General features: G+C 41.7%; 57 protein-coding genes, 1 tRNA gene and 3 pseudogenes (2 of these 61 only partly in view). 43 read left to right on the forward strand and 18 right to left on the reverse strand.

Going from position 1 to position 57,671, the window contains the following annotated elements; translation table 11 throughout:
• Window positions 1-958, reverse strand: partial view of a hypothetical protein gene (locus VHE99_07515; GenBank protein ID HVV68860.1) — the 5' portion only. 119 nt of this gene lie to the left of the window's left edge; only the first 958 of its 1,077 coding nucleotides appear in the window; it begins with the start codon at window positions 956-958; its stop codon lies off the left edge, out of view.
• A 249-nt stretch (window positions 959-1,207) separates the two neighbouring features.
• Here VHE99_07515 and VHE99_07520 point away from each other — a divergent pair, with 249 nt between their 5' ends.
• The 9 genes from VHE99_07520 (at window position 1,208) to VHE99_07560 (ending at window position 10,833) form a co-directional block, all read left to right on the forward strand.
• Window positions 1,208-1,705 carry a hypothetical protein gene (locus tag VHE99_07520; protein ID HVV68861.1) on the forward strand — a complete coding sequence of 166 codons (498 nt, stop codon included), beginning with the start codon at window positions 1,208-1,210 and terminating at the stop codon, window positions 1,703-1,705.
• Entirely contained in the window at window positions 1,689-2,429 is a 741-nt protein-coding gene (locus VHE99_07525) for a class I SAM-dependent methyltransferase (GenBank protein ID HVV68862.1), read from the forward strand. The genes VHE99_07520 and VHE99_07525 overlap by 17 nt, the downstream gene beginning before the upstream one ends.
• A gap of 3 nt (window positions 2,430-2,432) precedes the next feature.
• Window positions 2,433-3,365, forward strand: coding sequence for a DnaJ C-terminal domain-containing protein (locus VHE99_07530; protein ID HVV68863.1), 933 nt, complete (start codon window positions 2,433-2,435; stop codon window positions 3,363-3,365).
• Window positions 3,366-3,441: 76 nt separating this feature from the next.
• Entirely contained in the window at window positions 3,442-3,753 is a 312-nt protein-coding gene (locus VHE99_07535; protein HVV68864.1) for a chaperone modulator CbpM, read from the forward strand.
• A 352-nt stretch (window positions 3,754-4,105) separates the two neighbouring features.
• Window positions 4,106-7,402 (forward strand): aminotransferase class I/II-fold pyridoxal phosphate-dependent enzyme, encoded by a 3,297-nt coding sequence (locus VHE99_07540; protein ID HVV68865.1) that lies wholly within the window; start codon window positions 4,106-4,108, stop codon window positions 7,400-7,402.
• Between the two features lie 40 nt (window positions 7,403-7,442).
• On the forward strand, window positions 7,443-8,102 hold the full coding sequence (locus VHE99_07545; GenBank protein HVV68866.1) for a sterol desaturase family protein: 660 nt from the start codon (window positions 7,443-7,445) through the stop codon (window positions 8,100-8,102).
• Window positions 8,103-8,348: 246 nt separating this feature from the next.
• The gene (locus tag VHE99_07550) at window positions 8,349-9,479 is read left to right on the forward strand and encodes an N-acetyltransferase (GenBank protein ID HVV68867.1); all 1,131 of its coding nucleotides are present in this window, start codon (window positions 8,349-8,351) and stop codon (window positions 9,477-9,479) included.
• Window positions 9,476-10,468 carry an NAD-dependent epimerase/dehydratase family protein gene (locus VHE99_07555; protein HVV68868.1) on the forward strand — a complete coding sequence of 331 codons (993 nt, stop codon included), beginning with the start codon at window positions 9,476-9,478 and terminating at the stop codon, window positions 10,466-10,468. The genes VHE99_07550 and VHE99_07555 overlap by 4 nt, the downstream gene beginning before the upstream one ends.
• Window positions 10,468-10,833: a diacylglycerol kinase gene (locus tag VHE99_07560; protein HVV68869.1), complete on the forward strand. Its 366-nt coding sequence runs from the start codon at window positions 10,468-10,470 to the stop codon at window positions 10,831-10,833. The genes VHE99_07555 and VHE99_07560 overlap by 1 nt, the downstream gene beginning before the upstream one ends.
• Window positions 10,834-10,857: 24 nt before the next feature.
• Here the strand turns inward: VHE99_07560 and VHE99_07565 are convergent, their stop codons facing one another.
• On the reverse strand, window positions 10,858-11,718 hold the full coding sequence (locus tag VHE99_07565; protein HVV68870.1) for a phosphatase PAP2 family protein: 861 nt from the start codon (window positions 11,716-11,718) through the stop codon (window positions 10,858-10,860).
• Window positions 11,719-12,045: 327 nt separating this feature from the next.
• On the opposite strand from VHE99_07565, the gene VHE99_07570 reads away from it, so the two are divergent.
• Window positions 12,046-12,732, forward strand: a complete 687-nt coding sequence (locus tag VHE99_07570; GenBank protein HVV68871.1) for a helix-turn-helix transcriptional regulator — start codon at window positions 12,046-12,048, stop codon at window positions 12,730-12,732.
• A gap of 80 nt (window positions 12,733-12,812) precedes the next feature.
• On the forward strand, window positions 12,813-13,193 hold the full coding sequence (locus tag VHE99_07575) for a VOC family protein (protein ID HVV68872.1): 381 nt from the start codon (window positions 12,813-12,815) through the stop codon (window positions 13,191-13,193).
• A 179-nt stretch (window positions 13,194-13,372) separates the two neighbouring features.
• On the opposite strand, the gene VHE99_07580 is transcribed toward VHE99_07575, so the two are convergent.
• Entirely contained in the window at window positions 13,373-14,329 is a 957-nt protein-coding gene (locus VHE99_07580) for a hydrolase (GenBank protein ID HVV68873.1), read from the reverse strand.
• Between the two features lie 36 nt (window positions 14,330-14,365).
• Here VHE99_07580 and arfB point away from each other — a divergent pair, with 36 nt between their 5' ends.
• Window positions 14,366-14,776, forward strand: a complete 411-nt coding sequence (gene arfB, locus VHE99_07585) for an alternative ribosome rescue aminoacyl-tRNA hydrolase ArfB (protein ID HVV68874.1) — start codon at window positions 14,366-14,368, stop codon at window positions 14,774-14,776.
• Window positions 14,777-14,932: 156 nt separating this feature from the next.
• Here the strand turns inward: arfB and VHE99_07590 are convergent, their stop codons facing one another.
• Complete coding sequence (locus VHE99_07590) at window positions 14,933-17,758, reverse strand: translocation/assembly module TamB domain-containing protein (GenBank protein ID HVV68875.1); 2,826 nt, start codon at window positions 17,756-17,758, stop codon at window positions 14,933-14,935.
• Complete coding sequence (locus tag VHE99_07595; GenBank protein HVV68876.1) at window positions 17,755-19,455, reverse strand: BamA/TamA family outer membrane protein; 1,701 nt, start codon at window positions 19,453-19,455, stop codon at window positions 17,755-17,757. Before VHE99_07595 ends, VHE99_07590 begins: the two co-directional genes overlap by 4 nt.
• A 159-nt stretch (window positions 19,456-19,614) precedes the next feature.
• On the opposite strand from VHE99_07595, the gene VHE99_07600 reads away from it, so the two are divergent.
• Window positions 19,615-19,986, forward strand: coding sequence for a hypothetical protein (locus tag VHE99_07600; protein HVV68877.1), 372 nt, complete (start codon window positions 19,615-19,617; stop codon window positions 19,984-19,986).
• A gap of 52 nt (window positions 19,987-20,038) precedes the next feature.
• Window positions 20,039-20,668 (forward strand): hypothetical protein, encoded by a 630-nt coding sequence (locus tag VHE99_07605; protein HVV68878.1) that lies wholly within the window; start codon window positions 20,039-20,041, stop codon window positions 20,666-20,668.
• Window positions 20,669-20,708: 40 nt separating this feature from the next.
• On the opposite strand, the gene VHE99_07610 is transcribed toward VHE99_07605, so the two are convergent.
• Window positions 20,709-21,041 (reverse strand): hypothetical protein, encoded by a 333-nt coding sequence (locus VHE99_07610; protein HVV68879.1) that lies wholly within the window; start codon window positions 21,039-21,041, stop codon window positions 20,709-20,711.
• Between the two features lie 80 nt (window positions 21,042-21,121).
• Window positions 21,122-22,891: a cation:proton antiporter gene (locus VHE99_07615; GenBank protein HVV68880.1), complete on the reverse strand. Its 1,770-nt coding sequence runs from the start codon at window positions 22,889-22,891 to the stop codon at window positions 21,122-21,124.
• A gap of 243 nt (window positions 22,892-23,134) precedes the next feature.
• On the opposite strand from VHE99_07615, the gene VHE99_07620 reads away from it, so the two are divergent.
• A complete protein-coding gene (locus VHE99_07620) occupies window positions 23,135-23,758 on the forward strand; it encodes an OmpA family protein (protein HVV68881.1) in 624 nt (207 codons plus the stop codon).
• A gap of 75 nt (window positions 23,759-23,833) precedes the next feature.
• Here the strand turns inward: VHE99_07620 and VHE99_07625 are convergent.
• A pseudogene (locus tag VHE99_07625) lies at window positions 23,834-23,934 on the reverse strand (pirin family protein).
• Between the two features lie 423 nt (window positions 23,935-24,357).
• Between VHE99_07625 and VHE99_07630 the strand changes: the two are divergent.
• From VHE99_07630 to VHE99_07640, 3 genes are read left to right on the forward strand one after another with little or no spacing between them, the layout of a single operon-like run.
• Window positions 24,358-24,630, forward strand: a complete 273-nt coding sequence (locus tag VHE99_07630) for a pilus assembly protein PilV (GenBank protein ID HVV68882.1) — start codon at window positions 24,358-24,360, stop codon at window positions 24,628-24,630.
• Entirely contained in the window at window positions 24,627-25,367 is a 741-nt protein-coding gene (locus VHE99_07635) for a PilW family protein (GenBank protein HVV68883.1), read from the forward strand. Before VHE99_07630 ends, VHE99_07635 begins: the two co-directional genes overlap by 4 nt.
• Window positions 25,364-25,786, forward strand: a complete 423-nt coding sequence (locus tag VHE99_07640; GenBank protein HVV68884.1) for a PilX N-terminal domain-containing pilus assembly protein — start codon at window positions 25,364-25,366, stop codon at window positions 25,784-25,786. The genes VHE99_07635 and VHE99_07640 overlap by 4 nt, the downstream gene beginning before the upstream one ends.
• 91 nt (window positions 25,787-25,877) lie before the next feature.
• Here VHE99_07640 and map read toward each other — a convergent pair whose 3' ends face one another.
• Window positions 25,878-26,654 carry a type I methionyl aminopeptidase gene (map, locus tag VHE99_07645; protein ID HVV68885.1) on the reverse strand — a complete coding sequence of 259 codons (777 nt, stop codon included), beginning with the start codon at window positions 26,652-26,654 and terminating at the stop codon, window positions 25,878-25,880.
• 435 nt (window positions 26,655-27,089) lie between these two features.
• Between map and rpsB the strand changes: the two are divergent.
• From rpsB to lpxA, 12 genes and pseudogenes are all read left to right on the forward strand, one after another.
• Window positions 27,090-27,770 (forward strand): annotated as a pseudogene (rpsB, locus tag VHE99_07650) (30S ribosomal protein S2).
• A gap of 458 nt (window positions 27,771-28,228) precedes the next feature.
• A complete protein-coding gene (gene tsf, locus VHE99_07655) occupies window positions 28,229-29,116 on the forward strand; it encodes a translation elongation factor Ts (protein HVV68886.1) in 888 nt (295 codons plus the stop codon).
• Complete coding sequence (gene pyrH, locus VHE99_07660) at window positions 29,116-29,841, forward strand: UMP kinase (protein ID HVV68887.1); 726 nt, start codon at window positions 29,116-29,118, stop codon at window positions 29,839-29,841. The genes tsf and pyrH overlap by 1 nt, the downstream gene beginning before the upstream one ends.
• Window positions 29,842-29,985: 144 nt before the next feature.
• Complete coding sequence (gene frr / locus VHE99_07665) at window positions 29,986-30,540, forward strand: ribosome recycling factor (protein ID HVV68888.1); 555 nt, start codon at window positions 29,986-29,988, stop codon at window positions 30,538-30,540.
• 35 nt (window positions 30,541-30,575) lie between these two features.
• Complete coding sequence (gene uppS, locus VHE99_07670; GenBank protein HVV68889.1) at window positions 30,576-31,301, forward strand: polyprenyl diphosphate synthase; 726 nt, start codon at window positions 30,576-30,578, stop codon at window positions 31,299-31,301.
• A 15-nt stretch (window positions 31,302-31,316) separates the two neighbouring features.
• Window positions 31,317-32,126: a phosphatidate cytidylyltransferase gene (locus VHE99_07675; GenBank protein HVV68890.1), complete on the forward strand. Its 810-nt coding sequence runs from the start codon at window positions 31,317-31,319 to the stop codon at window positions 32,124-32,126.
• A 16-nt stretch (window positions 32,127-32,142) separates the two neighbouring features.
• Entirely contained in the window at window positions 32,143-33,417 is a 1,275-nt protein-coding gene (gene ispC, locus VHE99_07680) for a 1-deoxy-D-xylulose-5-phosphate reductoisomerase (protein ID HVV68891.1), read from the forward strand.
• Window positions 33,418-33,585: 168 nt separating this feature from the next.
• Complete coding sequence (gene bamA, locus VHE99_07685; protein ID HVV68892.1) at window positions 33,586-35,862, forward strand: outer membrane protein assembly factor BamA; 2,277 nt, start codon at window positions 33,586-33,588, stop codon at window positions 35,860-35,862.
• A gap of 273 nt (window positions 35,863-36,135) precedes the next feature.
• Complete coding sequence (locus VHE99_07690; protein ID HVV68893.1) at window positions 36,136-36,609, forward strand: OmpH family outer membrane protein; 474 nt, start codon at window positions 36,136-36,138, stop codon at window positions 36,607-36,609.
• A gap of 182 nt (window positions 36,610-36,791) precedes the next feature.
• The gene (lpxD, locus tag VHE99_07695; GenBank protein ID HVV68894.1) at window positions 36,792-37,844 is read left to right on the forward strand and encodes a UDP-3-O-(3-hydroxymyristoyl)glucosamine N-acyltransferase; all 1,053 of its coding nucleotides are present in this window, start codon (window positions 36,792-36,794) and stop codon (window positions 37,842-37,844) included.
• Window positions 37,845-37,909: 65 nt separating this feature from the next.
• Window positions 37,910-38,353 (forward strand): 3-hydroxyacyl-ACP dehydratase FabZ, encoded by a 444-nt coding sequence (gene fabZ / locus VHE99_07700; protein HVV68895.1) that lies wholly within the window; start codon window positions 37,910-37,912, stop codon window positions 38,351-38,353.
• The gene (lpxA, locus tag VHE99_07705) at window positions 38,350-39,165 is read left to right on the forward strand and encodes an acyl-ACP--UDP-N-acetylglucosamine O-acyltransferase (GenBank protein HVV68896.1); all 816 of its coding nucleotides are present in this window, start codon (window positions 38,350-38,352) and stop codon (window positions 39,163-39,165) included. The genes fabZ and lpxA overlap by 4 nt, the downstream gene beginning before the upstream one ends.
• Before the next feature lie 125 nt (window positions 39,166-39,290).
• Here the strand turns inward: lpxA and VHE99_07710 are convergent, their stop codons facing one another.
• The 5 genes from VHE99_07710 to VHE99_07730 form a co-directional block, all read right to left on the reverse strand.
• Window positions 39,291-40,085, reverse strand: a complete 795-nt coding sequence (locus tag VHE99_07710; GenBank protein ID HVV68897.1) for an inositol monophosphatase family protein — start codon at window positions 40,083-40,085, stop codon at window positions 39,291-39,293.
• A 42-nt stretch (window positions 40,086-40,127) separates the two neighbouring features.
• Window positions 40,128-40,586, reverse strand: a complete 459-nt coding sequence (locus VHE99_07715; protein ID HVV68898.1) for a type II toxin-antitoxin system VapC family toxin — start codon at window positions 40,584-40,586, stop codon at window positions 40,128-40,130.
• Window positions 40,583-40,849: a type II toxin-antitoxin system prevent-host-death family antitoxin gene (locus VHE99_07720; protein HVV68899.1), complete on the reverse strand. Its 267-nt coding sequence runs from the start codon at window positions 40,847-40,849 to the stop codon at window positions 40,583-40,585. Before VHE99_07720 ends, VHE99_07715 begins: the two co-directional genes overlap by 4 nt.
• Window positions 40,850-40,926: 77 nt before the next feature.
• Window positions 40,927-41,919 carry a type IV pilus twitching motility protein PilT gene (locus VHE99_07725; GenBank protein HVV68900.1) on the reverse strand — a complete coding sequence of 331 codons (993 nt, stop codon included), beginning with the start codon at window positions 41,917-41,919 and terminating at the stop codon, window positions 40,927-40,929.
• Window positions 41,916-42,473 carry a hypothetical protein gene (locus tag VHE99_07730; GenBank protein ID HVV68901.1) on the reverse strand — a complete coding sequence of 186 codons (558 nt, stop codon included), beginning with the start codon at window positions 42,471-42,473 and terminating at the stop codon, window positions 41,916-41,918. The genes VHE99_07725 and VHE99_07730 overlap by 4 nt, the downstream gene beginning before the upstream one ends.
• Before the next feature lie 51 nt (window positions 42,474-42,524).
• Here VHE99_07730 and VHE99_07735 point away from each other — a divergent pair, with 51 nt between their 5' ends.
• Window positions 42,525-43,037, forward strand: a complete 513-nt coding sequence (locus VHE99_07735) for a tetratricopeptide repeat protein (GenBank protein ID HVV68902.1) — start codon at window positions 42,525-42,527, stop codon at window positions 43,035-43,037.
• Between the two features lie 217 nt (window positions 43,038-43,254).
• Here VHE99_07735 and VHE99_07740 read toward each other — a convergent pair whose 3' ends face one another.
• Window positions 43,255-43,743: a prepilin-type N-terminal cleavage/methylation domain-containing protein gene (locus VHE99_07740; GenBank protein HVV68903.1), complete on the reverse strand. Its 489-nt coding sequence runs from the start codon at window positions 43,741-43,743 to the stop codon at window positions 43,255-43,257.
• Window positions 43,744-43,827: 84 nt separating this feature from the next.
• Here VHE99_07740 and VHE99_07745 point away from each other — a divergent pair.
• Window positions 43,828-44,976 (forward strand): annotated as a pseudogene (locus VHE99_07745) (IscS subfamily cysteine desulfurase).
• A 42-nt stretch (window positions 44,977-45,018) separates the two neighbouring features.
• A complete protein-coding gene (locus VHE99_07750; GenBank protein ID HVV68904.1) occupies window positions 45,019-45,267 on the forward strand; it encodes a hypothetical protein in 249 nt (82 codons plus the stop codon).
• 14 nt (window positions 45,268-45,281) lie between these two features.
• On the opposite strand, the gene folK is transcribed toward VHE99_07750, so the two are convergent.
• Both folK and pcnB read right to left on the reverse strand, forming a co-directional pair.
• A complete protein-coding gene (gene folK, locus VHE99_07755; GenBank protein ID HVV68905.1) occupies window positions 45,282-45,794 on the reverse strand; it encodes a 2-amino-4-hydroxy-6-hydroxymethyldihydropteridine diphosphokinase in 513 nt (170 codons plus the stop codon).
• Window positions 45,795-45,799: 5 nt separating this feature from the next.
• Complete coding sequence (gene pcnB / locus VHE99_07760) at window positions 45,800-47,062, reverse strand: polynucleotide adenylyltransferase PcnB (GenBank protein ID HVV68906.1); 1,263 nt, start codon at window positions 47,060-47,062, stop codon at window positions 45,800-45,802.
• Window positions 47,063-47,272: 210 nt separating this feature from the next.
• Between pcnB and VHE99_07765 the strand changes: the two genes are divergently transcribed.
• The 6 genes from VHE99_07765 to VHE99_07790 all read left to right on the forward strand — a co-directional run bounded on the left by VHE99_07765 (window position 47,273) and on the right by VHE99_07790 (window position 53,509).
• Window positions 47,273-47,348 (forward strand) — tRNA-Glu (locus VHE99_07765).
• Window positions 47,349-47,658: 310 nt separating this feature from the next.
• On the forward strand, window positions 47,659-50,913 hold the full coding sequence (gene carB / locus VHE99_07770; protein HVV68907.1) for a carbamoyl-phosphate synthase large subunit: 3,255 nt from the start codon (window positions 47,659-47,661) through the stop codon (window positions 50,911-50,913).
• A gap of 20 nt (window positions 50,914-50,933) precedes the next feature.
• Complete coding sequence (gene greA / locus VHE99_07775; GenBank protein HVV68908.1) at window positions 50,934-51,410, forward strand: transcription elongation factor GreA; 477 nt, start codon at window positions 50,934-50,936, stop codon at window positions 51,408-51,410.
• 66 nt (window positions 51,411-51,476) lie between these two features.
• A complete protein-coding gene (locus VHE99_07780; GenBank protein ID HVV68909.1) occupies window positions 51,477-52,412 on the forward strand; it encodes a hypothetical protein in 936 nt (311 codons plus the stop codon).
• 13 nt (window positions 52,413-52,425) lie between these two features.
• Window positions 52,426-53,046, forward strand: a complete 621-nt coding sequence (locus tag VHE99_07785; GenBank protein HVV68910.1) for a hypothetical protein — start codon at window positions 52,426-52,428, stop codon at window positions 53,044-53,046.
• A gap of 82 nt (window positions 53,047-53,128) precedes the next feature.
• Window positions 53,129-53,509: a hypothetical protein gene (locus tag VHE99_07790; GenBank protein HVV68911.1), complete on the forward strand. Its 381-nt coding sequence runs from the start codon at window positions 53,129-53,131 to the stop codon at window positions 53,507-53,509.
• A 109-nt stretch (window positions 53,510-53,618) separates the two neighbouring features.
• Here VHE99_07790 and VHE99_07795 read toward each other — a convergent pair whose 3' ends face one another.
• On the reverse strand, window positions 53,619-54,809 hold the full coding sequence (locus VHE99_07795; protein HVV68912.1) for an MFS transporter: 1,191 nt from the start codon (window positions 54,807-54,809) through the stop codon (window positions 53,619-53,621).
• A 145-nt stretch (window positions 54,810-54,954) separates the two neighbouring features.
• Between VHE99_07795 and VHE99_07800 the strand changes: the two genes are divergently transcribed.
• The 4 genes from VHE99_07800 to VHE99_07815 all read left to right on the forward strand — a co-directional run.
• On the forward strand, window positions 54,955-55,389 hold the full coding sequence (locus VHE99_07800; GenBank protein ID HVV68913.1) for a YceD family protein: 435 nt from the start codon (window positions 54,955-54,957) through the stop codon (window positions 55,387-55,389).
• Window positions 55,390-55,679: 290 nt separating this feature from the next.
• A complete protein-coding gene (rpmF, locus tag VHE99_07805; GenBank protein ID HVV68914.1) occupies window positions 55,680-55,874 on the forward strand; it encodes a 50S ribosomal protein L32 in 195 nt (64 codons plus the stop codon).
• 6 nt (window positions 55,875-55,880) lie between these two features.
• Window positions 55,881-56,909 carry a phosphate acyltransferase PlsX gene (gene plsX, locus VHE99_07810; GenBank protein HVV68915.1) on the forward strand — a complete coding sequence of 343 codons (1,029 nt, stop codon included), beginning with the start codon at window positions 55,881-55,883 and terminating at the stop codon, window positions 56,907-56,909.
• Window positions 56,906-57,671 carry the 5' portion of a beta-ketoacyl-ACP synthase III gene (locus VHE99_07815; protein ID HVV68916.1) on the forward strand. It continues 191 nt past the right edge of the window, so only the first 766 of its 957 coding nucleotides appear in the window; the start codon lies at window positions 56,906-56,908; the stop codon falls past the right edge of the window. The genes plsX and VHE99_07815 overlap by 4 nt, the downstream gene beginning before the upstream one ends.

The raw sequence follows: 57,671 nt of genomic DNA on the forward strand, positions 1-57,671 counted from the left end.
CTATTTCAGCCCCTGTAGCTAAACCTGCAGATGTCTCTTCAATATTAAAGGCTTTAAGTGCACTTTTTATTCCGACTTTTCCAATCCATCCTCCAAAAGCAGCACTTCCAAAGCCTCCAGCTTGCAACACAGCTTCTTTTTTCCAGTTCCCATCTTTTTGATAGACTTCAAATACTTTCCCCACACGAAAAGCAATATCAAAGCCCATTATTCCTCGTCCGAGCCAGTGTAAATTATTAGCCGTAGCCAATACCTGCCGCGCATCATCATCATCAAACAGTGAAAATCCTCTCTCACCCAGAGCGGCGTAAACATCCGCACGGCGTATCGTACGATCTAAGGTAAAATGTGTATGATTCAATGCCACTTTGGCAACAGCCTTATTCAGAGCATTATTGGCTTTTATGAGTTGCGGTTTGATTTTTTCTGCGTATTTTGGGCTGAGGTTATAGGCTTTTATGGCTCCGTTCAGCTGTTTTAATTCTTTGACCGCTGCATGGGTTTCTTCCTGAAGATGATCGAAGGTTGGGCCAGATAGTGCGGTGGCCATTAAACCACTATCCAGAAAATTATCTTGATCCTTGGTATTTAATTCATGCTGAATCTGCTTGGTTACCAGGGTGGCGGCCACTGCGTATCTTGGGCGGATGCCGGCTTCTTCCATTCTGCTTAAGTTAGGTTTGGCGTGGATGGGACTTGCATTCAAGATATTTTTAATTCCTTGGTAATGACGCGGCATACTGCAAAATTCTTCCGGCAGCCAAATGGCTTGATTAGCTGGTAATGGGCAGAAGATGTCAGGCCGGTTGCCGATAGCGGTTCCTAATTTTTCACAAGTGAAAGCAGGTTGATTCAGATGAATGAATGCATCGAGAAGGCTGGGATTGAGTTTGGAGCCAAAATGGCTTTTTGCCAGACTGAGCCAAGAGTCTCCCGGTCGAGTAATGGTGTAATACATAGGCTTGTCTCATAAGTATATAAATACATGCATATATACATTAAGACAATATTATTTTCAATACAATATAATTAATAATATAAAAAACTTGTTTTGTGATACGGCAAAGATATTTTGTATGCAATATTCCTTGTTGGCATCGCTTTTGTGCTCCAGCCAAAGAGAATTTTTATCAATCTAGCTGGTGCCTCAATGCTTTTTCGTTTATGTTCATGTAATCTTGATTCTTTTTATATTGACGGGAAAAACATGAGTATTAAATGGGCTGATTATTGCTTAAAACACATGGGCATTGATGTCTGGCAAGCGCAACTTGGATTGCCTGGTGCCAAGCAGGTAGTTGACTGCCAATATTTTAAATTGATGCGAGCAGTGGATAATGTCAGCCTTGGGAGCTTACTTTTGCAAATGATGGTAGCGACCGAACAGCAGCAGAGTAAAGTACAAAGTTTGATCGAGGCTATGTTATTTGCGTTGGGCTTGCGCACTGAACCCATGGACAAAGTGCTACTTCCGCATGATGGCGTGATAGTGATTTTAGGATATTCTTTGGCACAGAAAATTTTACCAGTTCTGCAACCACTAACGGAGCCGCAGCCATTGTCTGAAGAGCGCATTTGTGCGCCACGCATCATCACAAGCTACCATCCATTAGAGCTATTGCAACAACCTTTATTAAAGGCCAAAGTTTGGAAAGATTTACACGTCATCAACAATACTAAGGATAGTCATGAAAAGTCTATTTAAACAAAAAATTCAAGTTTGGCTGGGTTTGCCAGCGTTGAAAAGAGAAAACCTAGAGACGCTGTTTACCGTCTCAGCACCCAAATACCACTTGGCGACTCGGACTTTATCATTGGGTCGTGACCATGCGTGGAAAAAAATATTAATTGACAATTTGCCTCTACTGCAAGCGCCAAGCTGTGTTGATATCGCTTGCGGCAGCGGAGATTTAAGTTTTTTGTTGGCACAGCGCTATACTGAGGGAAGCGTAGTAGCAATTGATTATAATCCCCTGATGTTACAATTGGCTGAAGCGAATAATTCCTATGCCAATATCCAGTTTGTCCGGGCAGATATGTGCAATCTTGACAACGTTGCGTCAGACTCAGTTGATTTGGTAACCGGAGGGTATGCGCTTAGAAACGCGTCAGATTTGAATAAGGTACTAGATGAGATCAAACGTATTTTAAAAGTTGGTGGCACAGCCGCCTTTCTTGAATTTTCCAGGCCGCAATCACAGGTCATGCAAAAAATACAATATTACATTTTAAAAAGCTGGGGTGGCTTATGGGGGTTATTATTACATGGTAACTACGAAATCTATGCGTATTTAGCGGAGAGCTTAGCTGTTTTTCCTACACATAATGAATTGTTAGCTAAATTGGTACAACAAGGGTTTGGTGAGATTTCATCACGCTCTTTATTTTGTGGTATGCTTAAAATCATTACCTGCAAGAAGGCAGCCTGAAATATGGAATACAAAGATTATTACAAAACCTTGGGCGTTGACAAAAACGCCAGCGCAGAAGAAATCAAAAAACAATACCGAATACTAGCGCGCAAATACCACCCGGATGTGAGTAAAGAGAATAATGCTGAGGAAAAATTTAAGGAAGTGAGAGAAGCTTATGAGGTGTTGAAAGATCCGGCAAAGAAAAAAGCTTATGACCAGATGGGTAGCCAGTGGCAAGCAGGACAGCGCTTCACCCCGCCGCCGGAATGGGATTTCCGCCAGGCGCAAGTGGATACGGGTCAGTTTGATGTCAATGGCTTTAGCGAATTTTTTGAAAACTTATTTGGACGTCGTGCCGGACATGCTAGAGGTGGGCGGTATGAGTATGCTGAACGCGGACAGGATTTGCACAGTAAAATTAATCTCTCTCTAGAGGAGGCTTTTTCAGGTACTGAGCGTGTGATTCAGCTACAGGAGCCCGAGGTCAATAGCCATGGACAGATTGCACTTAAAACCCGCAGCCTAAAAGTGAAAATTCCGCCAGGTGTCGTCGAAGGCCAGCAAATCCGTTTAAGCGGTCAGGGTGGTAAAGGGCTAGGGCAGGGCGCCAATGGCAATTTATATCTGGAAATCCATTTAAACGACCATCCATTGTATACGGTAAAAGATCGGGATATTTATGTCAATTTACCTGTGGCGCCTTGGGAAGCGGCCTTAGGGGCTAAAGTTGCCGCGCCAACCCTGGGTGGTAAAGTTGAGATGACTATTCCGCCAAACTCTCAATCTGGAACAAAATTGCGATTAAAAGGCCGGGGGTTACCGGCTAAGTCTCCGGGGGATGAGTATGTAGTGTTGAAAATAGTCATTCCCGAGCCGAAAACAGATGCTGAGCGCCAATTGTATAAAAAAATGGCTGAAGAGATGCATTTTGATCCGCGTAGGGGTTTGTAAATATCCTTGACTTTTTGCCTTCTCCCACAAGGGGAGAAGGGAAAAAGTCATTGGTTGTTCAACAAAGGAAACCACCATGCCAAATACCGAATTGCTTTCAGGGATTATCGTTGAGGAAGTGCATTCCCTGACGCTGGACGAATTTTGTCAAGCCACGCATGTCACCAGGGAAATCATTATCGAAATGGTAGACTATCAGCTGATACATCCCCAAGGGAAAAAACCTGAAGAATGGCGTTTTGATTCCATGTCTTTAAAACGTGGCCGTTTGGCTGCAAGCTTTTACCATGAGCTGGAGATTAATATGCCTGGCGTCGCCTTGGCGTTAGAGCTAATGGATAAGATTCAGTATCTAGAACTTAAGATCAGCGAAACTAAAAAAAATTGAAGCCATACCTGTTTTCATAAGGCACTTCTTCTTGCCAGAGGCACTTAAGCAAGCTTTCAAGGCAGGGGGAGGGCTACTGTGAAACCTCTGTTTCATGGATGAAAGGGAGCGTACATGGATGTATTCACAGCGTTTTCGCAGTAGCCCTCCCCCTGACCCTGCCTTGAAAGCGTCTAATGGCACCCGTCATCGTCAGAAATAGCTATGGGTACAATTTGAATATTCAGCATAACTACTTCCCGCTCTTGCTCCTTGATTTGGTTTTCAGTTATTATTCACCGTTCAAAAAATTCACAAAAACTTGAGCCATACTAATCATGTATAAAAAAGCATCATTAAGGAGCTATTCCGCGTGAATGGAGTCATCAGTCTATTAGAGCTTGTACAACAGCGTGCTACTGAATTCCCAACAGACACAGCTTACCAGTTTTTAACCAGTAGTAGCGGGTATGATACCCTCTCCTATGCAGAGCTTGATAAAAAAGCCAGAGCCATTGCGGCTACGCTGCAGCAGCACGGCTGTTATAACGAGCGTGCTGTGCTGTTATTGCCGCCTGGGCTTGATTATGTGGCGGCTTTTTTTGGTTGCCTTTATGCGGGCGCAATTGCTGTGCCGATTTATCCGCCCAGCAAAAACAGGCACTTGCGTAGATTGCTCAGCATTGTGGATGATGCCAAAGCCAAATTTATCCTGACCCAGGAAATCTTTGCCGATCAAGACTTTGGCGCTCACTCGATTGTATTGAAAATCGATCAAATCGATGATTGTGCTTTAAATAGCTATCAACCTGTGGCGCGCAGCGAAGAAGATTTAGTATTTTTACAATACACTTCCGGTTCGACCAGCAATCCCAAGGGCGTGATGGTCAGCTATGGTAATATTTCTGCCAATATAGCTATTATGCAGAGCAACTTTGAGGAGCACACCACAGTGACCTGCTCCTGGCTCCCACCTTATCATGATATGGGGTTAGTTGCCGGGATTATGCTGCCTATGTATCTTAAGGCGCGGGCTATTCTCATGGCGCCCTCTAATTTTTTACAATCACCGCTACGTTGGCTAGAGGTGATCTCCCGCGAACGTGTGGAACTGACGGCCGGTCCTAATTTCGCTTATGATTTGTGTGTGAATAAAATCACCAAGGAACAAGTGGCGCAATTAGATTTAAGCTGCTGGAAATATGCTGTTAATGGTGCAGAACCTATACGTCAAACGACATTACAGCGTTTTGTTGAGCATTTTGCGCCCGCAGGATTTGATCCGGCTAACTTATATCCTTGCTATGGATTAGCAGAGGCCACATTGATGCTGACTGGAATCCGAAGTACGGCAAATAATGTCTTCCCTTTGCTTAAATCCGAATTGGAGAAAGGCAAGGTGGTGCCAGCTAAAGATCCTAAAAATCAATTGACAGTCAATATCGTAAATTGTGGTCATCCCCAGCCTGAGCATACTATACGCATTGTTGACCCCAGTACCCATGCTGCGTTACCTGAGCTTAATATCGGTGAAATTTGGGCTAGCGGACCCAGCATTGCCAAAGGGTATCTCAACAAGCCCCAACTCACACAAACTATTTTTCACGCGCAATTAAAAGATGAACCCAAAGTACACTATATGCGTACCGGCGATCTAGGTTTTATGCACAATAACCAGCTCTACGTCACTGGGCGCATTAAAGATCTCATTATTATCAGAGGTCTTAATTATTATCCCCAAGATATTGAGCAAACCGTAACGGAAAGCCATCCCTCCTTACAGAATCATGGCGCAGCTGCTTTTTCAGTTGAAATAAACAATGAAGAACAATTAGTCGTCATCCAAGAAGTGAAACGGGAAAAATTGCAAAGGCTAGACAGTGAAGCGGTGCTGGATGCGATTCAAGAAGCGCTATTAAAAGAACATGGGTTGAGTGCGCATAGCATAGTATTACTTAAACCATATTCTCTGCCTAAAACTTCCAGTGGCAAAGTACAGCGTTGGTCTTGCCGTGCTGAATTTCTTGCCAATACCCTCAACAGCGTCGCACGTTGGGATCAAGCTACACCCACTACTACGTCATCCTGCGACTCGAATGTGGGAACTCAAGCGGAACACACGGGCGTCCAAGTGCAGCCAGTTGTAAAACATTCCCAATTTACCGGAAAAGAAGAAGCAATCATCTGGTTAAAGCAATGGTTTGCCCAGCACTTGCGTGTACCAGCTCAAGAAATTTTGATTCACAAAAATTTGGTGGATATGGGCGTTAATTCGCTGATAGCAGCAGAGTTAGGTAGTGAGTTATATAATAAACTGGGTGTGAGACTGGATATTATTACCTTATTTGAACAACATTCCTTGGATAAATTGGCAGATTTTTTAACCACCGATCCTGCGGTTATAGGTAAATTTAACCCAAGTCATGCAAGCCATAGCCAGGGCGTCGTGCCATTACGTGAGCATAGACAGAATTTAGTTAAGCCCTTAGATAAAGAACTGCTAGCCACAGTAAAAAATATTTATTTTAAAGTGAACAGTGGGATATCCACCAATAATACGGTTATTGCAGGCGAGGAGTTTATTAATTACTCTGGGTATAACTATTTAGGTATGTCAGGTGATAAACAAGTCACCGAAGCCGTGATCCAAGCAGTAAAAGAATACGGCACTTCAGTTTCAGCGAGTCGTATGGTATCGGGAGAAAAAGCCCTACATATTCAGCTGGAACGAGCAATTTCTGAGTTAATTGGCGCTGAAGATGCGGCGGTTTTGCCTTCGGGTTATGCCACCAATATTGCCATCATTACCCATTTGTTTGGTCCGGGGGATTTGGTGGTTTATGATGCCTTATCGCATAAAAGCATTTTACAGGGTTCGCTGTTTTCAGGAGCGACCTGCATGGCATTTCCCCATAATGATTATGCAGCGCTTGAAGAGTTATTGGAAAAAACCCGCGAACAGTACCAACGTGTATTAATTGTATCGGAAGGTGCTTTTAGCATGGATGGTGATATCTGTGATGTCAGGCAACTGATAGCGGCAAAGAAGCGTTTTGAGACATTCTTGATGCTAGATGAAGCGCATTCCATGGGCGTCATTGGCGATACCGGGCGTGGAACCCGTGAATATTTTAATCTCAATTCCGAGGATGTTGATATCTGGATGGGGACGTTGAGTAAATCCTTTGCGAGTTGTGGCGGTTATATCGCAGGTACAGCTGAATTAATTGAAAACTTTAAATATAGCTCAGCGGGATTTGTCTATTCTGCAGGTATCTCGCCTGCAAATACAGCAGCTGCGCTCGCCGCAATTAAATTAATGAACCAGCAGCCCCAAAGGGTCACTTTATTACGGCAACGCCATAGCTTGTTGTTATCTTTGTTAAAAGAACAGGGCATACCAACCGGCAATAGTTTTGATACGCCCATCATTCCGATTATGGCAGGTACAACTGAAGGCGCGATCCAACTAAGTTCCTATTTGGCGCAGCGTAAAATTTATGCCTTGCCCATTTTTTATCCTGCAGTTGAGAAAAATTTGGCGCGGATACGGTTATTTGTCAACTGCCTGCATACAGAAGAACAAATACGTTATACGGCCAAAACAATTGCTGAAGCTTATAAGTTATTGCAAAACAGCCAGGATACAGAGATTGCTATAGCTGTTTAATTTGCTCTTTTTAACATCTATCAATGAGGTACTTCCTGCAATGAAGAAGGACAATTATGCGAATCAGGCGCAATATAATAAAAACTATAGTCCGCGATTATTCGCTAATCCTATTCTGGAACGTTTAAGCCAAACTCGGCCAACAACGTTACTCATAGGATATGTGCCGATCATTGGTTTTTTTTGTATTTTTGCTTTAATCCAACAAACTTTTATAAGTGCTACTGTAACATTTGCCCTAGGGTTATTGGTTTGGACATTAGCAGAATATTTAATCCATCGTTTTGTATTTCACTATAAACCCCGCGCTTCAAAATGGGAAAAAATCAATCCACTGTTTTATGGTAATTTCATACATAATATTCATCATACCTACCCGAGGGATAAACTGCGTTTGGTCACGCCATTAGTTGTTACTATGCCTTTAGCTGCATTATTTTATTTAGTGTTTTGGTTAGTATTTCGCTCATACAGCGCTGCTTTATTTGCTGGATTCTTAACAGGTTATGTACTCTATGATGTATTACATGCTTTTACGCATATTTATCCCATGTCAAGTCGCATTGGGAAATTTTTAAAGTACTACCATATGCGACATCATTATCATATGGATGAGAAATCTTTTGGGGTGAGTAGTCCGATTTGGGATTATGTATTTAGAACGGTCGATACCACGCCGCTTAAAAAAGCTAGGCATTAATTAGTCGCTGGCGCGAAATTCAAGTCTGTCATTCCCGCGCAGGCGGGACTCATCCATCCATGGCATTTTTCTATATTTTTTTGGCAGATTCGATACTTTTATGCTGACGAATCATCAAAAGCCATGGAAGGATGGGTTCCCGCCTGCGCGGGAATGACAGTATTTTTATATTTCGCGCCAGCGACGACTAATTAAGAAAAGTACGAAAAAAATTATAAAACTAATACCTTTTTTCAGAGTGTATCTATGCCCCTACAAATATTACCGGTTATCACTAAACAAGACTGGCAAACCTTTTTAAATGTCCCCCACTTGTTACACCAACACGACCCCAACTGGGTGCCACCGCTACAGATTTCAGTTAAAACCACTCTCAGTCAAAAAAACCCATTTTTTAAGCGTGCCAAAATGCAATTATGGGTAGCTTATCGCGATAATCAGCCCGTAGGGCGCATTGCAGGCATCATTAATGATGCGCATAATGAGTTTCATAACGAAAATATTGCATTTTGGGGTTTTTTTGAAGCAGAGCACGACCAGCATGTGGCTGAGGCGCTATTTAAAGCAGTTGAGCAATGGGCACAACCGCAAGGAATACGCATATTTCGCGGACCGGTCAATCCATCCACAAACTATGAATGCGGATTGCAGATTTCGGCATTTGATACCATGCCCTACATTATGATGCCGCAAAATCCAGCTTATTATCCACAATTGGTCGAGGCGCAAGGCTATGTCAAAGCCAAAGATTTAGATGCCTGGCGTATTGATGGTGGTAATGCCGCTTTTCATCCGCGTTTGATGGCTAAAGCTAAATCCTTCGTTGAGCAACATAATATTACCTTGCGTCCCGTGAACTTGAAGCGATTTGAACAAGAGGCTGAGCATATTTTTGCAACTTATAACGATGCTTGGGAAAAGAATTGGGGTTTTGTCCCTATGGAAAAAGAAGAATTTCTGTTTTTAGCTAAAGAAATGAAACCCATATTGACTAAAGAGTCGTGTTTTATTGTCGAAGTAGCGGGAGAAGTTGCGGCTTTTGGCATATGGCTGCCGGATATTAATCAAGTGTTACATAAAATTCGTGATGGAAAATTATTTCCTACAGGTATTTTTAAATTGCTATGGTATACCAAAGTAAAAAAATTGATGAATCGCGGGCGTGTGCCAACTTTGGGCATTCGCAAAAAGTTTCGTCATTTAAATCTGGGATCGTTGTTGTACGCTAAATTTTTAGAAGTGGTGCCTCCAGCAGGATATAGATGGAATGAATGTTCCTGGATATTAGAAGATAATAAAAGTATGCGTACAGCGCTGCGTTTGATGAATGCGGAATTATATAAAACTTACCGAATTTACGAAAAGACATTGCCATGAAAGTCTTGCTGACCGGTGCTACAGGGTTTATTGGCTCGCATACGGCAGAAGCTTTGATAGCAAAGCAGCATCAAGTACGTTGTTTAGTTCGGTCAACTGCTGATGTTAGTTTTTTGAAAACATTGGGGTCGGCACTGGAATTATATGAAGGTACTTTAACCGACAGTGCAGACTTGCAAGCCGCAGTAGATGGCATGGATGCTGTGATTCATTGCGCAGGTTTAGTTAAGGTGAAAAAAAAGGATGAATTTTTTACCACGAATACTGAAGGTACGCGTGCCTTGTTAAAGGCTGTTAGAATGGCTGCCCCTGATCTTCAACGTTTTGTTTTGGTTTCAAGTCTAGCTGCCTGTGGCGCTGCATTGAATAATAAAATACCACCTGCTGCAGATTTTAACCCACAACCCGTCAGTCAGTATGGTCAGAGTAAACTGAATGCTGAAATCATTGCGCAAGAATTTTCAAGTCACCTCCCCATTACCATCATTCGTCCTTCAGTAGTTTATGGTCCTCGGGATTTGTCTACCCTGACATTTTTTAAAACAATACATCGTGGTTTTTTGCCGTTGTCACAAGGTGGAATGGGCGCAGCCAGTACGATCTATGTCACAGATGTTGCTAACGCATTAGTACAGTCTATTACTACGGCACCACAAAGTGGTAGTGCCTATTTTTTAGAGGATGGTGAGACTTTGACTTGGCGTGAACGTTATTATCAATTAGCTGAGCATGCAAAAATCACTCGCAAAATAGAAATCCACTTGCCGCAGTTGGTCATAAAAACCATAGCCTGGTTATCAGAATATTACGGCCGTTTGACGAATAAACCTGTCTTACTAAACCGAGATAAATTTAATGAACTTAAACAGCTTTATTGGGTTTGCGATAGTACGCCGGCTTTTGATGGACTACTCTGGAGACCACAGATCAATTGGTCACAAGGAACACAATTAACTTATGAATGGTATGCAAAGTCAGGCTGGTTATAATGATGGATAAAATCATAAAAAAAATTTACCGAGCAACAATTGACTCCATAGCCGGACTGAAAGCAGCATTTCGTTTTCAGCTGGCATTTAGGCTGGAGGTTTTGTTTTTGTGCCTGGGTATTATATTAGCGCCGTTGCTAGGAAAATCTTTAGCGCAAAAATTTATTTTAATATCATGTTTGGTCTTAATTATTATCATAGAATTGATTAACAGTGCTATTGAAACGGTAGTTAATCGGATCAGCCTTGAACATCATGAGCTATCTGGCCGCGCCAAAGATCTAGGATCTGCGGCGGTATTTGTTGCGGTATTGAATGCTATTGTGATTTGGGGTATTAGTATGTTGATGTGGCTGTCATCCTGAGCATAGCGAGGATGACAGTTTGGCTCAGGATGACAGCCTTACAAATTCCGGCACCGTCATCGGTTTTATATAAATCAGCTCATATAAAACTAAGGGTGCCCCGATTAAGATACAACATAAATAAATACATAATATGGGCTTACGCGGGTGAATGTCTGAAAATTTATTTACATAATGCACAATGCGAGGAATTTTGAACAGTTGATAACACAATTCTGAAATAATAATGGCAGCTATGCCGTCCATAATCACATGCACTTTTAATGTGATGGTACCTAAACACATGCCAATAAACCAAATTAAAAAAAGGCTACCTAATATCTTAAAACGTGCAAAAGTGAAGCGAAGAATAATCCAGGCACTGCCGATATGGTATGAAGGAAATGAATTCCAGGGAGTGGTGATAGACATCACAAACTGAGTATTTCTATTTAAGAATCCAGGTGTTTGAATTTGTTGCCAAAACGCTGAAAATCCCGGATCTTGCCACAAAATTTTGCACGTGGGAAAAAGAAAATAAATAATATAGTGAATAATTAAAATCAGTAAACAGCTTAAAAACAGACGATAAATGAGTAAAAGATTAAATCTAGAAAAAATAAAAAGAATCCAAACAAAGACGAAAGGTATAATTAAGGCTGCCGAATAAAACAGTGACCAGAACGTGGAAAATGCCAGATCATGGTCAAGTGGTAAGGTAATAAGATTGATGTAATTTGTGCCGCGTGAATTTAGAATATTGCCTATAAATGCATATTGTGCCCAAAGACATAGTAATAGAATAAATAAAATAAAAGCTTCTGCGAAACGTTGGATATTAGTTGATCGTTCCAATGAAGCATATTGGCTGACGTTGAAAACGGCTGATAAATTATTTGACTTCATATTTTTGAAGGCTGTCGTTAGCTCAGTAGGGTTGGTTATTTTACCAACAATTGGTTGATGAATCCATCCCGTTTTTTATTGCACAAAATGCGCAAAAATTAGTATACTTTGCCAGTAACTATTTAACATAAGATGGAAACGGCCAGATTTTTCCAAGCTCGCCTCTAAAAACTTTTAGGGGCGAGCTTGGAAAAAATCTGGCCGTTTATGCTACTTCAAGCGGTGCTGAATAGTTACTTTTGCAATACAAATTATGGAGCAGTCAAGGTGGCTGAACGAAATAACCCCTCAAGTTCATAGCTATTTCCTTAAGGAGATTAAAGTATCATGAATTCTTTTCCTACCGTCCTGGTTCCTGAAGATACCCGATCAATTTCCGAAGCGCGTGGTGAGCGTTTGGAAATTCTGCGTAAAATGGCAGGTCTTACCCGTAAAGCATTTGAAGATAAATACGGTATCAGTGCCAATACGATTCAATCTTGGGAATCTGCCAAAGCAGGTGGTTTGACTGAGCGTGGTGCGCAGCGCATTATACCGCTCTTACAGCGTGAAGGTATTTACTGTACCATTGATTGGCTCTTATATGGCAGCGGTAGCCATCCGCAGTTAGCTAACCCCCATTTTTTTGAAGTGAATGAAACGCCGGCAAAATATCATTTATCAGAAGATATGGTCATCATGAAAGAATTGCTGGCATTCAAAAAATTGAATGAAAACAGCATAGATTTTGAGGTGAATGATGATGGTTTGGCACCACATTATAAACCGGGTGATTATGTCGCCGGCATTAGCCGTTCCAAAGAGGCTATTTCAGCTTTGATCGGTATGGATTGTATAGTGCAGATTGGTAACAATGAAATGTTGCTACGCAGGATTAAAGGAAGCCAGTTTCCTGGTTACTATGAGTTGATGTGCACAAATCCTACAACCATAGTGGCTAAACCAATGTTATATGAACAGGAATTGTTATGTGCGGCGCCGGTTATATGGCATCGGCGGCGTAATCCTGACTGATTTTATTCAGCTGTTATCCTTTACCATGCTCGGGGTGACAGCCATAGATAGGATGACAACTGTAAAAAAGGAGTGTAAGTATGGGCAATAAACCACAAAATAGCGAGTTTTGCTGGAACGAACTGATGACTTCAGATGTTCCAAGAGCTAAAGAATTTTATAAAGCATTATTTGGTTGGGAAAACGAAGACCATGACATGGGTGATATGGTATACACCCTGTTTAAGTCTGGAGATAAGAGTATTGGCGGTTTGTTGCAAATTCCCCAAGGCAAAGAAAACCAGATTCCACCTCATTGGATGAGTTATGTCAGTGTGGCCAAATTAGAACAGGCCGTTGAAAAAGGACAAAAATTAGGCGCTACTTTGGTGGTGCCGCCAAAAACTGCAGGTGAGTTTGGTCGTCTTGCGGTGATTTTAGATCCTACGGGAGCGCATATTGCTTTGTGGGAAGCTGCGTAAGAGTTCTCCTTGAAAGGGAGATTTAAGAAGTTTGAATAGTGGTAGAGCCTTCTCTTTAGAGTGCGAAAAAACTCCCATCCCACAAGGGGATTCCCTTCGGTCACAGACGGGAGAAGGAAATGGGAGTTTTTTTGTACAGAGCAGAGCCTCTTTAAGCTCCCTTAGCACCCTTAAAAAATTCATAAATACTGACTTAAAAACTGTGGCACGCGTTCTTCCAGCCAATAACGCACCTTCCACAACTCACCACTAACAAATCCAACATGTCCGCCTTTGGCTGTTAGTTCAAACTGAATAGCACTTGCAAGCTCATGCGGTTGTGGCAATGAATCAGGGGTGACAAATGGATCATCTTTTGCCTGCAATAATAAGGTAGGCACTTGGATATTACTTAAATATTGACGGCAGCTTGAGAGGGCATAATATTCCATGGCATCATTGAATCCATGCAGTGGTGCAGTGACTTGATTATCAAAATCATACAAGGTTTTTAAGCTTGAGATTTTAGGGAATTGCCGTGTATTAATCTGTGATTGTAGCTTGCGTCGAGTTTTTTTGCATAAACAATTTAATATATACTTTTCATAGATTTTGCTAAAACCTGTCGTGATCGTTTGCACAGATTTATGCAGATCAAATGGTACTGAGATGGCGACGGCAGCGCTTAACAAATTTTTTTCCTGGGTTTGTCCTAACCACTTTAATAAAATATTACCGCCTAAAGAAAAACCTATAGCGGCCATAGGTAACCCAGAAGATCTTTGCTGTAAAATTTTTAGGATATAGGCAATATCTTCAGTATCTCCGGCATGGTATGCTCGTAATAAACGATTGTCTTCGCCACTACAGCCACGAAAGTGCATAAAAACACCGCACCAGCCGTGATGATGCAATGCTTGCAGCATGCCTCTGGCATAAGGGGAGAATATAGACCCTTCTAGCCCATGTAGAATCAGCACTAAGGGAGCTTTGGGATGGCCAGTCCAATCCAGGTCAATAAAATCTCCATCAGGCAGTTCAATGCGTTCGCGCCAAAGCGGTAGATTTTTTATGCGACGCCGGAATAATGTTGGCCAAATTGTTTGTAGATGCCGGTTCCTTAACCACCAGGCGGGTTTAAATGGGTTTGTGTTCATTGGTTAACTATTGAGATTACTTTTCGCGATAAATTTATGTCAAATTTTACGCTAGATCCAGCAGAAATAAAAATAACCGCTGTCCGTGCGCCTGGGCCGGGTGGTCAAAATGTCAATAAATTAGCGACGGCTGTGCAGTTACGCTTTAACATTCATGCCTCTTCAGCATTATCTGAGGCAGTCAAAGCCCGTCTAATAAAACTATTAGGCAAAAAATTGACCCTAAAGGGAGATTTAATTATCAAGGCGAGCCGTTATCGCACGCAGGAGCGTAACAAACAAGATGCTTTAGAGAGGTTGCATAAGATCATTAGCAAAGCTATGGTGATACCTCGGAAACGTAAGCCCACCCAACCGACAACTTCATCTATTCAAAAACGCATTACACAAAAAAAAGTGCATGCGCGTACTAAGGCTTTGCGTGGGAAAAAACCTGAAGAGTTTTAAACCTAGCGTAGTAGAATACTGATAAAACATTATCATAAAAGTTTAATGCAGCAAATATCGTTTTAGCACATCCAAATTGGTCCAAGGCAGCTGCGATCATAGATATAGGTTCTATCGCATGCTTTAACTCACAGAAAATGTCTCGGATGATTTATGCTACTTGCCCACGGTATAAATAATATCCGCCCCACTCCCCAGGGTATTAGACTCTGTTTGTATAAACCAATGTTTACTCAACAAATAACGTATACGTAAGGTATTAATTGAATTAAACACATTCAAGCTATAACTCAAATTCAATCGTGGAGAAATGGATTTTCCGACTACTAACGAAGTGCCTTGTGAATAATTGCCCGACAAACTGTTTACTTCTGAATTGAGTCCTAATTCACTCAAGCCAAAAAATCGTTGTACCTGTTGCGTCACTGAGTTTATACCAACGCCGTTTTTGGTAGTCAAAGCTTGTGCTGTGCGTGCCAATAATTGTACTTCTGAACCAGAAGCTTGACTGGCGGGTTGGCCTAATAAAATTAAGGATAAAATATCGGCTTGCGACCAACCGCTAGGGTCAGAAAATAAAGTTATTTTAGGGTCTTCTGCGGTACCCTTGACGGAAATGCCGACTGTTAAGTTTTCTTCATGAGAAAAAATCTGTTCTTGAGAATTATAATTAATTTTTTTAGCAGCGCGCACATCCAGTTGTGGATTGTCGATAGGACTGTTGATGAAGATAATATTACCCTTGGTAATCGCAAGTTTTTCTCCCTGTAGATTATAATTGGCATTGATTAGATTCAGTGTGCCGGTTGCGATCGTATTACCTTGTGAGTCATCGATTACCTCTACGTTGCCAACTAAGTTCCCTTTGAGACCTTGACTGTCAATTTGCACATTATTGCCGAGTTTTAACATAACCTGTGCTGCTACGGGTAGACCCTGGCTCTGTTGCAGTTGTCCGTTACTATCAATGATTATGGTTTCAGATGGTAATGTGACGGCTTGATTAATAGCATTTTGTTTAATGTGCGCAGTAGGAATCAATATATTTCCAGTAATACGCCAGCCATTAATATCACTTAAAATATTTAATTGTGGAGAAACAATAACATTCATTTTGGGCAGATTAATCAGTTGGAATTGTGTTCCGTTAACAGTCATATTGGAGTCTAGGCCATGATCGGTTAATAGACTTTTTCCTTGTAAGTGCAAGCTGCCGGTGCCTGATTTTACTGCGCCAGAATAATTGATGATTTGATTGTTAATAGCAATTTCAGTCTGTAATCCGAAAAGTTTAATGGCTAATTTAGGCACATGAATGGTATCGCTTTTGAGGTGAATTAAACCTTGAATTTTAGGCTGATCGACAGTGCCATTTACTTGTAATTTAGCAGTGAGTAAAGTGTTTAGCGCTTGAATATTTGTAGGGAGAATATTTTTTAACTGACTTTGATCGGTATTGACCGACAAGTTTCCTGTTACTTGCTGCGTGGGTGGCAAGGGGAATATTAATTTATATTTTGGCAGTAGTAACTGTAGCGTCAGTAATTTTTTTCCATATAACAATAATTCCAGCTGGGAATTTAATCCCGATGTATCATAATTAAGAGCCAAAGTTCCCCCCATAGGGAAGATTATTTTTTTGTTGTTGATAGGGTAGGTTAGCTGGCTCTCTTTGAATTTGATCAATAATGACAGCATACACTTACTATAATCCGAATTAAATAAACTACAGGATGGATTGGGTGATGTGAGTGAAGATTGCATAATAAAATCACCCGAAAGTTGTGCATTGGACATGGATGAGATTTTGAACTGTTTAAATGAAGCTTTGGCGTTTAATTGTGGTTGGGAAGCTTTGCCGGTGAGTGCGCCTTGTAATTTAAGGCCGCCGTGTAATGTTGGCAGCAGTTTATGCAATTCATCTGCGGATAAATTAAATTGTAAATTCCAGCGCTGCGTGAGGCTGCCTTGTATGTTTACATTGGCGTTGCCTAATTTTAGCTGTGTATCTAAATTAAAATTCATTGCTTGTAAATAGTCTGGTAATTCCGCCATCTCAGCAGCAGTTGCGGACATTTTGTTGCCATTTAATTTCAAATAACCACTCAGAGGAAAATTTTTGAATTTACCTTGCAGGCTGGTTAAGGATAAATTAAATCCATGATGATTACCTGTACTATTTACGACAAAACTTGAGCTTTGCGGTAAATCTGCTGCAATCGCGTTGAAATTCACCGCATTCGCTTTGAGAGATAAATTCCAACTTAAATTGGGCAGCCATTGTATATTAGCTGAACCCGCCAGTTGACCCCCGAGTAATTGACTTTGGTCGGTAATTAAGTGGATTGACTGTTGATTACCGCTGCCATGTAACGTCCAATCGGAAATAGAATTTTTTAACTTGAGTTGCCATTGATAATCATCGAATTTCCCGTTAATACTAAAATGTGTCGTGATTTCAAGTGGAGAGAGCCAATTGGCGTTGAGATCAGCAGCGATTTCTTGGTCGATGCGGATTTTTCCAGTTAGACTTTTGATTCGTATGTGCGTGGTGCCTGAGGTCACAGCGATATCTTTTAAATCCAGCTGATGAATCTGTATTGGAAAAGGCAATGAGAACCCGGGGCTATGAGTTTTGGACTGCGGAGATTTATCATCAATGATGATGACTGCGTGTTGTGCTGCTAACTTATCTAATAGTAGTTTTTTATGCAATAAAGCTAATGGTTGCCATTTAAGCGTTAAATAATCGCAAGTTACATTGACGGAAGAGGTTTTATAAGAGGCTTTGGTTAATGTCACAGAATGAATTAAATTACCTTTTAAATTTTCAAATGTAACGGGAACCAAACCAAATCTGGCAAGCATATGCAAAGTGAATCTACTTCCAGTTTCAGTTGCAATCAGTAGAAAAGCACTGGCTAAGATAGCCGACAGCAATAATAATAAACTATAAAAAACTCTGCGAACTAGGGATATCATAAATCAGCCCCCATGCTAAATTGAACGGCTAGTGGTTGTCCTGGTAGATCCAGTGCCTTGGCTAAAGTTAGCGCTAACGTACCTACGGGGGATTGCCACAAAGCACCTAGACCCACTCCTTTATTTACTTTATTTAAAATACCATTACTGACATTTCCAGCATCGAAAAATGCAGCCCCATACCAGTCACCCTTGATATGTTGACGATATTCCACGCTACCTACAGCCAGTTTAGAACCAGGACCAATCGAATTAAATTTGTAGCCGCGAATACTATCGCTACCACCTGCTAAAAATTGTAAAGACAGTGGCATTTGGTTGATATGATTAATAGCGGTGTAACCTAAATTGATGCGGGTGACCAGACGATTTTTTTCAAGAATGGGGTAAATCGCTTTGGCGTTGAATTGTGTTTGCACAAAAGCAGCACTGCCGAATATGCCTGGGCTGGCAAGTGCACCGAAATTAATTCGGTAACCGCGTGATGGATGCAGCGGATTATCTTGAGAAGTTCTTTGCCAGTTAATGCTGGGTATCAGCATGTATTGTGTCTGATAAGGCTGATTTTGCAGTGTCCAATTTTCACGTTGTAAGGTTAAGGAGATAATTCTCTGCCATTTGTTCATGGTGCTGACATAACTTGCAGCAATTTTTGCCAGATTACCTTTACCTAAGGGAAAAAATTCTTGCTGCGTCGCAGCGGTGAAGACATATTTTTCAGTGGCAGGATTTTTTCCAGGAATATAGTAATTGGCTTGCAGATTAGTCAATATCGGTGATGCTTCAAGCTGGGCTTTAAAACGTTGTCCATAAGGCGTGATGCGTCTTAATTCATAATTAACCAGTGCACGTGGTCCCGTATCAGTGCCGTATCCTAAGCCAAGGCTGTATTGCTTAGCGGGCAATGGCATCACATGTACATTGATAGGGACGGTAGTTGCAGTTTTATGTTCTTCATCGGGATCAATCATGACTTCTTTAAAATAATCACTGCTGCTTAAGGCTTGTTGGAAATCTTGTATTTTAGCGGCACTATAATATTCGTTGCTAGTAAACGGAGCATAACGTTTTAGAAAATTGCTAGCATAAGGATTATCATTGAAAAAAATGTCGCCAAATTTATAATGGATACCGGAATCAAAATGCAGTACGATACGCGCAGTATATTGTTGCAAGTTGATAATAATTTGCTGAGTAGTTATTTTCGCATCAAAATAGCCTTGAGCTAAGGCAGTATTTAGCAGGTTTTTTTTTGCATCATGATAGCGGTTTATCGAGAATGCCTGATTACGGCGTACTGGGAAATTGGCGAGAATTTTTTTGAACATTAGATCATTGGCGGCGTCACCTGAAATTTTAATATCTAAATCACTAATGAGCAATCGAGGTCCAGGAGTCACATGAAATTTCATGATCCATTGATTATTTTTATAGACCAGACCTGTGGGTTTTATGTTGGCTTTAAAATAACCGAATGGCTGTAATGCGGTTTGGATTTCGTTGGGTGCTTCTGTATAAAACTGTGCGATGTTTTCTTGAGAATGGTCAAGAATAGAGGCGACATCTAACTGTGATTCAATATTTTTTTCAGCTGCCCCTGTGATGCCGGTGATTTCCAATTTCAACGGATTTTCGGCGCTGGCGCTGAGGCTTATTAATCCAATTAAAGCAGTTATAAGTATCCGGCTATTTTTCATTGCTAACCCCTAGAGGGTGTATGAGCACGGCTCCCTGTGGTTAGTTTCCCCTTAAGATATAAGTATATGATTTTAATTAAGATAAGTAAAACACCGGATCCCCCTTACCAAATTCTCATATACTTTGCTATAATTTAATAGAGAAAGAAGGAGATTGTTATGGCAAATATATTGAAAAACATAGAAGGGGTCGTTTATGAGCCGGAAACATCTTTAAATCCGATGAAAATTAATCCACTTAAAAACGAAATCATTGACAATATAGAAGAACTGTCAAAAGAAATTAATTATTTGAAAGATAAAGTTAAGATATTAGTGACCTCTAAAAGCGATCCAGAAGAGGTCAGTGATATTATTTTTAAGTTACGTGATCTAAAAGAAAGTATAAAAAATAGAAAACAGCATTGGGAAGAATTCATATCTCATCTGGACGTAACTCTCAGACAAGAAACACTCAAAGCGATGGATATGCTTACATCTACTACCAAAAACTTAGAAAGTTTGTTGGAGCAAGCGCAGCTGTCATCCTGAGTCATAAGCGAGGGATGACAGTATCAAAAATAATAATTTTACCGAGAAAATCATGAAACGATTCCCCTGGCTGTTTTTTATTATGTTGATGTGGATAGTGACAGGCAATGCATTAGACACTGCTGATAATACAAATATTTCTTCTAAATGGTTGGATAAGGCCAACTGGGTTACTTATGAAAACCCAACCTACGGCTTTATCATCCGTTATCCAAATGACTTGCGAATTGAAAAAACCTTCCACGGTCATTATTTAGCGTCTGATAATTGGCGGGTTGAGTTTGACCGTGATGCAGGTATTGGAAAACCTTTATTGAGTATTCCTATCGTTAAGGTTGGGATCAATAAACCTGGTCTTTATTATGCAGTGGAGTTACGTATTGGAGTTAGTCATGACCCCATCGCTTTAAAAAATTGTTTTGTGGGAACCGATACTACCGCTGAAATTAATGGGATTACTTTTCATGTAATGAAGTTTTCAGATCAAGCGATGATGCAATACTTAAATGGTGTTAGTTATCGCGTTATTCATAAAGATCAATGTTTTGCGATTGAACAGTTAAAAACGGGTAGTGAACCGCAGGATGAAACCCAAGCGAAAGAATTAAAGCAATTGATGTCGATAGAGAATTCCTATCCATCATTGACTAATATTATGAAGACTTTTGAGTTTACTGATTAGCGTTGCATTCACCTTTTTTCAAAGAGGAGAAAGAAACTCTTCAGTGCTGAGAGGATACTTTACGAGAAACTCTACGTTTTTTGATAGATACGCTTGATTTTCTAGGTTTATCTATGCGACGTTTGCCCCTTTTTTTAGGTTTTATTTGTGCTTCTCCAAACATTAGCCAGTGCAAAGATACCTTAAGTAACTTACAATATTGTACCGCTTGGGATGCTCTAAGTGCTATGCTCCCATCCTCATGCTTAGGATATTCTTCAAGTGATAAATCATTTTCGCGACAGAAATCTTCTGCTGAATTAAAACCGGTATTTTTTCGTGCTTGTTTTAACCGAATAGCAATTTGTTTTCTAAGCTGTACTTGACCTAACATTATTTGACTCCAGTTACGGTATACTCAAAGCGATTAGAATTTGGGCATCAGAGTATATATTTTTTTGTCAACGACGTAAATTAATCTTGTGGAGAGTGCTTATCTTTCTTCTTCATTGTTTCCATTAAACTGATTTGCAGTCGTGAGTGAAATTTTACAAACCAATTCCAAAGCAATAGGGCGACAATAATTCCACAAGCAATAATCACAAACAATAATTCTATTCTCGGTAAAATATCTGAACTTAGCACAAGCATAAATAGCAAGATAATGACCATTGAGAAAACAGGAATTGTTTCGGAGATAACTTTGCGGGCATTGTTGGTAAAACGTCCAACGACATGCCGTCTAATACTAAACTCTGCTAAAATCATACTCAATGCTTGCAGCTTTCTGTAAATGGCAATCAAAAACGGTAATGAGAATATTAAAGCAGTACTCCAAAGAATTGTTTTGGTTAGTTCAATGTTTAATTTTGAAAAAATCAATTCTGTTAGGGGTTTTTGCAAGTAAGAGGTACAAATAAAAATGGCGCCAACTAAAGCTAGATTAATCAATATGGTGATTAGGCTTTTCTGCACCGCATATTTAATTTCAGATCTTTGTCGATTACTTTGAATAGCATGAAGCCAGAGGGTATAAACTCTCATCACATAAGTCACATTTCTGGGCAATATTTTTTTTAACATATTAGCCGAAGGGTCAGCTAACTTAATGAGATAAGGTGTTAGCAATGTAGTGACAGCTGATACGGAAACTGCAATAGGGTACAGAAATTTGGAGGTGACATTGAGCGATAATCCCAAGGCTGCGATAATGAAAGAGAACTCACCAATTTGTGCTAACCCCATGCCGACACGTAGTCCAGTTCTTTCACCTTGACCGGTAATAAATACACCAAAACTACAGGTGAGCACTTTGCCAAAGACAACTGCAATAGTGATGACAATAATGGGTAGTGCATATTGCACCACCACGTGAGGGTCAAACAAAAGTCCGATGGTAACAAAAAATACTGCGCTGAACATGTCACGCAGAGGCCCAATCAAACGTTCTATTGCGTTAATTTGCCTAGATTCAGCGATTATCGCGCCGATAATAAAAGCACCCAACACGATGCTGTAGTGTAATTTAACTACTAGCAGGGAAAATCCAAAAAATAAACCTAATACTGTAATAAGTAATGTTTCTTCACCTCCTAATTTAGCTACATAAGATAAAAAACGCGGTACGATTAAAATGCCTATGCTCAGTGATACAGTTAAAAATAATAATAATTTGCCTAAGGTCAGTGCGATATGTGATAGTCCGAACGCCTCGCTGGTGCCGATACTGCTGAGTATGGCTAAAATAGCGATGGCCAGAATATCTTCGATAATCAATATTCCAAAAATAAGTTGGGCGAAATGCTCTTTAGTCAAAGAAAGTTCAGATAATGTTTTGGCAATAATAGTAGTTGAAGAAATGGCGATCATTGCCCCAAGAAATAGTGAATCAACACTACTCCAGTGGAAAAAACCACCGATTTTATACCCAATCCAAATCATGACTAGTATTTCTAATACTGCAGCTACTAAAGCAGGAAGTCCCACTTTCATCAGCTTGCGCAGATTAAATTCCAGCCCTAATGAAAACATTAAAAAGATCACACCTAGCTGTGAGAATATCTGGATGGTGTCTAGGTCGTTGATAAAAATTACTGTGGGTGTATAAGGTCCAATGATTGCCCCGGCAATGATATATCCGAGCACAATGGGTTGCTTAATTTTATGGAATATAATGGTGATGAAGCCCGCAGTGGCCATTATGATGGCAAGATCTTGTATAAATGCTATTTCATGTTCGTGCATTGCAGTTCCGATGGCTATGGGTTGTTTGAGAGTTTCAGATTGAAAAAGATTGTTGATTCTGGCAGTATTTTCATAAGGCTTAAGGTTTAACATAAGGATTGTTGTTATTTAGAGCCGAATCAGTATAACCCATTGGTAATTAATCAGCACATGGTTTGAATAAGCATAAAACCGCCAGATTCATACAGACAGCCTTGGGAACTGGGTTGGCTGATAGTTACCCCAATGAAAGGAATCAAACCGATGACTCGTCCAATAATGTTCTTATGCTGTTTGTCACTGATGTGTATGGCTTTATCACCGGCATTTGCAACGCAACCTGCTGCTATACAGAGCATAACCGCACCGCCTGTGACAGATGTTGACCATAACCTCCAGGAGATGCTGCCAACCACACGAAATGCCAATCAAATTACCCAGGATTTAACCAAAGAAGGACATGCAGTGCTTTATAGTGTGTTATTTGCCGAGAATAAACCTGGCATTAAGCCTGAATCGATCCCACAGCTGGTGGAGATCGCTAAAGTAATGCAGTCTAACCCTGATCTTAGGGTATTTGTTACCATACATACTGATAATTTAGGGATGTTGGATTATAACCTGAGATTATCACAACGCAGGGCGCAAGCCGTCGTTGCTGCACTTATCATGCACTATGGGGTTGATGGCAGACGTTTAGTGGCGCGTGGCATAGGTCAGCTTGCTCCCATCGCTTCTAACGCGACTGAAGCGGGTCGCAGCAAAAATTCTCGTCTTGAGATAGTGGAGATAGCAACGCCTGAGGCATATGAAGCCAATATCAATCATGTTCAAGTGGATGGGCGTACCAGGATGACAGCTGTTCCGCCTGATAGCCATTCAGGATAAATGTCAAAAAGCACCTGTTGTTCTTTCCAATAAGGGAAGGAATGACAGCCATGCCCCCCCCTTAACAAAAGTCCGAATAATGCCGTGATCCGCCGTTACCCATTGGATGTCTCCAGCAGAAATATCACCTTTATTTCCTATGCTATCACCTGTTCAACATCGCCATCTAGCACATACGCAAAAGCTTGAAATAGAATGGGTATTCCTGCACTTTTGCTCAATCAGATCGAATAAATCTCAACAAAAACTGAACGACTCTAACACCTAAATCTCAAACGCTTCGAGTATAGCTAGGAAAAATGTAACTATTCAGCACATTGCTTGAAGTAGCGCAAAACGGTCAGATTTTTCCAAGGTTTCCCCTAAAAAATTAGGAAAAAGCGCAGCATACACAGAGTATGTGAGCATTTTTCCTAATTTTTAGGGGTGAGATTGGGAAAATATGGCCGTTTCAGTCCTGTGGTGAATAGTTACGGAAAAATTACGGTATAGCCTAAGAAAAAAAACAATGATAAAACTAGCCTATGAAAGGATTTGCGTTGATTGAAATTTTAGTTGCCCTGCTAATTATCTCCATGAGTTTAATTGGAATAGTTGGCATGCAATTAACCACACTGCGTAATGCTGAAGAATCTTATCAGCAAAGTCTAGCAGTGGTGCAATTGGCAGCAATGTCCGATCGATTGCGTGCTAATCATGCGGTGACCGCGCGTGATAGAGAACTGATAAGCTGGAATGTTATTAATGCCCGTTTATTACCTAAGGGGGTGGGTAGTTACCATTGTAACAATAATACCTGCAAAGTTACTTTAAAGTGGGAATTTGGAAAACTTCAACAAGCTAGTCTTTCTTTGAGAATAGGTGAATATTGAAGCTTTTTTTAGAAACATTTCATTTCAGGCAGCAGGGAATCACTTTGGTTGAAGTTATGTTGGCTTGTGCCCTGGGATTATTTTTGATGGCTGGATTGATTCAAATAGGTTTAGCCGGTAAACGAACCTTTACTATGCAACAGGCTATTATCAATTTACAAGAAAATGGCCATTATGCAGTTTATTTTTTGAATCAACATTTACGGATGGCAGGATATGCAGGGTGTGAGTCTCAGCCGCCTTTTGTTAAGCCAGAATCTGCTATTATAGGTTATGAGAATAATTTGCCAGCAATTTTACAGGGGAAGGTCGTTAAAGGTACGGATAGTGTAATTGTTGGAGGCTGTTATTTAGAAAATGGTAAACAGCGCTACAATCAATATGCATATTTTATCAGTACTACCACGCGCAAAAATAAATTAGGTAAAACCATTGTTTCATTCTACGAAATGCCGATTGATGGTGTGAAACGTGAATTAGCGGCCAATCTTGAACGCATGAAAATCAGTTATGGTCTCATGACAATGGATGGCAAAAATATTGCCGGATACGAATCCGCAGATAAAATAAAAGATTGGCGTCAGGTACGTGCGGTAGATATCTCATTATTAGTGAGTTCAGAAGAGCCAGTGCTGACAAAAGCGGAATCCTACCAATTTGCAGGTGAAACCATGCCCGCTGATCGATACTTGCATAGAGAGTGGCATACCTATATCGCCTTGCGGGAAAAGTTATGAATATGCAATTTCAGCAAGGGATGGTTTTAGTCATGGCATTACTTTATTTGTCAGTCATCACATTATTGGTATGTAGTGCTTTTGAAGTGGGATTAGTACAGATAAAAATTGCTTCGCATCTAACTGATGATGCACAAGCACTACAAAATGCACAGAGTGCGTTGGTGGCAGGAGAGATAGCAATTCAAGGTAATGAAACAGAAGGGCAGGGAGATGCAGGCCAGCAGTCTCTCTATCAATTTAAAAGACGGCCGGAATCTGCTTGCGGGGTTATTTATTACCAAATTAATGCAACAGGAACATATGCCACAGCTAAAAGTGAACTGGAAAGTATTTTATTGATTCCTGTGGCTGGAGAAGTTGAGTGCCCTGATAAAATTTCGCAAAGACAGGAGGTGGCTTGGCGGCAGGTGTTGTAGTGCTTATCCTGTGTAGGCTCATTTCAGAGAAATAAAAAACCTGTCCCGCGAAGGCGGGAATGACAAATCTGGAATTGTTCCTTAAATTTAATCAAGTCACAGGAATTTGCTCTTCTTCCCTTAACGTCAATACCTCGCAGCCGGTTTCAGTCACCAGCAGAGTATGCTCCCATTGTGCTGAAAGCGAATGATCTTTCGTCACTGCAGTCCAGCCATCAGGCAATACTTTACTAAAGCGTTTACCGGCGTTAATCATCGGTTCTATGGTAAAGGTCATGCCGGCCTGCAAAGCCATGCCCGTCCCTTTGGTTCCATAATGCAATACTTGTGGGTCTTCATGAAAAATTTTTCCTATGCCATGCCCACAAAATTCACGTACTACACTAAAATGCTGAGCTTCAGCATGTTTCTGGATTGCAGCGCCAATATCTCCGAGCTGCGTGCCAGGCTTGACCAGCGCTATGCCAAGGTAAAGACATTCTTGCGTGACTTTAACCAGGCGCTGCGCCAATATGGAAGCTTGACCAACGCAAAACATTTTGCTGGTGTCGCCGTGATAGCCATCTTTAATTACCGTGACGTCAATATTAATAATATCCCCATCTTTGAGTTTTTTATTGCCTGGAATGCCATGGCAAATGACATGATTAACAGAAGTGCAGATTGACTTAGGAAAGCCGCGATAATTTAGGGGCGCAGGGATTGCCTGCTGTACATTAACAATATAATCATGGCAAATTTTATCCAGCTCTTCAGTCGTGATGCCGGCTTGGACATAAGGCCCTATCATGGTTAATACCTCACCTGCCAGCCGTCCGGCGACACGCATTTTTGCGATTTCTTCTGGGGTTTTAATGGAAACGGACATATTTCTCTAAGCACTCATTGTGAATATAGGCCTATCTATGGTATAAAGCTGCGGCTCAAAGAGCAAATATTATTATTTAGCACAGGATTGAAACGGCCATATTTTCCCACAAATTCGTCGGGAACGAATTTGGACGCTTTAGCGGCCCGAAGGGCGGAGCACATGGATGGGTTCCACAATCTCGCCCTTAAAAATTTTTAAAAAATGCTCACATACTTCGTGTATGCTGCGCTTTTTTAAAAATTTTTAAGGACGACCTTGGAAAAGTCTGGCCGTTTGTGTTACTTCTAACAATGTGCTGAATAGCATTGTAACTAACCTGGGTAGCTATACAAGTTATCCATAAAATCCACACACATATCGTCACATGGTTTGGGTGTCCTTAAAGAAGGATTAAACCATGGGGTATGTGGAGGCTTAACCCTGGAGAAAACTATGACTGATATTACTATGCGCCAATTATTGGAAGCAGGCGTCCACTTTGGACATCAAAAACGCTTCTGGAATCCTAAAATGGCTCCTTTTATCTTTGGAGTCCGCCATCAAATTCATATTATTAACTTAGAACATACCCTGCCTTTATATCGTGAAGCACTCGATTTTATCGGACGATTGACCGCCAATCGCGGCAAAATCTTATTTGTAGGTACCAAACCCGCCGCACAGGAAATTGTCCGCGAAGAAGCATCCCGTTGCGGTATGCCCTTTGTGGATCGCCGTTGGTTGGGCGGGATGTTGACCAATTATAAAACTATCCGTCAGTCTATCAGACGGTTGAAAGATTTAGAAACCATGCGTGATGATGGCAGTTTTGAACAGTTGACCAAAAAAGAAGGGTTAATGTTACTGCGTGAACTTAAAAAACTGGAAGTCAGCTTAAGCGGTATTAAAGATATGGGTGGCCTTCCCGATGCATTATTTGTCATTGATGTCGGTCATGAAAAAACAGCGGTAGCTGAAGCCAAACGTCTTGGGATTCCAGTGATTGGTGTCGTTGATACTAACTACAACCCCGAAGACATCGATCATGTTATTCCAGGTAATGACGACTCTATGCGCGCCATTAGGCTTTATTGCCAGGGTGTAGCCGATATTGTATTGTCAGCCAAGCAGAATCTAGCAGAAACCATGGCGGCTCAAATCAAAGAAACTGGAAGTGAAGAGGCTGAAGGTGGTAAGTCAGGTAAACAAAAGCAGGTCATTAAAAAGGCTGCGCCAAAATCTATTGGGGGGGAAGCAGGTGAGGTTGCAGTAGAAGCAGAAGTACAAGGAAGTTCAGAAAAATCTTCAGAACCCAATAAACCTGCAAAAACTGCGGCAAAATCTACAGATTCAGATAAAAAACTTGCTGCGCACAAAGAAGCCGAAGGAAGCAAAAAACCCGTTGTTCGTAAGCCGGCAGCAAAAAAAGCGGATGGAGAGTAATAGGGTAAGGCGTGTGAGCAATCCGATCCTGATTCAACAAGAATTACAGAAGCTATATAAAATTGTAACTGAATATTATCCAAGCTTAATGATGTGGCGGCTTTTGCCTACTGTCGCCAATTCATGAGAGATTTGCAACGAGGAAAAACATGACGATTACAGCAAACCAAGTAAAAGAACTGCGCGAGAGAACCGGCGCAGGGATGATGGAATGTAAAAAAGCTTTGCAAGAAGCTAATGGTGATGTGGAGGCTGCCATAGAAGCTATGCGCAAGGCGGGTGTGGCAAAGGCTGCTAAAAAAGCGGGACGTGTTACTGCAGAAGGTATTATAGAAATCAAACTCAGCACCGATGGCCTGTCAGCAGCAATGGTGGAAATTAACTGTGAAACAGATTTTGTTGGCCGCGATACCAGTTTCAAAGAATTTGCTGTCGCAGTTGCCCACTCTGTCTTGGCGAACAAAATCACGGATATCAACACCCTGGCTAACACACCTTTGAGCTCCGGTAATTCCCAGACTGTCGAACAAGCACGACAGGAATTAATTAGCAAGCTGGGTGAAAATATCCAAATCCGTCGTGTGGCCTTGATAAATGCGACGGGAAGAATGGGTGGTTATACTCACGGTGGCCGCATTGGTGTCATAGTCGCTTTGGATGCAGGACAGGTAGAGTTGGCAAAAGATGTCGCAATGCATATCGCTGCGGCCAATCCTTCGACCATTGATCCTAAAGATGTCTCTGCCGAACTCATCGCTAAAGAAAAAGAAATTTTTATTGCTCAAACTGCTGAAAGTGGTAAACCTCCCGAAATTGTAGAAAAAATGGTGGCAGGAAGGATCAGTAAATTCTTAAATGAAGTCAGCTTATTAGGACAGCCTTTTGTGAAGGAGCCTTCCAAAACAGTAGGCACTCTATTAAAAGAGCATAAAGCGAATGTAACTGCCTTTGCCCGCTTTGAAGTAGGTGAAGGAATTGAAAAACCCGTGGAAGACTTTGCTGAAGCAGTGAAAGCACAAATCGGTGGAGGCACTTGATGGCTGAAGTAGAAGAGCCGGTATATCGACGTGTTTTATTAAAAATGAGTGGGGAAGCGCTTTTAGGGCAAACCCAGCATAGCATTGATTCTGCTGTTTTAGATCGCATGGCTAAAGAAATATCCCAGGTGGTTAAGCTTGGGGTGCAGATGGGCATTGTCATTGGCGGCGGCAACTTATTCAGAGGTACAACACTGACCAAGGCGGGAATAGGGCGTATTACCAGTGATTATATGGGTATGCTGGCGACCTTAATGAATGCGTTGGCGCTGCGCGATGCTTTTGAACGTGCAAATCTATCGACGCGGATTTTATCCGCTATTCCCATGTCAGGGGTTGTCGATCACTATGATAGACGTAAAGCTATCCACCATTTACAAAAAGGTCGAGTTGTCCTATTTGCTGGGGGTACTGGGAATCCCTTGGTGACTACAGATTCCGCCGCTAGCCTAAGAGGGATAGAAATCGAGGCGGATATCATTCTCAAAGCCACGCAAGTTGATGGTGTATATACCGCTGATCCTATGAAGGACAAAACGGCTATGCTTTACCATCGTTTAACGTACAAAGAAGTTCTAGAAAAAGAATTAGCAGTGATGGATTTGGCCTCATTTTGCCAGTGCCGTGACCACGGTATGACTCTACGTGTCTTTAATATCAATAAACCCAATGCCATTTTAAGGATTGTTTTGGGAGAAGATGAAGGAACATTGGTACAGAATTGAGTGTTTTTGTAGGTGCGTCTTACAGCCTTAACCTTTTTCCTCTTACAGCCATGACTTTTTCCCTTCTCCCTTTGTGGGAGAAGGGAAAAAGTCATGGCTGTAAGAGGAAAAAGGTTAAGGCTAATATTAGAGAGGAAAATACCCATGCATGAAATTACAAAAGAAGCTAATACCCGTATGTCCAAGAGTATAGAAGCTCTGAGGCAAGAGCTTTCTAAAGTTCGCACCGGTCGAGCCAACCCTGGGTTGCTTGAACATATCAAGGTGTCGTTTTATGGCACAGATACCCCATTGAATCAGGTTGCTTCTATTTCGGTTGAAAGTGCAAGGAACCTGCTGGTGACACCCTGGGATAAAACCGTTATTCCGGCCATTGAAAAAGCCATTCTGACCAGTGATTTAGGTTTGAACCCAGTTACGGCCGGCAATGCGATTAGAGTGCCAATGCCACCATTGAACGAAGAACGTCGCAAAGAATTGGTAAAAATTGTACGTGAAGAAGCTGAGGCTGCGCGCGTTGCGATACGCAATATCCGTCGTGATTCCAATCAAAGCTTTAAAGATCTTCTTAAAGAAAAGCAAATTAATGAAGATGAAGAGCGTCGTGCTCAAACGGATATTCAAAAATTGACGGATAAGTTTATTGCCGAGGTCGATAAATTATTGACCACTAAAGAGACTGAATTGATGGAAGTTTAACTCCATGAAGTTAATCCATGAATAAAGTAAATAATATTTTGCCTAAGCATATCGCAATTGTCATGGATGGTAACGGACGTTGGGCTGAGCGCCGTAACCAGTCCCGTATGTCGGGACACGAAGCTGGCGTCAAAGCAGTTGAGAAGGTAATTAAGGCTGCCATAGAGAAAAACATTAAAGTAGTGACTCTATTTGCTTTTGGTATTGAAAATTGGGGGCGGCCGGCACAAGAAGTGAAATTCTTGATGCGTTTGTTTATAAAAAATCTTTACAACCAGTCAGAAGAGTTTGTAAAAAATAATATCCAGTTACGTGTGATAGGCGATCGCGACCGCATCGATCCTAAATTGCAGGATAAAATTAATCAGGTACAACAATTAACTGCAAAAAATACCGGATTGACATTAATCATTGCTTTCAATTACAGCGGCCGATGGGATATTTTGCAAGCTGTACGTTGTATTTCTCAAAAAGTACAAAATGGTGAGTTTACAACTGAAGAAATCTCTTATCAGCATATACAGGATGCATTATGCTTATCTGATTTACCGGAACCAGATTTATTTATTCGTACCAGCGGTGAATTGCGAATCAGTAATTTTATGTTGTGGCAGTTTGCCTATACAGAATTATATTTCACTGAAGTATTATGGCCGGATTTTGATGAAGTTACTCTTGAGGAGGCGCTGCGAGTATTTTCTTTACGACAGCGGCGCTATGGTTTAACAGGTAAGCAAATTAAAAAAGCTACTGTTAATTAAGGAATTTTCTAATACATGCTAAAACAACGCGTCTTGACCGCAATAGTCCTTATTCCTCTGTTACTACTTGCCATTTTTTTTCTGCCGTCATTTTGGTTTCAATGTATTTCTGCGGCTATTTTTATATTAGCTGCTTGGGAATGGACTAAGTTGGTCGGAGTGGCACGAGTAGGTTGGCGTATTGGTTATTTATTAATTTTATTGCTGGTGTTATGGTTGATACGAAACGGCCCTGCAGGATGGCTATTGCTGTTTGCAGCAATTAGTTGGATCATTATATGCTGGTTTACTTTTCATTATGATTCCTTTAGCCGCTTATGGTCTAGATATCAGGGGATTCAGTTACTCACCGGCATTTGGTTACTAGCTTTAAGTTGGTATGGCATCAATGTAATTCGTTGGCAAGAGCTGGGAGCTTATAAGTTATTATTGCTATTGTTGATAGTCTGGGGAGCTGATACCGGCGCTTATTTTATAGGGCGCAAGTGGGGTAGGCACAAGTTGGCTCCAAGGATTAGTCCAGGAAAATCACGCGAAGGGGTGTTGGGAGGTATTGTAGCGGCTATGATCGTAGCCGCGATAATGGCTTTATTTTTACCGTATAGCGCTGCCTGGTTTTGGGGAGTCATCGTGCTGGCTTTTGTGACAGCCCTGGTTTCAGTTTTAGGTGATTTATTTGAAAGCATGGTCAAGCGGCAAGTAGGTGTCAAAGATAGTGGCCATATTTTGCCGGGACATGGGGGAGTACTTGACCGTATTGACAGCTTGATTAGCGCTGCGCCAATATTTGCTGGCGGGTTGTTATTGTTAGAGTTTCTGCGTTAAATCTCAAAGGTTTCTTATGCAGCAAAATATCACTATCCTGGGTTCGACAGGCTCTATTGGAATGAATACCCTGGAAGTCGTTAAATTGCATCCAGAACGATTCAAAATTTTTGCCCTGACCGCGCATAACAACATCGAACGTATGGTTGCGCAATGCTTAGCCTTTAGGCCGCGTTATGCGGTAATGCTTGAAGCAGGCGTTGCTTTACAATTAGAACAGCGTTTACGCGAACATCATCTTGAGACTGAAGTTTTATCTGGTGGCGAGGCCTTAGTGACTGTTGCAAGTCATAGCCAGGTAGACACGGTTATGGCATGCATTGTCGGTGCGGCGGGATTGTTACCTACATTAGCTGCTGCAAAATCAGGCAAGCGCATACTTTTAGCAAATAAAGAAGCCTTAGTAATGTCGGGGGCATTGTTAATTGAGGCAGTTAGAGCGCATAACGCCTTGTTATTACCCGTCGATAGTGAGCACAACGCGATATTTCAATGTTTACCCGCAGATTTTAAACCAGGTCAATCTCCTTCCGGCATAAAGCGTATTATTCTCACTGCCTCGGGTGGGGCTTTCCGTAATTGGGATATAGAGAGATTGGCTTTAGCCACTCCCGAGCAGGCCTGCACTCATCCAAACTGGGTTATGGGTGCTAAAATCACTGTTGATTCGGCCACCATGATGAATAAGGGGCTGGAAGTGATTGAAGCCAGTTACTTATTCGGTGTTGAAATAGACCGCATTGAAGTAGTGTTGCATCCGCAAAGTGTCATTCACTCTATGGTGGAGTATTTAGATCGCTCTGTATTGGCACAGTTAGGAATGCCTGATATGCGAACACCAATTGCTCAAACGCTATCCTGGCCGGAACGTATTAACTCAGGCGTAGAAAGCTTGGATTTGATTAAAGTTGGCCGGTTAGATTTTGAGCCAGTGTCGCTTGCGCGTTATCCTTGTTTGGGATTGGCATATGCGGCATTAAAGGCGGGTGGAACGGCAACTGCCATATTAAACGCTGCAAATGAGATTGCTGTGCAGGCTTTTTTAGAACGCAAAATTTTATTCACTGATATTCCTCGTTTAATTGATGAGGTTTTAAATGCTGTGCCTTTCGAGGCTGCACACACTTTAGAGCAGGTATTGGAAAGTGACGCCAAGGCGCGGGAAGCTGCTAAACGTCTTATTAGCCGTAGCATGTTTCCTTCTCCCACAAGGGGAGAAGGAAAGAAGCTAAGGCTGTTAGAGAAGAAGCTAGGGCTGTATGAGAAAAACTATTGTTTGTCATTAGGCTAATGGTATACTCCCGCCGGCGGTTACTCCGGACGGCAATATTGAAGCTCGCGAATTCGCCAGTATATGGATGATACTGATTGCAAAATACTCATCAAGGATGATTAAGTCGGTGTGCAAAGAAGTATTTGTCGCTGATAATTAACAGACTGAGAGGATGGTGCGGTCATCATGTCATTAAAAAAAATAACGATAACAAGTGCCCTGGTTTTATTAATAAGTGGCGTTCCAGCTTTTGCGGCTGAGGAATTTGTAGTCAAAAACATTGAAATTGACGGCTTGCAACGTATTACTCGGCAGACCGTGCTGGAATATTTACCAATCCGACCTGGACAGGTCTTGTCAGAGAGTGATACAGCTTCCATCATCAATTCCCTATATCAAACCGGTTTTTTCAGCGATGTGAGTCTCGCCCGCAAAGGTGATACGCTCGTCATCCAAGTCGTAGAACGTGCTACGATTGGTCTGATCAAAATCAATGGTAATAAACAAGTAAAGTCAGAAGACTTATTGGCTGCTTTGAAACAGGCTGGCATTGCCGAGGGTGAGAATTTTAATCAGGCAACGATCGCTGGTATGAAGCAAGCCTTGTTAGAACAGTATCATATGCTTGGCAGATACGATGCTACAGTTGATACTCAAGTCACACCGGAAAGCCGCAACCGAGTACAGCTGACTATCAATATTTCAGAAGGTCATATTGCCAAGGTTAAACAAATTAATATCATAGGTAATAACACATTTTCTGAAAAAGAGTTGGTCGCCAGTTTGCCGATGGCCCCCACGCATTGGTGGCAATTTTTTAGTAAAAGTGGTGACTACTCCGCTGATAAATTAGAACAAGACTTAGATGCATTGCGTTCTTTTTATTTCGATCGCGGCTATTTAAGATTTAAAGTCAATTCCAGTCAGGTCACTATCACACCTAATCGCAAAGATGTGTTTATCACTATTAGTGTAACCGAAGGTGATATTTATCGGGTTAAAGGTTTTAATGTCGCCGGCGATCTCTTAGGGGATCAAGCCAATGTGGAAAAAATGATTACGTTAAAACCAAATGAGGTTTTTTCACGCAAAAAAGTGTTAGCCATTAGCGATAGGATCAAGCGATATTATGGAAATCAAGGTTATGCGAATGCCACTGTTAACGCCAATCCTGTCATTGATGATGCGAATAAACAAGTATTTTTAACTTTTGAAGTGAATCCAGGTAGTCGAATTTATGTGCGGAATATCGATTACACCGGAAATACTAAAACTGCGGACTACGTATTTAGACGTGAGACTCGACAAATGGAGGGGGCAGCGTATTCGGTATCACAGATCGATGAGAGCAAGCGCCGAATCAGCAACTTAGGATATGTCGACAATGTCGATGTTAAAATGGAGCCTGTTCCAGGTACAAATGACCAGGTCGACTTGAAATACAGTTTCAAGGAGACTTCTTCTACCACTGCGACTGCTCAAGTGGGTTATTCCGATACCTATGGCTTTTTGTATGGTGCAAATATCACACAAAGGAATTACAAGGGCACCGGCAAGTCAGTTTCTTTAGGCTTTAATAACAGCCAGGCTGCGCAAACTTATAGTTTCAATTATTTTAACCCTTACTATACTCAATCCGGTATCAGTCGTGGTTTTTCAGTTTATTTCCAGAGGAGTACGCCAGAACAGATCAATCTGACCTCGTACACCATGGATGCCTATGGTGCGATGATGAATTATCGTATGCCAATGTCGGAATATGATTATTTAAGCTTTGGTTATGGTTATGAATATCTGAGATTGAGCGGTGGTAATTCTGCGCAGCAGATCCAGGATTTTTATAACGCGCATGGCCAAGATTTTAATAATGTTAAACTCACTGGTGGCTGGACGCACAACACCTATGACCGAGCTATTATGCCTACCAAGGGTTTTAATCAGTATTTAGGGGCTGAAGTCGGTGTGCCTGTGTTGCCTAAGAGCTTGGATTATTTCAAGCTATTTTATAACGCGACTGTCTATCAGCCTATTGCTAGAGGTTTTATTGTTGCGTTAAATACTAATTTAGGCTATGGCAATGGCTATGCGGGCTTTGGTGATCTGCCATTTTTCAAGAACTACTATGCAGGTGGCATTGGTACGGTGCGTGGTTATGAGGGTAATACACTGGGTCCAAGAGATTCAAACAATAATCCTATTGGTGGTAATGTGGAAGCTACAGGGAGTTTCAATCTGATTTTCCCCAATCCCTTTAGTGAAAAATTCCGTACCTCAGTATTTCTTGACGCAGGTAACGTATTTGAAAATCAATTGAATTTTAATGAGATGCGTACATCTGCAGGTTTAGAAGTAGATTGGGTGTCGCCGCTGGGACCATTAAAATTCAGCCTTGCGCAAGCGCTTAATCCGCGTAGCAATGATGATTTGCAATTCTTCCAATTCTCTGTGGGAACGAGTCTTTAATTGGTTAGACGTCTATTTAAATTTAGGCGCTTATACCTTATATTAGTCCTGCTATATAGAGAAATGAAATGCGGTAATGTCGAAGTTAAGGAAAAACATAACCGCGACCCTCTTTGAAAAAGAGGTGGCTCAGGCTGTGAGGCTGGGGATTTAAAAAGTTTGGGCGATGCCAATATTGTCTATGAGTGCACGAGCCAGCCTTCCCCTTTTTCAAAGGCGGAGTGGTTGCGTTATTTTTAAACAATTAAATCATAAACTTAAGGAGTCTTTTTCATGAAAAAAATTTTATTAGCTTTAACAGCGGGGCTGGTTTTATCCATAGCTGCGATGACACCCGCGATGGCAGATACCAAAGTTGGTGTCATTGATCTACAGGTATTATTGCCCAAACTGCCCGAAATGCAGCAAATCAATGATAATTTAAAAAAGACTTATGGTGATCGAGAAAAGCAAATAATGAAAGATTTAGATGACTATAATCGCAATAGTGCAGTCATGTCAGCTAAAGATAAACAGGCAGCTCAGCAAAAACTGCGACAATCTCAAGATGCGTTTGAACATGATTTCGTCACTGCACGAGACAGTGCTATCAAGGATTTAATGAACTCACTTAAAGCAGTGGTTCAGAAAGTCGCTGCACAAGATAAATACAATCTTATCCTAATTTCTGCGGGTGTAGCTTATGCTGACCCAGGCTTAGATGTAACAAATGAAGTAGAGAATGCTTGGAAAAATAGAAATAAATAGTCGCAGTGTCTTGACATATATTGCCTCATTCCTTCAGTGGAGGGAATGAGGCTATGTCTTTTGTTTATCCTGACTTAGCTGTCATCCTGATTTAGCTGTTACCTGACTTAGCTGTCATCCTTCGTTGCGCTCAGGATGACAGCTAAGTCAAGTGACAGCTAATTGCACTCGGAGACTAATGAATGCTAAAAAATCGCCATTCTCTCGCTGAATTATCACATTATTTAGGAGCAGAGCTTAAAGGAGATCCCAATTGCATCATTACGTCCATTGCGCCATTAGATAAAGCCAAAGAGGGACAAATCAGTTTTATCCATGATAGTATCTTTGGGAATACCAAATACAAGAAGTTTTTAGCTGATACTAAAGCTTCAGCAGTGATACTTTCTGCAGAATATTCTGAATTTTGCTCCACTAATCAATTAATAACTGAGAATCCTTATCTTGGTTATGCTAAAGTGGCAGGTCTTTTTTTGCCCAAGCATACCATTAAACCTGGAATTCATCCCACAGCCATTGTCGGGAAAAATTGTCAGATAGCTACCAATGCCAGCATAGGCGCGCATTGTGTTATTTTAGATAATGTTTATATTGGTGAACATACGGTCATCAGTTCTGGCTGTAGCATAGGAAATAATTCCTCGGTAGGCGCTAACTGTACACTTCATACCCATGTTACCTTATATCATGGCATCCATATGGGTGACCGAGTGATTATTCATAGTGGCGCAGTGATTGGTAGCGATGGTTTTGGCATGGTGAATGATAACGGCGTTTGGTACAAAATTCCGCAATTAGGGAATGTAGTGATTGGCAATGATGTTGAAATTGGCGCCAACACCACCATTGATCGCGGTGCGCTGGAAGATACAGTGATAGGAAATGGGGTAAAACTGGATAATCAAATACAGATTGCCCATAATGTACAAATTGGCGATCACACAGCAATCGCTGGCTGTACGGGCGTGGCTGGGGGAGCTAAAATAGGCAAGTATTGCATGATAGGTGGTGCTGCCTCAATTAACGGCCATATAGAAATTACCGATCAAGTGATTTTGACAGCATTATCGAATGTTTCAGCATCCATAACAGAGCCAGGGATTTACTCTTCTGGTGTGCCGTTGCAACCTAATGCAGAATGGCGCAAAAATGCGGCGCGTTTCAGACATTTAGACAATATGGCTCGAAGGTTGCGAAAATTGGAAGGTTATGTTGAGAAGCTTGATACTGAGTAAAAAACAGGCTTTAAAATGACAGCTATTTTAGAATGATCCACAGAAATCACTGGAGAAAAATCCATATGACCATGGATATACAAGAGATATTAACGATGTTGCCGCATCGATATCCTTTTTTGCTGATCGATAGAGTATTGGAGTTCCAGGAGTGGAAATCTCTGGTAGCTATAAAGAATGTCACAATCAATGAACCTTTTTTTACGGGTCACTTTCCAGATCAGCCAGTGATGCCAGGGGTATTAATCCTTGAGGCTCTGGCGCAGGCATCTGGTATTATTATTTTAAAATCTGACCCTACTTTATCCTATAAGGAAAATTTGTTTTTATTGGTTGGGGTTGATAATGTACGCTTTAAACGCATGGTATTACCGGGGGATCAATTACAACTTAATGTGGAGTTAGTCCGTCATAAGCAAGAGATATATAAATTTCAGGGTGTGGCAACTGTGGGCGGGGAACTAGTATGCTCCGCAGAATTAATGAATGCTCGGAGACCTAAAAAGTGATTGATAGTCGTTCTATTATTGATCCCAGCGCGAAGATTGCAGAGAATGTAGAAATTTCAGCTTATTCAGTCATCGGTCCTGGGGTAGAAATTGGTGAAGGTACTTCCATTGGTTCTCATGTTGTTATTAACTCAAATACTAAAATTGGTCGCAATAATAAAATCCATGCTTTTGTTGCCCTAGGAGGAGACCCTCAACATACGCACTATAAAGGTGAGAGTACTTATTTAGAAATTGGTGATAATAATATTATCCGTGAGTTTTGTACTTTGAATCGTGGTACGTCTCAAGGTGGTGGGGTTACCCGCGTGGGTAGTCGAAATTATTTCATGGCGTATGCGCATATTGCTCATGACTGTATAGTAGGCAATGATATCATTCTCGCTAATAATGCGAGTTTGGCTGGGCATGTCATAGTTGAAGATTTTGCAGTGTTTGGTGCATTTTGTGCTGCGCATCAATTTGTGAAAATAGGGGCGCATAGCTTCTTGGGTCGTACCACTAAAATTGGGCAGGATATACCTCCCTTTGTATTAGTCACGGGCGTTCCGGGAGCACCAGTCGGGATCAATGCTATTGGTCTGAAGCGTAGAGGTTTCAGCGATAAATCTATCCGCTGTTTGCGTCGCGCTTATATTATTGTTTACCGTCGCGGATTAATGCTTAAGGATGCTATTGAACAGATTAGCGGCATGGTGGATGAATGCCCAGAAATACAGTCTTTTATTGAAGCCTTAAAATATTCTAAACGAGGTGTGGCAAGATTGCGAAAGACTTCTAAAGAAGTGGAGGGTTTGGAGGATACGGAATAAATATCTACTGACTTCCTGGGCATAGCGAAGGATGACAGTTAAGGGTTAAGCAGTTACGATTTTAGACCATCGTCCCAGCATTCAGGGACAATGGTCTAAATAGGATGGGAATAGGATGCGAACAGTTACGATTTTTCTTTCCAATTCTTACCTACAAATTGTGTCAAAGCACTAAAAACTTTCGGCGTACCGACAATAATATCGCCTTTTTCCAAATAATTTTCGCCACCTTGCCAATCACCTACTAAACCACCGGCTTCTTTCACTAGTAATGCACCTGCAGCAATATCCCAAGCTTTTAGATCCGTTTCAAAATAACCATCCAAACGTCCGGCAGCGACATAAGCTAAATCTAATGCAGCAGAGCCAGCGCAACGGATTTTAGAAATTTCTAACATCAATTGCTGAAAGAAATTCAAATATCCAGGTAATTTCTCAGGATGACGCATGGGGAAACCTGTTGCCAACACAGCATTGGCTAGCTTTGAAGTAGCGCTGATGCGTAACCTGCGATCATTGAGTCTAGCGCCTTCGCCGCGGGAAGCAGTGAACAATTCCTGTCGGATGGGGTCGAAAATTAAGCCATGTTCCAGCTTTCCACGATATCGAAAAGCGATGGAAACGCTGAAATGCGGAAATCCACGCATATAATTATAGGTACCATCCAACGGATCGATTATCCATTCGCATTCTGATAATCCTGGGTGTAGCCCAGTTTCTTCCGCGAGGATTTGATGGTTAGGATGGGCTTTTTTAATGATGGCGATAATTTCACTTTCAGCTTTTTTATCAACGTCAGTAACAAAGTCATTTAAGCCTTTGGCTGTTGGGTTGATGGTATCAAGACGTTCGATAGATCGCAGCATAACATTACCCGCTTTACGGGCAGCGCTGATAGCAATATTCAAAATAGGATGCATTGTTGTAGTTCTCTTAGCAGTGCGGATGATAAAAATGAATACTTACCTACTCGCAACCTTCGAAAAAGGGGAGTGAGCAGTTAGTAAGATTAAACCTAAGACATGGGCAGATTTATTAAGAGCAAGATCAAAACAGGCGAAGGTAACTGGAATTTTGCTTTTTTTCGCCAATAAATCTGCAGCAGCCAGATGAATACTGTCATACGCGCGTAACAATAGTACATCTGCTAAATTGGCAGCATGTTCAAGTAACACTTCATTATTATGAAAAAGCAAAAAATTTATCCAGTCGGTGCGAAAATTTTTTTTAATGAGCTCGTGTTCTTCCTGAGTTATTTTTTTTTCACGTTTAATGCGAGCAAAAGCAGCATGGGCTTCTACATAGGCTATTGGGTGGGTAGCTACAATTTTAGCCTGCTCCATGGCTTCCAATATGTTTTCACTGAAGGCTTCAGAAACATAAGCCTTAACTAAAGCGGATGTATCTAAGTAAAGTATCATCTTCGATCTTCTATCACATATTCTGCGACGGTTTTACCTATTATTTTGGGTCGCTTTTTTCCTCCGCCACGAGGTTTTTTTCCATTCCAAGTAATTCCTTCAATTTGCGCCATTAAGTTAGCCTCTTCCTCCGCAAATTGAGGATAAGGAATTAATTTAGCTAATGGTTTATTATGCGAGGTAACAATAATAAATTCACCCGCCTTTACTTGATGTAGGTATTGAGATAAATGATTTTTTAGCTCATGCACAGATACTTGCATACGCGGCCCCCAGAATATAGCTATATTTATATAAAATTATAGCCATAATTTAATGGTTAAGCAACTTTTTCTATTATCTAAGATTTTAATGTCGTCAAATATTGTTCAAAAGTACACATCCCTGAAGCCTGTCCTGTCTGCATGACTGAATAAATTTGCGGTATTTTATTTTCGCGGATCAGATTACGGATAGCTGGTGTACACACAAGAATTTCAAAAATGGCTCTGCGACTGTTTTTGGGACACTGGAAAAATTTTTGTGAAACTACTGCCGTCAAGCATTCTGACAGCATCGCACGAATCATGTCTTTTTCATTACCAGGAAAAATATCAATGATACGGTCAATGGTTTTGGGGGCAGAAACGGTATGGAGAGTGGCTAATACCAAATGGCCAGTTTCAGCAGCGGTTAGTGCAAGGTGGATAGATTCCAAATCGCGTAATTCACCGACTAGTATGATATCGGGATCTTCACGTAGAGCAGCTCGCAGGGCATTTTTGAATGAACGGGTATTGTTATGTAGTTCCCGCTGGCTGATTAAGCTTTTAAGCTGAGGATGAATGAACTCTATGGGGTCTTCAATGGTGATAATGTGTTTTGCTTGATTTTGATTGATGTGATTAATCAAGGCGGCCAGCGAGCTAGTTTTGCCGGCGCCTGTGGGTCCGGTAATTAATATCAAACCTTGTGTATATTCGCAGAAATTATAAAAAATATGGGGTAATTGTAGTGAGGCTAGCGTTGGGATTTTTTCAGGGATTAGGCGTATGGCAACAGCCAGTCCTCGCAGTTGATGATAAATATTGATACGAAATCTGCCGACATCAGTGAGGGTGTAAGCATAATCTAGTTCTAATTCCTGCATCAAAACATTGTGTTGTGCCTCATTGAGTATGGAATGCAACAGGCATTGTAATTGCTCAGAAGTTAATAAAGGCAACTCCATTTTTTTCAATTCTCCCTGAATGCGCAGAATAGGGGATAAACCCGCGGACAGATGTAGGTCTGAGGCATGGTCATTAACAGCCATAGTTAAGAGCGTGTCTAAAGAGACTGGGTAGTGATTCAAGAGGGGCTTTCTCCTATTGTTTGATGCACGAAAAAAGTCACGATATTCGTTGCATTTAATAATTTTCCTTCCGCATTAGTGACTTTAATTTGTAAATGATGTTCGCCGCGTTCAACATTTTGTAAGGTGATTTGCGCCTCATTGCCACGTTGGTATAAATTTTCATCCAACCATATTTCAATTTTATCTTTTGGATTTAAGGCCGGATTTATGTCAATGCTCACAGGAATTTGCTGTTGATTTTGAAAGGTTTGTCCTTCTTTTGGGGTTTGGAGAATCACTTTTTCATAAGTTTTTAAATCTGATTTGTTATCTACGAGTACAGTTGTTAGGGTTGGTGTAGGGCTTGGACTGTACGAATTAATTTTTCTTAAAATAATTGGTGAGGCTGGGGCGGTTGGCTGGTCACTGAATTGAATCATTCCAGAAGAACTAGTTTGCATGTAAATTTCGGCTTGACAGGGTAAACTGGTAAAAATGCTAAGTAGTTGAAAAGATAAATATACCCCATGGATACATGCTAAGTTTTTTATTTTACGGTATTTTAAATTCATTATTTCATCACCATAATCACGGCCCATTAAAAATTTATAAGGCTGTATATTGTGAAAACTTTTATTTTAGTTTTTTTTATTTCCGCAGTGCTTTCTGCTTGTAGTTTTAATCAGACAGAAAATTCGCGTAAAAATGCAGAAGTGTCAGAGATCAATATCAAATTAAGCCTGGCTTATTTGACACAAGCACATGATGCGTTGCGCGCAAAACAAAAATTATTACTGGCTCAACAGCAAGCTCCCGACGATCCAGCAGTATGGTATGTCACCGGATATTTCCTGGAAACGATTGGTGAGCTTTTTGCAGCTGAGCGAGCTTATTTGCATGCGATTAAATTGGCGCCTAAGCGAGGTGCTGCTCACAATAACTATGGCGTTTTTCTGTGTAAACATGGCAGATATACGCAGTCGATCCAACAATTTTTACTTGCTGTCAATGATCCTGATTATCTTGCGGTGACATCGGCTTATAAAAATGCGGCGCAATGTGCGTTAAAAATTCCTGATTCAGTATTAGCGAATAAGTATTTCCAGTTAGCGGGAGCAATTAACTCCAATATCTAAAATCGATGCTGTTATCCTGAGCGTAGCGAAGGATCTCCTTATGGTGGCATCCCACCAAGCTGTGCCAGCATAAGGAGATCTTTCGCTACGCTTCTAAAGACACCATTTGAGTGAGTAAAATGATGTTGTCATTCCGGCGCAGGCGCATTAGTGACAGGGGAAATAGTCACTTTTTGTGGGGGGCTCAGGATGACAGCTACGCACAGGATAACAGCCCTTATTTCGCATAGCCTTTTTCAATGCCACCGCCGGAGCTTCTCCAAGTCACTGCATTCGTTCCATTTGCAGGTAATTCTGGCTTCAAAATATAGGTATCTGCAGAAGTAATGCCTTTCATGTCATTAGGGATGACTGTGATAACCCCATCTTTCACGCTCAGACTTTTTACCAATTCAGTACCGCCTGCAATACCTGCAGGAACTTCATTACTGCCACTATTGCAGCCAGTAAAATCTCCCAATAAATGATAGCAACTCATGACGCCGACTTTATAAGGGGCTGTTTGGTTGACTACTTCTGTATAAGCTGCTTTGCGGGTGTAGTCTTGATAGCTAGGGATAGCGATAGCTGCTAAAATACCTATAATTGCGACGGTAATCATTAATTCCAGTAGAGTAAAGCCTTGCTGTAAAGTGTTGGGTTTTATTTTACAATTCAGAAAACTTGAAAAATAAGCGCAGGGGTTTTGATTAAATGAAGTTTGCATAAGTTTTCCTTAGCTGAACAGAAATAAAAAAACCATAGTATAAAAATTGCAATATTTTTAAAATACCGTAATTGAGATATCAATATGTCCTTACCCATTTATTTAGATTATATGGCAACCACCCCAGTTGATCCGCGGGTTGCAGAACGCATGTTGGAATGTTTAACTCAAGATGGAAGTTTTGGTAATCCTGCATCGCGTACGCATGTCTATGGTTGGAAAGCAGAGGCGCTAGTCGAAGAAGCACGCCAGCAGGTGGCAGATTTATTGAATACGAGTTCTGAGAGCATTATCTGGACTTCAGGAGGCACAGAATCTAATAATCTGGCATTAAAAGGCGCAGCGCGTTTTTATCAACGCCAAGGTAAACACATCATCACGGTAGCGACAGAACATAAAGCCGTTTTAGATGTGTGTGCACAGTTGCAGCGTGAAGGTTTTGAGGTCACTTATTTAGTTCCTGCAAGCAATGGATTATTACAACTAGAGCAGCTGCGGCAAGCTTTGCGAAAAGACACGCTATTGGTAACTGTTATGCATGCCAATAATGAAATTGGTGTAATACAGAATATTAAAGCGATAGGAGAATTAACGCGTTCGAGTGGAATTTTATTGCATGTCGATGCGGCGCAAAGCGCTGGTAAAATCCCTATTGACTTGCAAACGATGCCAGTTGATTTAATGTCTTTTTCAGCGCACAAACTGTATGGTCCCAAGGGAATAGGTGCACTGTACATTCGTGATAAACCCCGTTTGCGTCTTGAGCCTTTATGTCATGGGGGTGGTCATGAGCGCGGTTTACGTCCTGGTACTTTGCCAGTGCATCAGATTGTCGGCATGGGTGAAGCGTTTCGCATTGCTAAAGCGGAAATGGCTGTTGAATCGCAAAGCATTTTACAACTAAGACATCGTTTATGGTCAGGGTTGCAAACCATCGGTGAAGTTTGTTTAAATGGTGATGCTGAACAGCGGTTGCCGGGAAATCTCAATATCAGCTTTAAAGGAATTGATGCACAAAGTTTATTGCCTGCATTAACAAACATTGCAATATCTGTTGGCTCAGCTTGTGCTTCAGGTAATCTTGAGCCTTCTTATGTTTTGAAGGCTATAGGTCTATCGGATGGATTGGCGCGAAGTGCATTACGTTTTTCTATTGGACGGTTTACTAGTATAGAAGAAATAGATGTGACAATCACAGAAGTGACTCGGACGGTAAGAAGAACACAAAAAATTCAATAAATACTTTAAATCATTAATTTTAAGCGAGATAAAAACATGGAACATAAAAAAATGCCACTAAGGTACGATTCTGCTGAGAAACGTTTATGGCTTGTGGTTGCTGCCTGTATGGTATCTGCAAGTATTAAAATATTAGCAGATGCAGCTACTATTGATAATGCTCCTCCTTTGGGCAGATTCATAGGTGTAGTTTTTGCTGTAGGTTTGTTGGGAGCAGGGCTGAAAACGGCTAGTACGGTTGCAAAAGAATCACCTCCAGAGGAACCAAGACCCCCAAGTCCTTGATAGGTCGTGTGCTTTCAAAGATGAATTAGACTCTCTTCCAAAGCCTTAATGGTTTGTAATTGCTTTGAAGGCAACATCGCGATTAATTGAGATAGTGATGTTTTAGGTGGTATCAGCAAATTTGCTGCTATTTCAGCCAGTGGTAGTAATACAAAAGCTCGTTCATGCAAGCGTGGATGTGGAATAGTCAAATCGGGTTTTTGTATTATTTCATCGTCATATAGCAGCAAGTCTAAATCCAGCGTCCGCGGTCTATTTTTTTCACCGTTTCGTACTCGTCCTTGTTGGAATTCAAGGCTATGTAATTCGCCTAATAATTTTTCCGCAGACAAGTCAGTTTGAATACAGGCGACGGCATTAATAAAATCCGGTTGTGGCCAATAACCCACCGGTGCGCTTTGGTATAAGCTTGAATAAGCAAATAAGGTCGTATCAGGTATTTGCTGCAGAGCGAAAATAGCCTTTTTAACCTGTTGGATCGGATTGTCTAAATTGCTGCCAAGGCTAATATATGCAGTCGATGGCATAAAAATTATTTCTTTTTCTTGCGTCTGGCGCTGGGTAGGCGTTTGATTTTCTCTTGCCTTTCTTCACCTGAAGCTAGCTGAAATTCCTGCCACCATTGCACGGCAGGCGCTAATTGCGTTTCACCAGATTCCATGCGCAATAACAAAAAATCAAATGCTGCTCTAAAACGGGGATTGGAAAATAGGGTAAGAATACGGTTTTTAGGATGCATTTGCAGCGGAAATTGTAACAACCAGATTTCTTGAACCATCGTGCTATGGCGTTTGGGTATGGTCGTCTCGTGCATTTGTAAGCCTAATACTTTGCGGGCTGCCATTTGTGATGCGGTATAGGGGGCATGACCCTCTCTCATCAGCCCTTCGGTTTTATGTTGTAACGCCGGCCAGAGCAATACTGAAAATAGAAAGGCAGGATTTAAGCTTTGGGCATTGGCTAGGCGTTGATCGGTATTGTTGCAGCTGTGTAAGATCAAGGACAGATAGCGGTCTTTTTCCTGCTTGCTTTCTGCAAGCACCATAGCAGTTTGTGAAAACAATTTTTCAAATAAACCATAATGGGTCAACAGGCGAAAAGCGCGCATGGCGTGACCGCAATAAAATAATTTGATGACTTCATCGAAGAGTCTGGCAGGAGAGACGTGCTTAATCAGACGGTTTAATTCAGAGATAGGCTTGGCGGTTTCCGGTTCCAGGGTAAAATCCAATTTCGCTGCCATGCGTAGGGCGCGCAGCATACGCACAGGGTCTTCTGTATAACGTGATACCGGGTCTCCAAGTATTCTAATCGTGTGATTTTCAAGATCTTTAAGACCGCCGGTGTAATCAATCACCGAGTAATCATCGATATTGTAGTAAAGTGCGTTAATGCTAAAGTCGCGACGCCAGGCATCATCTTCCATAGAGCCATAGACATTGTCCCGAATCAACATTCCGGTATGAGATTGTCTGGCTTCTGGGTGTTCGATTTCGGGATGAGCGGTGCGGAATGTGGCGACCTCAATGATTTCAGTGCCGAAGAATACATGAATCAAACGAAAGCGGCGTCCAATGATGCGACTGTTACGAAACAGGCGGCGTACATGTTCTGGATGCGCATCGGTTGCAATGTCGAAGTCTTTGGGTTTTATGCCTAGCAAGAGATCACGTACGCTACCGCCCACCAAATAAGATTGGTAGCCTGCTTCATGCAAGCGGTTTAATACGATTAAGGCATGCTTGCTGATGTTTTTGCGCGTAATATTATGGTCTTGCCGGGGAATAATCATCATATGGCTATCGCGCCTTGGTTTTTTATTATTTTTTGGGCGCGTTGGCTTAAGACCCGAAATGATTTTTTTTAAAAGTTGAATGGTGATAGGCTCCTTTAGGTTTTCTATTGAATCATTCCACTACGTTGAAGAGTGTGGTGGATGGAGGGTTCAATTCCGCCATGATCCATCCTGTAATTGTAAGGATAATGTGTATATAATAACAGATTAGCTCCCTTCGTCTAGTGGCCTAGGACGTTGCCCTCTCACGGCAAAAACAGGGGTTCGAGTCCCCTAGGGAGCGCCACCTCTAATCAGCCTTAACCTTTTTCCTTCTCCCCTTGTGGGAGAAGGTGCCCGAAGGGCGGATGAGGGGTTAGCTTGCAGTAGCTATAAGCCAGTTCAAACTCACCCCTTTCCTTCTCCCGTCTGTGACCGAAGGGAATCCCCGGGATGGGAGAAGGTGCCCGAAGGGCGGATGAGGGGTTAGCTTGCAGTAGCTATAAGCCAATTCAAACTCACCCCTCATCCGCCCTATCGGGCACCTTCTCCCACAAGGGGAGAAGGGAAAAAGCTAAGGCTATAAGAGAAAATATCTATATATGAGCCCATAAAACATGCCAAAACGAAATGATATTAAGTCAGTTTTAATTCTAGGAGCAGGTCCAATTGTGATAGGGCAGGCCTGTGAATTTGATTATTCCGGTGCTCAGGCTTGTAAAGCTTTGCGAGAAGAAGGTTACCGGGTCATTTTAGTTAACTCCAATCCCGCCACCATCATGACCGACCCGCAAATGGCTGATGCGATCTATATCGAGCCAGTGCAATGGGAAGTGGTAGAGAAAATCATCGAAGTGGAACGTCCTGATGCTTTGCTGCCAACGATGGGGGGGCAGACTGCGCTGAATACCGCCTTAGATTTGGCGCGTGAAGGTGTATTGGAACGTTACGGCGTGCAAATGATTGGCGCTTCACGGGAAGCCATTGATAAAGCTGAAGATCGAGAATTGTTCCGCGATGCCATGCGCAAAATTGGTTTAGATATGCCACGTTCAGGGTTAGCGCATAGCATGGATGATGCATTACAGATTCAAAAAGACTTGGGTTTTCCTATTGTGATTAGACCTTCATTCACCATGGGTGGCACAGGTGGGGGTATAGCTTATAATCGCGAAGAATTTATAGAAATTTGTGAGCGTGGTCTGGATCTATCTCCTACCAATGAACTGTTGCTAGATGAAGCAATTATTGGTTGGAAAGAATATGAGATGGAAGTGGTGCGCGACTGTGAAGATAATTGCATCATCATCTGCTCCATAGAAAATTTAGACCCCATGGGTATACACACTGGGGATTCCATCACCGTAGCGCCTGCCCAGACTTTAACGGATAAAGAATACCAACACATGCGGGATGCCGCGATTACCGTGTTACGCGAGATTGGCGTGGATACCGGCGGTTCTAATGTGCAGTTTGCGATTAATCCTGAGAACGGCCGCATGGTAGTTATTGAAATGAATCCCCGCGTGTCGCGTTCATCCGCACTTGCTTCTAAAGCCACAGGTTTTCCTATCGCTAAAGTCGCTGCCAAGCTGGCCATCGGCTATACACTACATGAACTGCGAAATGAAATCACCGGTGGACAAATGCCGGCAGCGTTTGAGCCTACCATTGACTATGTGGTCACGAAAGTACCCCGTTTTAATTTTGAAAAATTTCCCAAAGCCGATCCACGCCTAACCACGCAAATGAAATCCGTGGGTGAGGTCATGGCAATTGGACGTTCTTTTCAGGAGTCTTTGCAGAAGGCTTTGCGTGGGCTTGAGGTTGGGGTTGACGGTTTAGATCCCAAGCTCAATTTGCAAGATGAGGGAGCGCTTTCCACTTTACATAGAGAACTGCGCATCGCAGGGTGCGACCGACTTTGGTACGTCGCTGATGCCTTTCGAGCGGGGCTTAGTCTAGGTGAGATTCATAGATTATCGCGAATTGATCCTTGGTTTTTAGCGCAGATACAGAATTTAATTCATGTTGAATCGCAAGTTTCGCAACTCAGCCTGGCTGAAGTCAATTCTACCTATATGCGACAGTTAAAACGCCAGGGTTTTTCTGACCGCAGATTAGCTAAGTTGTTGGGAGTCAGTGAACTGGCTTTGCGAAAACATCGCCATGAATTAGGAGTGCGCCCGGTATATAAAAGGGTAGACACCTGTGCGGCAGAGTTCTCCACTAGCACTGCATATTTATACTCAACCTATGAAGAAGAATCAGAAGCTTATCCAACAGATCGTAACAAAGTCATCGTGCTGGGTGGGGGTCCCAATCGTATAGGTCAGGGCATTGAGTTTGATTATTGCTGTGTACACGCGGCACTTGCCATGCGGCAACTCGGTTTTGAAACCATCATGGTCAATTGCAATCCTGAAACAGTTTCCACGGATTTTGATACCTCCGACCGTCTGTATTTTGAACCCTTAACCCTAGAAGATGTGTTAGAAATCTGTGATTTGGAACAACCCCAAGGGGTCATTGTGCAATATGGCGGTCAAACGCCCTTAAAATTAGCTCGAGCGTTGGAGTCAGCAGGTGTGCCGATTATGGGCACTTCGCCGGATGCCATTGATCGCGCCGAAGATCGTGAGCGCTTTCAGCAATTAGTGCAGAAATTAGGCATATTGCAGCCACCCAACGGCACTGTGCGCAGCGTAGAAGAAGGATTGCGTTTGGCGAACGTATTTGCTTATCCTCTGGTTGTCAGGCCATCGTATGTACTGGGTGGACGTGCCATGGAGGTGATATATAATGAGAAAGAGTTGCGTCGTTATATGAGCCAAGCAGAAGCCATCACTTTCGAAGCACCTTTGCTGTTGGATCATTTTCTCGATAATGCTATTGAGGTCGATATTGACGCGGTTTGTGATGGCAAAATGGTATTTATTGGCGGCATTATGGAGCATATTGAACAGGCTGGGGTACATTCCGGCGATTCTGCTTGTTCCTTGCCGCCTTATAGTTTAAGCGAGGAGATACAGGAGCGTTTATGTGAAGCCATGCAGAAAATGGCTTTAGAATTAGGGGTGGTGGGTTTGATGAATGCGCAGTTTGCGATTCAGGGCAATGAAATTTATGTGCTCGAAGTGAATCCCCGCGCCTCCCGCACTGTGCCTTTTGTAGCGAAAGCCACAGGTCTAGCTTTAGCCAGAATGGCCGCCTATTGTATGGCTGGAATTAGCCTAACCCAGCAAGAAGTCACTGCCCATACACCCGCTTACTACGCGGTTAAAATGCCGGTTTTTCCCTTTAGTAAATTTCCTGGCGTAGATCCAATTTTGGGTCCAGAAATGAAGTCAACAGGTGAAGTCATGGGCGTTGGTGAAAGTTTTGGTGAAGCCTTTGCCAAAGCGCTAGTCGGAGCCGGCCAAGTGATTCCGCGTCAAGGTCGGGTATTCTTGAGTGTGCGGGATGCAGATAAAATTGAAGTAGTAGGTTTAGCCAGAGATTTGGTTGCCTTCGGGTTTTCTATTGTGGCAACCCATGGTACAGCGGCGGCTTTGCAGGAGGGCGGGGTGCCGTGCCTGCCAGTCAATAAAGTCACAGAAGGTCGTCCACATATCGTTGATATGATTAAAAATGATGAAATTGATTTTATTGTCAATACCACAGAAGGCGAGCAGGCCATCGCTGATTCTTACACTATCCGTCGCAGTGCAGTACAGCATAAAGTGCTCTACACCACGACGTTAGCTGGGGGCAAAGCGATCTGTATGGCCATGCAGCATAAAGCAGCGGTACGGGTAACGCGTTTGCAGGATTTGCATGGGGGGAAAATTTCACCCATATTGGCAGTTCCCCAGTCCACAATCATTAATTAAAGTTTTTTCAAGGTGATCCAATGAAAAGAATTCCAGTGACAGCTAAGGGGATGCAGCAATTAACTGCTGAATTAGAGCGTTTGGAAAAAGTTGAACGTCCGCATGTCATCCAGGCGATTGCTGAAGCACGTGCGCACGGTGATTTAAAAGAAAATGCCGAGTACCATGCAGCCAAAGAACAGCAAGGTTTTATTGAAGCACGCATTCGTGATCTCAAAAGTAAGCTATCCCATGCGCAGGTCATTGATGTATCCAAAATGAAGAATGAAGGGACGGTAGTATTCGGCGCGACAGTTAAACTTTATAATCTGGAAACTGAAGAAGAACAGGTTTATCAAATTGTAGGAGAAGATGAAGCTGATCTGAAATTGCGTAAGATTTCCGTTACCTCACCAATTGCTCGGGCGTTAATTGGAAAATCTCAAGGGAGTGAAGTTGACGTGCAGACACCTGGTGGAGTCAATAGTTTTGAAATAGTTGAAGTTTTGTATATTTAAGATTTTTGATTAAATAAAAATTATATTGCGCGAAAAAAGTTTGGTTCATAAGAGATGGATAGGTATATGACAGAAAGCAAAAAGACAGCAGCTGATGTTGATTTGCCACCCACGATACAAACATGCCAAGAATGTTTTGCTACTCTGCAATTTGATTTAGCTATCAAAGGGATGGATAAGCTATATCAAGACCGTGAATTAACTTCCCTGATTACACCAGGGGCGCCGCCCGAAGTAACAAAAAATTATATATCTACGGGAATTGTTTATGCTGAGATGCTGACTGATGTACTAGCACCAGATCATGGAACTAAAAAAATAAAAATGTATGCATACCTGCATGAAAAATTTAAAGGAGAAAATAAACAGGATTCGATTAAAAAAGCTACAATAGGATTTATTGAACGTTTATTAGGTAATGTCGAAGCCAATCGTGATATTCTAGATGAGCAGCAGCAAAAGTATTTAGAGGAGGTAAATAAAAAGTATGAGCAATTGCGCTTTAAGCTAGCTAAAGAAACCTCCAGCCCAGGCCAAATGGTTGAAAAAAAATCATCCTCTTCTGAGCCACCTTCAGTTGTTCCCTCGGATAGATCAGAAAATAAATTATTTGACCGACAGCTTGCTTATACAGAAGAGTCTGCTAGAGAAATCCCAAAAGATTTAAAAGTGTTATTAGCAAAACGCGTGGAAGATATAAAACTTCAACTTCCGAGAAAATTAAAACGTCCTATAGAACATCAAGAAGATAATCCAATTCTTGTAGCCATAACGCTGCAGAAATTAATCAGTCAAAATGTTTCTAAGAATCTGGTATTCGATCTTATCAATCAGCTAACTGGTCAAACAGCCATAGTAAATCCATCTCCGATATTAAACAAAATATGGCAAGGCTTAACAGAGTATTTATCGCAATTTTCACATTATCTTGCTTATGCAAAACAATGGCTGGAACTTTTAAAGGATGAAAAATACCCTATTTTTATAAAAGACCTTCTTTAAAGTCTTTATTGATTTGGCATTACAAGATTCGGGTGAGTTGAAACAAAAGTTGTTTGATGCTAAACAGAGTTTGTTAAATAAAATTAATCTCGGTAAGAGACGAAGTGGGGATATCTTCGCGGAAAAAGGCATAATTTGGTGGTTTACGCACCTAATTGATAAAGAAATTAAAAAATTAGAAGATAAAAAAGATTTTGGTCTAAAATATAGATTGCTAATGGAAACAAAGGAAAAAAGAACTCAAGGCAATTATTTCTATCTGGCACCAGGTCTTGAAGGATTAATCAATTTCAAAAAACTGTCGAGTCCAGAATATAAAAATGGACAAAAGATGGAGAAGCGTTTGAAAGAATTGGAGACCGCATTAGCAGAATGGGGTACATACACCAATAAATTTCGTATTTTAAGGCTTGCTTCTTCATCGTCTCAGCGATCAGAAATAAAATCTCGTGATATTAATTTTTTTAATTCGTCATCTAGTAGTTCATCCTCATTACAAGTATCTAGTTCCTTACCATCCGCGTCGTCATCTAGTGGTTCATTACAAGAGAAAAAAAACGATAAATTATCAATACTTGCTACTTTTTCTAGAGGGGGAGATGACAATTGGTGCAGTAGAAAGAGCGAAGCTTAACTACGCGTTAAATACATTGATTACAAAATAATAAATATGTCACAATAGGGTGCTGTTTAAAAAAATTAAAAAGGAGAAGGTCATGAAAAAAATTATATTCGCATGTCTTGTTTTATTGAGCGCATCTTCTGTTTACGCAGGCACAAATCCTGGAGATGTAAACTTTGGTAATGATGAAGGTCCATTGGGTCACGCTGTTCGTTACGCACTACGATTCAGTGACGGTGCACAAACAGGTTATACTGGTTGTTTATCGCCCAATACCGGTTACAATCCAGCTGGTGTTTTAACGATAGGTGCGATGGGCGGCCATCAAGGGCTTGCTTCTGTCGTAGCTCAAGATTGCACTAACACGAACACCGTAGGTGTTATCTCATCTTTTAATTATAATCCGCAATATTATTACTACTATGCTTGCATTTTGAAAGAAAACAAAAGCGGCTCTTGTCGACAAGGACCGTAATTATCTTAACAACAGCTCTCCTTAATTTGAGGAGAGCTGTTTTCTTTACAGCAGTTTCACAATTTAAGTAAGCCTCCATTCAAAACATAGATTTTTTTTGCGAATAATTTTACGTGGTGATTTTTTTACTCCGTCCCCATATTATCAACGCAATTGTTCCACAGAGTGCCAATATTCCAGCTGCAGGAAATGCAACCCGTGAACCATAGACCGTCATCAAGTATCCGGTGATAAAACTTGCCGGCAATGCAGCAATACCCAAAATCAGTTGTAATGCCCCATATCCTACGCCGCGTTTATCAGCGGGTAATAAATCGGCGAGTAAGGCCTTTTCAATCCCTTCGGTAAAACCGTAAAAGGCGCCGTAAATAAACATAAATCCAGTAAAAGCTAAAGTCGAATCAGATAATCCTACGCCAAAATAAACAATAGCATACACCACCCAGCCACTGGCCAGAAAGCGTATGCGTCCAAATTTATCGGACAGTTTACCGGCCGGAATAGCAAGTAGTGCAGCTAGCAGGTTAAAAAATATGAAGATAATGAGTATTTTTTGAAACGATAAGCCAATTTGTTCTGCACGTAACACTAAAAAAGCGTCGCTGGAATTTCCCAAAGCAAAAATAAATACAATGGCGAGGTACACGCGAATTTGGCGGGGAATGGAGATTGATAGATAGGTTTTGGCTTTGACTTCTCTAGGTAAGCGTGGCACCCAGAATATCAATAAGGCTAAGGCGATAATTCCGAAGGGAATTGAAATTAACACGATGGTTTGAAAATCGTTATGACTAAGTGGTTTGGTTCCTATGCCCGCCAGGAGCACTGCTAAAATGCCAGTGACAGCGCCCAGAGTATCCAGAAAACGGGTGATGCCAAAGGCATGGCCTGCGCGACCTAAAGCACTAGCGTCGGCAACCATGGCATCCCTTGGCGCGGTGCGCAAGCCTTTGCCAGTGCGGTCAAAAATACGGGTGAGCGCTAACATGGCAGGGACGTAGGCTAAAAGTAAAGCAAAGCGCGATAAGATGGAGAATGCATAACCAAAGACTATCAATGGTTTGCGACTGGTCATTTTATCAGACAGCCAACCGGAAAAACCGCGCAGAAAAATGCTAATGGCTTCTGCCGTGCCTTCGACGATACCCACAAAGGTAGGACTCATGCCTAATGTCACTAAAAATAACGGCAGGGCGCGGGCAATCACCTCGCTAGAACAATCATTAAAGAAAGAAACCCAGCCGAGTCGGGCTGCAAGGCCAATGCCGGCATTGGGAGTGGTAGAGGTTGTTTGATTCATAGATCTAGATAAATTTAAGTAATTTCAATGAAGCTTCACCCCCTTTGACAGAGGCGATTGAGGTGGCTAATATAGCGAGCTTTCTTATGGCGATATCCATAAACAGTGCAATATAGGCGAATCACCTTCCATAAAGAACGCGAGCATGATAGCAGGTCAGCTTCCAAAATATATACAGCCAATGCGCATGGCTGAGCAAGGATACATATTAAAGGGTCATTTGGAATTAAGCCAGTTTACGCGTTTGGCTGATTTACTGGCGGATATTAAAGGTCAAGTCAGTGTTGATTTAACCTGTGGTCAAGATCAGGAAGGGTTGCGATATATTCAGGGAAATCTAGAAACGACATTACATCTGGAATGTCAACGTTGCCTGAAATCTATGGATTATTTTTTGCAAGTGGCAGTGAGTTTAAGCCCCGTGTTCAATGAAGCGGCAGGCAATAACCTGCCAAGCCGTTACGAACCTTTGTTGTTGACAGAAGATAAATGTGAGCTGCTTACTTTAATTGAAGATGAGCTGTTACTGGCATTGCCTTTAGTGCCAAAACATGAGCCTGAACAGTGTAATTCTTTGTAAGAAAAAAACTTAAGATTAGCACCTAAGTAAGCTCTCAATCAGTCTGTCAGCCTAGACCGCTAAAACAAACCCTTTTTTTCAGGGATGAAAAAAGGGAGCGTATAGGGATGTATTCACAGCGTGTTTGTTTTAGCGGTCTAGGCTGACAGACTGATTGAGAGCGTGAATTGGCACCAATTGCCACCTATATAATCAATCAATGCAATGATAAGCTTCAAAAACGCGTGAAAACCGTGGATAATGGCAACCCAAATTGTAAATAACTAAATTGATAACCGGAGTAAATGATTATGGCAGTACAAAAAGATAAAGTCAGTCGTTCCAGACGCGGTATGCGTCGCGCGCATGATTCCTTAAGCAGCGCCACCTTGTCGATTGACAACACCACAGGTGAAACCCACAGACGGCATCACGTAACCAAAAAAGGTTACTATCGCGGCCGCAAAGTAGTTGAAACTGCCGCACAACTGGCTGACGACGAGTAGACATCCTTGAATGAAATCACAATTGCACTGGATGCCATGGGCGGTGATTATGGTCCCGAAGTCACTGTCCCTGCTGCATTGCAAGCCCTCGCCTCCCACCCACAGCTTAAACTGATTCTGGTGGGTGATAGCCAGATATTAGAAGCTATATTAGCGCAGCATTCGGCTAAAGATAACCCGCGGTTAAGCATAGAGCATGCGCCTGAGCAGGTGGCCATGGATGAATCTCCAGCTCTAGCCTTGCGCACTAAAAAAAAATCCTCAATGCGTATTGCCATTAACCTAGTCAAAGAAGGTATCGCCTCAGCCTGCGTGAGCGCAGGCAACACTGGCGCCTTAATGGCCACAGCACGTTTTGTTTTGAAAACCTTACCCGGTATTGACCGTCCCGCCATTATGACTTCTTTGCCGGCAATTGGTGAAAATAAAGAAGTTTGGATATTAGATTTAGGCGCTAATGTCGATTCCGAAGCTGAGCATTTATACCAGTTTGCAGTGATGGGTTCGGTATTAGTTTCAGTGATTGAAAATATAGAGCATCCTAAAGTTGGATTGCTGAATATTGGTCAGGAAGCCATTAAAGGCAATGACCAAGTTAAGCGCAGCGCACAATTGCTCGCAGAAAGCTCTGCGTTAAATTACTATGGCTATGTAGAAGGCAATGAAATATTCTCTGGTGTGGTGAATGTGGTCGTTTGTGATGGGTTTGTGGGGAATGTTGCTTTAAAAGCCATAGAGGGAGCGGCTAAAGTCATGGGCTGTTATGCAAAGGAAGAATTTCAGCGCAATTTATATACACGCATAGCCGGTTTGATTGCTCTGCCAGTATTAAATCGCTTGAAAAGGCGAGTAGATCCCGGGCGACGTAATGGTGCAAGTTTGGTTGGGTTGCAAGGTATTGTGATTAAAAGTCATGGTGGCGCGAATGCTGTGCAGTTTGCGCAAGCGATACGTGCTGCTGTTGTCCAGGTTCAACACGATGTTCCACGTAAAATTGGCCAAGAAATTGGCAAGTGGCTCAAGGAAATTTCATGAATTTTTATTCGCGTATTATTGGAACGGGTGGTTATTTACCAGAGCGGACTCTCACCAATGCGCAATTGGAAAAAATGGTTGATACGACCGACCAATGGATATTGGAGCGTACTGGCATTAGCCAGCGTCATGTGATGGGGGATGATGAAACCACCTCTTCCATGTGTGAAATAGCAGCTAACCGGGCGATTAAGGCTGCCGGTATTCAAGCTTCTGCCATTGAAATGATTATTATTGGAACCTCCACGCCAGATCGATTTTTTCCCAGTACGGCTTGCATTCTGCAGCGTCGTTTAGGTTTATCCAATTGTCCTGCTTTTGATTTATCAGCTGCCTGTGCAGGATTTATTTACGCCATGAGTGTAGCCGATCAATTCATACGTTCTGGCATGATTAAAACCGCATTAGTTCTAGGAGCGGAATCACTCACGCGTTTGGTAGATTGGACTGACCGTTCAACCTGTGTGCTGTTTTCAGATGGTGCTGCAGGTGTGGTGCTGCAAAGAGATTCTGAACCTGGCATCATTTCTACGCATATTCATGCAGATGGCCAGTATAGTCATTTGTTATATGCCCCTAATCATATTGGGGAATTAAAAGAGCCGCCATACATTAAAATGAAGGGTAATGAAGTATTTAAAATAGCGGTGAATTCTTTGAATGATATTGTCGATGAGACCTTAGCTCATAATAATCTCGATCAGTCTCAAGTTGACTGGTTGATTCCTCACCAAGCAAATTTACGCATTATAAAAGCTGCCG

This window comes from Gammaproteobacteria bacterium (assembly GCA_035546635.1).
Lineage (GTDB): Bacteria > Pseudomonadota > Gammaproteobacteria > JAURND01 > JAURND01 > DASZWJ01.

Coding starts and splice junctions, on each gene's coding strand:
- VHE99_07520 (HVV68861.1), top strand. CDS start 1,208: ATGAGTATTAAATGGGCTGATTATTGCTTAAAACACATGGGCATTGAT.
- VHE99_07525 (HVV68862.1), top strand. CDS start 1,689: ATGAAAAGTCTATTTAAACAAAAAATTCAAGTTTGGCTGGGTTTGCCA.
- VHE99_07530 (HVV68863.1), top strand. CDS start 2,433: ATGGAATACAAAGATTATTACAAAACCTTGGGCGTTGACAAAAACGCC.
- VHE99_07535 (HVV68864.1), top strand. CDS start 3,442: ATGCCAAATACCGAATTGCTTTCAGGGATTATCGTTGAGGAAGTGCAT.
- VHE99_07545 (HVV68866.1), top strand. CDS start 7,443: ATGAAGAAGGACAATTATGCGAATCAGGCGCAATATAATAAAAACTAT.
- VHE99_07550 (HVV68867.1), top strand. CDS start 8,349: ATGCCCCTACAAATATTACCGGTTATCACTAAACAAGACTGGCAAACC.
- VHE99_07555 (HVV68868.1), top strand. CDS start 9,476: ATGAAAGTCTTGCTGACCGGTGCTACAGGGTTTATTGGCTCGCATACG.
- VHE99_07560 (HVV68869.1), top strand. CDS start 10,468: ATGATGGATAAAATCATAAAAAAAATTTACCGAGCAACAATTGACTCC.
- VHE99_07565 (HVV68870.1), bottom strand. CDS start 11,718: ATGAAGTCAAATAATTTATCAGCCGTTTTCAACGTCAGCCAATATGCT.
- VHE99_07570 (HVV68871.1), top strand. CDS start 12,046: ATGAATTCTTTTCCTACCGTCCTGGTTCCTGAAGATACCCGATCAATT.
- VHE99_07575 (HVV68872.1), top strand. CDS start 12,813: ATGGGCAATAAACCACAAAATAGCGAGTTTTGCTGGAACGAACTGATG.
- VHE99_07580 (HVV68873.1), bottom strand. CDS start 14,329: ATGAACACAAACCCATTTAAACCCGCCTGGTGGTTAAGGAACCGGCAT.
- arfB (HVV68874.1), top strand. CDS start 14,366: ATGTCAAATTTTACGCTAGATCCAGCAGAAATAAAAATAACCGCTGTC.
- VHE99_07590 (HVV68875.1), bottom strand. CDS start 17,758: ATGATATCCCTAGTTCGCAGAGTTTTTTATAGTTTATTATTATTGCTG.
- VHE99_07595 (HVV68876.1), bottom strand. CDS start 19,455: ATGAAAAATAGCCGGATACTTATAACTGCTTTAATTGGATTAATAAGC.
- VHE99_07600 (HVV68877.1), top strand. CDS start 19,615: ATGGCAAATATATTGAAAAACATAGAAGGGGTCGTTTATGAGCCGGAA.
- VHE99_07605 (HVV68878.1), top strand. CDS start 20,039: ATGAAACGATTCCCCTGGCTGTTTTTTATTATGTTGATGTGGATAGTG.
- VHE99_07610 (HVV68879.1), bottom strand. CDS start 21,041: ATGTTAGGTCAAGTACAGCTTAGAAAACAAATTGCTATTCGGTTAAAA.
- VHE99_07615 (HVV68880.1), bottom strand. CDS start 22,891: ATGCACGAACATGAAATAGCATTTATACAAGATCTTGCCATCATAATG.
- VHE99_07620 (HVV68881.1), top strand. CDS start 23,135: ATGACTCGTCCAATAATGTTCTTATGCTGTTTGTCACTGATGTGTATG.
- VHE99_07630 (HVV68882.1), top strand. CDS start 24,358: ATGCAATTAACCACACTGCGTAATGCTGAAGAATCTTATCAGCAAAGT.
- VHE99_07640 (HVV68884.1), top strand. CDS start 25,364: ATGAATATGCAATTTCAGCAAGGGATGGTTTTAGTCATGGCATTACTT.
- map (HVV68885.1), bottom strand. CDS start 26,654: ATGTCCGTTTCCATTAAAACCCCAGAAGAAATCGCAAAAATGCGTGTC.
- tsf (HVV68886.1), top strand. CDS start 28,229: ATGACGATTACAGCAAACCAAGTAAAAGAACTGCGCGAGAGAACCGGC.
- pyrH (HVV68887.1), top strand. CDS start 29,116: ATGGCTGAAGTAGAAGAGCCGGTATATCGACGTGTTTTATTAAAAATG.
- frr (HVV68888.1), top strand. CDS start 29,986: ATGCATGAAATTACAAAAGAAGCTAATACCCGTATGTCCAAGAGTATA.
- VHE99_07675 (HVV68890.1), top strand. CDS start 31,317: ATGCTAAAACAACGCGTCTTGACCGCAATAGTCCTTATTCCTCTGTTA.
- ispC (HVV68891.1), top strand. CDS start 32,143: ATGCAGCAAAATATCACTATCCTGGGTTCGACAGGCTCTATTGGAATG.
- bamA (HVV68892.1), top strand. CDS start 33,586: ATGTCATTAAAAAAAATAACGATAACAAGTGCCCTGGTTTTATTAATA.
- VHE99_07690 (HVV68893.1), top strand. CDS start 36,136: ATGAAAAAAATTTTATTAGCTTTAACAGCGGGGCTGGTTTTATCCATA.
- lpxD (HVV68894.1), top strand. CDS start 36,792: ATGCTAAAAAATCGCCATTCTCTCGCTGAATTATCACATTATTTAGGA.
- fabZ (HVV68895.1), top strand. CDS start 37,910: ATGACCATGGATATACAAGAGATATTAACGATGTTGCCGCATCGATAT.
- VHE99_07710 (HVV68897.1), bottom strand. CDS start 40,085: ATGCATCCTATTTTGAATATTGCTATCAGCGCTGCCCGTAAAGCGGGT.
- VHE99_07715 (HVV68898.1), bottom strand. CDS start 40,586: ATGATACTTTACTTAGATACATCCGCTTTAGTTAAGGCTTATGTTTCT.
- VHE99_07720 (HVV68899.1), bottom strand. CDS start 40,849: ATGCAAGTATCTGTGCATGAGCTAAAAAATCATTTATCTCAATACCTA.
- VHE99_07730 (HVV68901.1), bottom strand. CDS start 42,473: ATGAATTTAAAATACCGTAAAATAAAAAACTTAGCATGTATCCATGGG.
- VHE99_07740 (HVV68903.1), bottom strand. CDS start 43,743: ATGCAAACTTCATTTAATCAAAACCCCTGCGCTTATTTTTCAAGTTTT.
- VHE99_07750 (HVV68904.1), top strand. CDS start 45,019: ATGGAACATAAAAAAATGCCACTAAGGTACGATTCTGCTGAGAAACGT.
- folK (HVV68905.1), bottom strand. CDS start 45,794: ATGCCATCGACTGCATATATTAGCCTTGGCAGCAATTTAGACAATCCG.
- pcnB (HVV68906.1), bottom strand. CDS start 47,062: ATGATGATTATTCCCCGGCAAGACCATAATATTACGCGCAAAAACATC.
- carB (HVV68907.1), top strand. CDS start 47,659: ATGCCAAAACGAAATGATATTAAGTCAGTTTTAATTCTAGGAGCAGGT.
- greA (HVV68908.1), top strand. CDS start 50,934: ATGAAAAGAATTCCAGTGACAGCTAAGGGGATGCAGCAATTAACTGCT.
- VHE99_07780 (HVV68909.1), top strand. CDS start 51,477: ATGACAGAAAGCAAAAAGACAGCAGCTGATGTTGATTTGCCACCCACG.
- VHE99_07790 (HVV68911.1), top strand. CDS start 53,129: ATGAAAAAAATTATATTCGCATGTCTTGTTTTATTGAGCGCATCTTCT.
- VHE99_07795 (HVV68912.1), bottom strand. CDS start 54,809: ATGAATCAAACAACCTCTACCACTCCCAATGCCGGCATTGGCCTTGCA.
- VHE99_07800 (HVV68913.1), top strand. CDS start 54,955: ATGATAGCAGGTCAGCTTCCAAAATATATACAGCCAATGCGCATGGCT.
- rpmF (HVV68914.1), top strand. CDS start 55,680: ATGGCAGTACAAAAAGATAAAGTCAGTCGTTCCAGACGCGGTATGCGT.